Origin of the sequence: Vibrio maerlii (genome assembly GCF_003415655.1) — a bacterium.
Lineage (GTDB): Bacteria > Pseudomonadota > Gammaproteobacteria > Enterobacterales > Vibrionaceae > Vibrio > Vibrio maerlii.
This window is the reverse complement of record NZ_QRHC01000015.1, coordinates 1-57,671: the sequence shown is the minus strand read 5'-3', so window position 1 is coordinate 57,671 and position 57,671 is coordinate 1. Positions and strand designations below refer to the sequence as shown.

General features: G+C 43.5%; 53 protein-coding genes and 1 pseudogene (1 of these 54 running past the window's edge). 38 read left to right on the top strand and 16 right to left on the bottom strand.

Annotated elements, in window-relative coordinates:
- The 3 genes in view from DPF91_RS19850 to DPF91_RS19840 are tightly spaced (at most 29 nt apart) and all read left to right on the top strand, a layout consistent with a single transcriptional unit that may run on beyond the window.
- A protein-coding gene (locus DPF91_RS19850) for a biotin/lipoyl-binding protein (RefSeq protein ID WP_117236180.1) crosses the window boundary here: on the top strand, positions 1-1,538 show its 3' portion. It extends 604 nt beyond the left edge of the window; the window shows 1,538 of its 2,142 coding nt (coding positions 605-2,142); its start codon lies beyond the left edge, outside the window; the stop codon is at positions 1,536-1,538.
- The gene (locus DPF91_RS19845) at positions 1,531-3,528 is read left to right on the top strand and encodes a preprotein translocase subunit SecA (protein ID WP_117236179.1); all 1,998 of its coding nucleotides are present in this window, start codon (positions 1,531-1,533) and stop codon (positions 3,526-3,528) included. Before DPF91_RS19850 ends, DPF91_RS19845 begins: the two co-directional genes overlap by 8 nt.
- Before the next feature lie 29 nt (positions 3,529-3,557).
- Positions 3,558-4,328 (top strand): efflux RND transporter periplasmic adaptor subunit, encoded by a 771-nt coding sequence (locus tag DPF91_RS19840; RefSeq protein WP_117236178.1) that lies wholly within the window; start codon positions 3,558-3,560, stop codon positions 4,326-4,328.
- 22 nt (positions 4,329-4,350) lie between these two features.
- Here the strand turns inward: DPF91_RS19840 and DPF91_RS19835 are convergent, their stop codons facing one another.
- On the bottom strand, positions 4,351-5,361 hold the full coding sequence (locus DPF91_RS19835) for a DUF3080 family protein (protein ID WP_117236177.1): 1,011 nt from the start codon (positions 5,359-5,361) through the stop codon (positions 4,351-4,353).
- 257 nt (positions 5,362-5,618) lie between these two features.
- On the opposite strand from DPF91_RS19835, the gene DPF91_RS19830 reads away from it, so the two are divergent.
- Positions 5,619-6,554, top strand: a complete 936-nt coding sequence (locus DPF91_RS19830; protein ID WP_117236176.1) for an exopolyphosphatase — start codon at positions 5,619-5,621, stop codon at positions 6,552-6,554.
- Between the two features lie 62 nt (positions 6,555-6,616).
- Here the strand turns inward: DPF91_RS19830 and DPF91_RS19825 are convergent, their stop codons facing one another.
- The gene (locus DPF91_RS19825; RefSeq protein WP_117236175.1) at positions 6,617-7,246 is read right to left on the bottom strand and encodes a response regulator transcription factor; all 630 of its coding nucleotides are present in this window, start codon (positions 7,244-7,246) and stop codon (positions 6,617-6,619) included.
- Between the two features lie 532 nt (positions 7,247-7,778).
- Here DPF91_RS19825 and DPF91_RS19820 point away from each other — a divergent pair.
- Genes DPF91_RS19820 through DPF91_RS19805 form a run of 4 tightly spaced genes read left to right on the top strand, consistent with a single transcriptional unit; the run spans position 7,779 to position 10,373 of the window.
- On the top strand, positions 7,779-8,738 hold the full coding sequence (locus DPF91_RS19820; protein ID WP_117236174.1) for a hypothetical protein: 960 nt from the start codon (positions 7,779-7,781) through the stop codon (positions 8,736-8,738).
- Positions 8,739-8,754: 16 nt separating this feature from the next.
- Positions 8,755-9,081 carry a carbon storage regulator gene (locus DPF91_RS19815; protein ID WP_117236173.1) on the top strand — a complete coding sequence of 109 codons (327 nt, stop codon included), beginning with the start codon at positions 8,755-8,757 and terminating at the stop codon, positions 9,079-9,081.
- Positions 9,082-9,083: 2 nt separating this feature from the next.
- A complete protein-coding gene (locus DPF91_RS19810) occupies positions 9,084-9,761 on the top strand; it encodes a C39 family peptidase (RefSeq protein ID WP_117236172.1) in 678 nt (225 codons plus the stop codon).
- Positions 9,762-9,764: 3 nt separating this feature from the next.
- Positions 9,765-10,373: a hypothetical protein gene (locus DPF91_RS19805; protein ID WP_117236171.1), complete on the top strand. Its 609-nt coding sequence runs from the start codon at positions 9,765-9,767 to the stop codon at positions 10,371-10,373.
- A gap of 12 nt (positions 10,374-10,385) precedes the next feature.
- Here DPF91_RS19805 and DPF91_RS19800 read toward each other — a convergent pair whose 3' ends face one another.
- Positions 10,386-11,378, bottom strand: coding sequence for a transporter (locus DPF91_RS19800; protein WP_117236170.1), 993 nt, complete (start codon positions 11,376-11,378; stop codon positions 10,386-10,388).
- A gap of 216 nt (positions 11,379-11,594) precedes the next feature.
- Between DPF91_RS19800 and DPF91_RS19795 the strand changes: the two genes are divergently transcribed.
- From DPF91_RS19795 to DPF91_RS19780, 4 genes are all read left to right on the top strand, one after another.
- Positions 11,595-12,311: an amino acid ABC transporter ATP-binding protein gene (locus DPF91_RS19795; protein WP_117236169.1), complete on the top strand. Its 717-nt coding sequence runs from the start codon at positions 11,595-11,597 to the stop codon at positions 12,309-12,311.
- Position 12,312: 1 nt separating this feature from the next.
- Positions 12,313-13,107 (top strand): amino acid ABC transporter permease, encoded by a 795-nt coding sequence (locus tag DPF91_RS19790; protein WP_117236168.1) that lies wholly within the window; start codon positions 12,313-12,315, stop codon positions 13,105-13,107.
- A gap of 23 nt (positions 13,108-13,130) precedes the next feature.
- Positions 13,131-13,991 carry a transporter substrate-binding domain-containing protein gene (locus DPF91_RS19785; RefSeq protein ID WP_117236167.1) on the top strand — a complete coding sequence of 287 codons (861 nt, stop codon included), beginning with the start codon at positions 13,131-13,133 and terminating at the stop codon, positions 13,989-13,991.
- A 98-nt stretch (positions 13,992-14,089) separates the two neighbouring features.
- A complete protein-coding gene (locus tag DPF91_RS19780) occupies positions 14,090-15,001 on the top strand; it encodes an amino acid ABC transporter permease (protein ID WP_117236166.1) in 912 nt (303 codons plus the stop codon).
- A gap of 60 nt (positions 15,002-15,061) precedes the next feature.
- Here the strand turns inward: DPF91_RS19780 and DPF91_RS19775 are convergent, their stop codons facing one another.
- A complete protein-coding gene (locus DPF91_RS19775) occupies positions 15,062-16,141 on the bottom strand; it encodes a permease (RefSeq protein WP_117236165.1) in 1,080 nt (359 codons plus the stop codon).
- Between the two features lie 428 nt (positions 16,142-16,569).
- Between DPF91_RS19775 and mepK the strand changes: the two genes are divergently transcribed.
- Together mepK and DPF91_RS19765 are read left to right on the top strand one after the other, a co-directional pair.
- Positions 16,570-17,121 (top strand): peptidoglycan L,D-endopeptidase MepK, encoded by a 552-nt coding sequence (mepK, locus tag DPF91_RS19770; RefSeq protein ID WP_117236191.1) that lies wholly within the window; start codon positions 16,570-16,572, stop codon positions 17,119-17,121.
- 69 nt (positions 17,122-17,190) lie between these two features.
- Positions 17,191-17,844, top strand: a complete 654-nt coding sequence (locus tag DPF91_RS19765; protein ID WP_117236164.1) for an MBL fold metallo-hydrolase — start codon at positions 17,191-17,193, stop codon at positions 17,842-17,844.
- Between the two features lie 6 nt (positions 17,845-17,850).
- Here DPF91_RS19765 and DPF91_RS19760 read toward each other — a convergent pair whose 3' ends face one another.
- Positions 17,851-18,543: a DUF2982 domain-containing protein gene (locus DPF91_RS19760; protein WP_164684248.1), complete on the bottom strand. Its 693-nt coding sequence runs from the start codon at positions 18,541-18,543 to the stop codon at positions 17,851-17,853.
- A 225-nt stretch (positions 18,544-18,768) separates the two neighbouring features.
- Here DPF91_RS19760 and DPF91_RS19755 point away from each other — a divergent pair, with 225 nt between their 5' ends.
- Entirely contained in the window at positions 18,769-19,137 is a 369-nt protein-coding gene (locus DPF91_RS19755) for a MarR family transcriptional regulator (RefSeq protein WP_117236162.1), read from the top strand.
- Positions 19,138-19,248: 111 nt separating this feature from the next.
- Here the strand turns inward: DPF91_RS19755 and DPF91_RS19750 are convergent, their stop codons facing one another.
- The gene (locus tag DPF91_RS19750; RefSeq protein WP_117236161.1) at positions 19,249-21,150 is read right to left on the bottom strand and encodes a PhoX family protein; all 1,902 of its coding nucleotides are present in this window, start codon (positions 21,148-21,150) and stop codon (positions 19,249-19,251) included.
- 177 nt (positions 21,151-21,327) lie between these two features.
- Entirely contained in the window at positions 21,328-22,290 is a 963-nt protein-coding gene (locus DPF91_RS19745) for a DUF3187 family protein (protein WP_117236160.1), read from the bottom strand.
- 260 nt (positions 22,291-22,550) lie between these two features.
- On the opposite strand from DPF91_RS19745, the gene DPF91_RS22130 reads away from it, so the two are divergent.
- The 8 genes and pseudogenes from DPF91_RS22130 (at position 22,551) to DPF91_RS19715 (ending at position 30,055) form a co-directional block, all read left to right on the top strand.
- Entirely contained in the window at positions 22,551-22,712 is a 162-nt protein-coding gene (locus tag DPF91_RS22130; protein ID WP_164684246.1) for a hypothetical protein, read from the top strand.
- Between the two features lie 191 nt (positions 22,713-22,903).
- Positions 22,904-23,497 carry a GTP cyclohydrolase II gene (locus DPF91_RS19740; protein ID WP_117236159.1) on the top strand — a complete coding sequence of 198 codons (594 nt, stop codon included), beginning with the start codon at positions 22,904-22,906 and terminating at the stop codon, positions 23,495-23,497.
- A 272-nt stretch (positions 23,498-23,769) separates the two neighbouring features.
- Positions 23,770-25,032, top strand: a complete 1,263-nt coding sequence (locus DPF91_RS19735) for an imelysin family protein (RefSeq protein ID WP_117236158.1) — start codon at positions 23,770-23,772, stop codon at positions 25,030-25,032.
- Positions 25,033-25,105: 73 nt separating this feature from the next.
- Positions 25,106-26,518, top strand: coding sequence for a di-heme oxidoreductase family protein (locus DPF91_RS19730; RefSeq protein WP_117236157.1), 1,413 nt, complete (start codon positions 25,106-25,108; stop codon positions 26,516-26,518).
- A 15-nt stretch (positions 26,519-26,533) separates the two neighbouring features.
- The gene (locus DPF91_RS19725; RefSeq protein ID WP_117236156.1) at positions 26,534-27,586 is read left to right on the top strand and encodes an imelysin family protein; all 1,053 of its coding nucleotides are present in this window, start codon (positions 26,534-26,536) and stop codon (positions 27,584-27,586) included.
- Positions 27,576-28,652: a DUF1513 domain-containing protein gene (locus DPF91_RS19720; RefSeq protein ID WP_117236155.1), complete on the top strand. Its 1,077-nt coding sequence runs from the start codon at positions 27,576-27,578 to the stop codon at positions 28,650-28,652. Before DPF91_RS19725 ends, DPF91_RS19720 begins: the two co-directional genes overlap by 11 nt.
- Positions 28,653-28,708: 56 nt before the next feature.
- Positions 28,709-29,288: pseudogene (locus DPF91_RS22290) on the top strand (transposase family protein); the annotation flags it as partial.
- A 128-nt stretch (positions 29,289-29,416) separates the two neighbouring features.
- Positions 29,417-30,055 (top strand): acyltransferase, encoded by a 639-nt coding sequence (locus DPF91_RS19715; protein ID WP_117236154.1) that lies wholly within the window; start codon positions 29,417-29,419, stop codon positions 30,053-30,055.
- 364 nt (positions 30,056-30,419) lie between these two features.
- On the opposite strand, the gene hmpA is transcribed toward DPF91_RS19715, so the two are convergent.
- Positions 30,420-31,604: an NO-inducible flavohemoprotein gene (gene hmpA, locus DPF91_RS19710; protein ID WP_117236153.1), complete on the bottom strand. Its 1,185-nt coding sequence runs from the start codon at positions 31,602-31,604 to the stop codon at positions 30,420-30,422.
- Between the two features lie 119 nt (positions 31,605-31,723).
- On the opposite strand from hmpA, the gene nsrR reads away from it, so the two are divergent.
- The 11 genes from nsrR to speB all read left to right on the top strand — a co-directional run bounded on the left by nsrR (position 31,724) and on the right by speB (position 45,039).
- A complete protein-coding gene (gene nsrR, locus DPF91_RS19705) occupies positions 31,724-32,152 on the top strand; it encodes a nitric oxide-sensing transcriptional repressor NsrR (RefSeq protein ID WP_117236152.1) in 429 nt (142 codons plus the stop codon).
- Positions 32,153-32,197: 45 nt separating this feature from the next.
- Positions 32,198-32,479: a hypothetical protein gene (locus tag DPF91_RS19700; protein WP_117236151.1), complete on the top strand. Its 282-nt coding sequence runs from the start codon at positions 32,198-32,200 to the stop codon at positions 32,477-32,479.
- Position 32,480: 1 nt separating this feature from the next.
- Positions 32,481-32,981 carry a GNAT family N-acetyltransferase gene (locus DPF91_RS19695; protein ID WP_117236150.1) on the top strand — a complete coding sequence of 167 codons (501 nt, stop codon included), beginning with the start codon at positions 32,481-32,483 and terminating at the stop codon, positions 32,979-32,981.
- Between the two features lie 172 nt (positions 32,982-33,153).
- Entirely contained in the window at positions 33,154-33,867 is a 714-nt protein-coding gene (locus tag DPF91_RS19690; RefSeq protein ID WP_117236149.1) for a GntR family transcriptional regulator, read from the top strand.
- Positions 33,868-33,879: 12 nt separating this feature from the next.
- Positions 33,880-34,776: a methylisocitrate lyase gene (prpB, locus tag DPF91_RS19685; RefSeq protein WP_117236148.1), complete on the top strand. Its 897-nt coding sequence runs from the start codon at positions 33,880-33,882 to the stop codon at positions 34,774-34,776.
- A 147-nt stretch (positions 34,777-34,923) separates the two neighbouring features.
- A complete protein-coding gene (prpC, locus tag DPF91_RS19680) occupies positions 34,924-36,066 on the top strand; it encodes a bifunctional 2-methylcitrate synthase/citrate synthase (protein WP_117236147.1) in 1,143 nt (380 codons plus the stop codon).
- 27 nt (positions 36,067-36,093) lie between these two features.
- Complete coding sequence (gene acnD / locus DPF91_RS19675) at positions 36,094-38,703, top strand: Fe/S-dependent 2-methylisocitrate dehydratase AcnD (protein WP_164684244.1); 2,610 nt, start codon at positions 36,094-36,096, stop codon at positions 38,701-38,703.
- 38 nt (positions 38,704-38,741) lie between these two features.
- Positions 38,742-39,929: a 2-methylaconitate cis-trans isomerase PrpF gene (prpF, locus tag DPF91_RS19670; protein WP_117236146.1), complete on the top strand. Its 1,188-nt coding sequence runs from the start codon at positions 38,742-38,744 to the stop codon at positions 39,927-39,929.
- 50 nt (positions 39,930-39,979) lie between these two features.
- Positions 39,980-41,857 (top strand): propionyl-CoA synthetase, encoded by a 1,878-nt coding sequence (locus tag DPF91_RS19665; RefSeq protein WP_164684242.1) that lies wholly within the window; start codon positions 39,980-39,982, stop codon positions 41,855-41,857.
- Between the two features lie 348 nt (positions 41,858-42,205).
- Positions 42,206-44,113, top strand: coding sequence for an arginine decarboxylase (gene speA / locus DPF91_RS19660; protein WP_117236144.1), 1,908 nt, complete (start codon positions 42,206-42,208; stop codon positions 44,111-44,113).
- On the top strand, positions 44,113-45,039 hold the full coding sequence (gene speB, locus DPF91_RS19655; RefSeq protein WP_117236143.1) for an agmatinase: 927 nt from the start codon (positions 44,113-44,115) through the stop codon (positions 45,037-45,039). The genes speA and speB overlap by 1 nt, the downstream gene beginning before the upstream one ends.
- Before the next feature lie 69 nt (positions 45,040-45,108).
- On the opposite strand, the gene DPF91_RS19650 is transcribed toward speB, so the two are convergent.
- The 3 genes from DPF91_RS19650 to DPF91_RS19640 all read right to left on the bottom strand — a co-directional run bounded on the left by DPF91_RS19650 (position 45,109) and on the right by DPF91_RS19640 (position 48,430).
- Positions 45,109-46,266, bottom strand: coding sequence for a D-alanyl-D-alanine carboxypeptidase family protein (locus DPF91_RS19650; RefSeq protein ID WP_117236142.1), 1,158 nt, complete (start codon positions 46,264-46,266; stop codon positions 45,109-45,111).
- Positions 46,267-46,398: 132 nt separating this feature from the next.
- On the bottom strand, positions 46,399-46,722 hold the full coding sequence (locus DPF91_RS19645; protein ID WP_117236141.1) for a hypothetical protein: 324 nt from the start codon (positions 46,720-46,722) through the stop codon (positions 46,399-46,401).
- A 13-nt stretch (positions 46,723-46,735) separates the two neighbouring features.
- Positions 46,736-48,430, bottom strand: a complete 1,695-nt coding sequence (locus tag DPF91_RS19640) for a response regulator (RefSeq protein WP_117236140.1) — start codon at positions 48,428-48,430, stop codon at positions 46,736-46,738.
- A 304-nt stretch (positions 48,431-48,734) separates the two neighbouring features.
- Between DPF91_RS19640 and DPF91_RS19635 the strand changes: the two genes are divergently transcribed.
- Both DPF91_RS19635 and DPF91_RS19630 read left to right on the top strand, forming a co-directional pair.
- Positions 48,735-49,292: a hypothetical protein gene (locus tag DPF91_RS19635; RefSeq protein ID WP_117236139.1), complete on the top strand. Its 558-nt coding sequence runs from the start codon at positions 48,735-48,737 to the stop codon at positions 49,290-49,292.
- A gap of 136 nt (positions 49,293-49,428) precedes the next feature.
- The gene (locus DPF91_RS19630; RefSeq protein WP_117236138.1) at positions 49,429-51,408 is read left to right on the top strand and encodes a sensor domain-containing phosphodiesterase; all 1,980 of its coding nucleotides are present in this window, start codon (positions 49,429-49,431) and stop codon (positions 51,406-51,408) included.
- Between the two features lie 4 nt (positions 51,409-51,412).
- On the opposite strand, the gene DPF91_RS19625 is transcribed toward DPF91_RS19630, so the two are convergent.
- Positions 51,413-51,772, bottom strand: a complete 360-nt coding sequence (locus DPF91_RS19625; RefSeq protein WP_117236137.1) for a hypothetical protein — start codon at positions 51,770-51,772, stop codon at positions 51,413-51,415.
- A gap of 310 nt (positions 51,773-52,082) precedes the next feature.
- Between DPF91_RS19625 and DPF91_RS19620 the strand changes: the two genes are divergently transcribed.
- The gene (locus tag DPF91_RS19620; RefSeq protein WP_117236136.1) at positions 52,083-52,901 is read left to right on the top strand and encodes a GGDEF domain-containing protein; all 819 of its coding nucleotides are present in this window, start codon (positions 52,083-52,085) and stop codon (positions 52,899-52,901) included.
- On the opposite strand, the gene DPF91_RS19615 is transcribed toward DPF91_RS19620, so the two are convergent.
- The 3 genes from DPF91_RS19615 to DPF91_RS19605 all read right to left on the bottom strand — a co-directional run bounded on the left by DPF91_RS19615 (position 52,898) and on the right by DPF91_RS19605 (position 56,484).
- Positions 52,898-53,779 carry a response regulator gene (locus DPF91_RS19615; RefSeq protein ID WP_164684241.1) on the bottom strand — a complete coding sequence of 294 codons (882 nt, stop codon included), beginning with the start codon at positions 53,777-53,779 and terminating at the stop codon, positions 52,898-52,900. The two genes, DPF91_RS19620 and DPF91_RS19615, sit on opposite strands and share 4 nt — an antisense overlap.
- A 14-nt stretch (positions 53,780-53,793) precedes the next feature.
- Positions 53,794-55,269: a sensor histidine kinase gene (locus DPF91_RS19610; protein ID WP_277392960.1), complete on the bottom strand. Its 1,476-nt coding sequence runs from the start codon at positions 55,267-55,269 to the stop codon at positions 53,794-53,796.
- A 336-nt stretch (positions 55,270-55,605) separates the two neighbouring features.
- Complete coding sequence (locus DPF91_RS19605) at positions 55,606-56,484, bottom strand: sigma-70 family RNA polymerase sigma factor (RefSeq protein WP_117236133.1); 879 nt, start codon at positions 56,482-56,484, stop codon at positions 55,606-55,608.
- A 488-nt stretch (positions 56,485-56,972) separates the two neighbouring features.
- Here DPF91_RS19605 and DPF91_RS19600 point away from each other — a divergent pair, with 488 nt between their 5' ends.
- Complete coding sequence (locus DPF91_RS19600) at positions 56,973-57,359, top strand: hypothetical protein (protein ID WP_117236132.1); 387 nt, start codon at positions 56,973-56,975, stop codon at positions 57,357-57,359.
- Positions 57,360-57,433: 74 nt separating this feature from the next.
- Here the strand turns inward: DPF91_RS19600 and DPF91_RS19595 are convergent.
- Positions 57,434-57,671, bottom strand: a 238-nt coding sequence (locus DPF91_RS19595; RefSeq protein ID WP_164684205.1) for a transposase, incomplete at its 5' end; no start/stop codon positions are given.

The following is a 57,671-nucleotide window of genomic DNA, read 5'->3' as shown; positions in this document are numbered from 1 at the left end:
CTTATCCTGTAGTAAAGCTCATTCATGAGTTGGGGCATGGTTATGCCGTAAAACGATGGGGTGGAGAGGTTCACGAAATGGGGGTGATGCTGTTGATATTCATCCCTGTCCCTTATGTAGATGCTACTTCAGCTTCCTCATTCAGAAACAAATATCAGCGAATGATTGTGGGTGCCGTTGGTGTATTTGGAGAGCTATTGATGGCTTCCATCGCCATGATTATCTGGACGTTGGTCGAACCTGGGCTTATGCGCTCTTTGGCGTATAACGTCATGTTGATTGGTGGTATTTCGACACTTCTATTCAACGGTAATCCACTACTTAGATTCGATGCTTACTATGTCTTATCGGATTACTTGGAGATACCAAACTTAGCTTCACGAGGAAACGTACAGGTGGGTTACCTCGTGAAACGTTATGTCTATCGAATTAGCGAAGTGAGAAGCAATGCGTACAGTCGCAAAGAGTCGGTGTGGTTAGCCAGTTATGCTATCGCAGCCTATATCTACCGACTCTTTGTGATGGTCATAATTTCACTATTTGTTGCAAGTAAGTACTTCTTTATTGGTGTTATTCTAGCGGCTTGGTCTATTTGGAGTAGCTTGATTGCACCTATTTTGAAAGTCAGTGTCAGCCCTTTGAAGGATTCATATATGCAAAGGAAAAAAACACGGGTTTATGCTATTTCACTGTCTGTGGTGACGGCTATTTTGGCGGTATTGTTTTATCTACCTGTACCACTTCAAACATACGCTCAAGGTGTGCTCTATGTCCCTCAAGAGTCTTATGTTCGAGCTCAAGCGAGTGGGTTTGTGGAGTCGATACTTGTTGAGGATGGAGCAAGGGTACAATCAGGCGAGGTACTTCTTCAGATGGCCGACCCAGATACACTCACTCGTGTGGAAGTCATAGAAGGCCAATTAAGGGAAGCTCGTGTACGCTATGAAGCGAGTGTTAATAACCGTAGTGAGTCGGAGATTCTCAAGCAAGAGCTGGACTTCATCGAACAAGAATATCAAGACATGAAGTCACGGTTAGATGCACTTTTGGTTACCAGCACTACGCAAGGAGATTTTGTGATTCCTCAGGGCTCAGGTACTGAAGGTCGATTCTTCCAGCGTGGTGATATTTTGGGTTATGTTGTTGACTATCAAAACCTTCCGTTGTCTGTGATGATTACCGAAGATGATATCGATTTAGTTCGTAACCAAACTCAAGGTGTAAAACTTAAGCTTGCATCCGACCCATACCACGAATATCAAGCGAGTATTCAACGAGTTCTTCCTGCGTCTACCCAAATCTTACCTAGTGCCACGCTCTCAACAGAAGGTGGTGGTTTGATCGCGCTCGATCCAAACCGATCACAAGAACTTCAGGCGTATCAAAATTATTTCCGTCTAGAGATGCAAAGTGATCAGACACCTAAGTTTCGCTTTGATGAAAGAGTACATGTCTTGTTTGAACATCAACCGGAACCCATCATTTATCGTTGGGGGCGTGAAATTCGACGAGTGTTCTTGAGGCAGTTTGATGTATAGCAGACCGAGTCGACTTCCAAACTCTGAGCTTGAAAGGCCACAAAAGAGTATTGCCAAAAGCGAACGCATGGTTCGCTGGTGGAATACGTTAACTTCCTATACAAGCCGACCAATTCGTTCTTCTGTGTGGTTCTATCGCCCCCTTTTATGGCGTACTAAGCGCTTAGAGTCTGAATTGGAAGCCTTGTCAGAGCAGGAGCTAGACACTCGTATTGAGGTTAACAAACGTCAATTACATCGCGACGGACTCACAACTAAGTTGCTCATAGAGTGTTTCGCGTTGATTCGCGAAGTTTCTGGTCGAGAGTTAGGGATGTGGCATTTCGATAGCCAAATTTTAGGTGGGTTGGCAATATTGCACGGCAATATAGGTCAGATGCAAACAGGTGAGGGTAAAACGCTCACCGCAACTTTACCCGTCGCAGCGGCGGCAATGGCTGGAGTTCCAACTCACGTTGTGACGGTTAATGATTATCTGACTGAACGTGATGCAGAGCTAATGAATCCGGTATATACGCGCTTGGGATTGACCGTTGGCGTGGTTATACAAGGCCAAGAATTGGCAGAGCGTCAGGACAATTATCGTTGCGACATTGTTTATTGCACCAATAATGAGCTGGCTTTCGATTACCTAAAAGATCGTATTGAGCTGGCGTCGACTGACAGTGCGATTCAACTCCACGCTCAACGCGCGTTTGGTAGCCATACCGATAGTGGTATCAATAAGCTCATGTTGAGAGGGCTTCATTTTGCAGTCGTCGATGAAGCCGACGGTGTGTTTATGGATGAGGCTTCCACTCCGTTAATCATCTCTGGTGAAGAAACCCCCCAAGAAGGACAGGAGCTGATGTATCAACAAGCCTATTCGTTGGTTGAACAGTTGGTTGAAAATGAAGATTTTAGAGTAATAAAGCAACCAAGGTTTATTGAGCTGACCGTGGTAGGCAAGCAAAATATCGAGAAGATGACGGAAGGACTTGGTGCTCTGTGGAAAGGCCAGGTGAGACGCCTTGAATTGGCAAGGCAAGCTCTGACGGCACAATACTTATTTGAAAGAGATAAGCACTATTTAGTCGACGATGGCAAAGTCATCATTATTGATGAACACACGGGTCGCAGAATGCCTGACCGGACTTGGGAGCGAGGTCTGCATCAACTGATCGAAATTAAAGAACATTGCGAGCTGAGTAACCCAAGGTCAACATTAGCAAGTATCAGTTTCCAAAATTTCTTCCGCTATTACCATCACCTCTCAGGAATGACAGGAACAGCAGATGAGGTAAAGTCGGAGTTTTGGCGTATTTATGGGTTACCCGTTGTAGACATACCCACACACAAGCCATCTAAGAGAAAACAGTTAGGGACAACGGTCCATCGAACCGATCAAGACAAGTGGCAATCCGTTGTCGATAGAGTGGTTGATTTTCAATCTCAATCTGAACGTGCGATCTTAATCGGAACACAGTCACTGAGATCCTCTGAGCAATTAAGCTCACTACTTGAGTTTCGTGGGATTCCTCACCAAGTACTCAATGCAAAACAAGACCAAGAAGAGGCTGAGATAGTTAAAGCCGCAGGTCATGCTAACAGGGTGACGATAGCAACCAGTATGGCTGGCCGCGGTACAGATATTAAGTTAGATGATGAAGTTGAAGCAGAGGGAGGCTTGCATGTCATCATTACCGGCTTACACGATTCATCACGAGTCGATCGGCAACTTGAAGGGCGTTGTGCCCGACAAGGAGACAGGGGCAGTGTTGAATTTCAACTATCACTTGAAGATGAGGTTATAAATCATAAATGGGCCAAGATATTATTGACCATTTATCAATTCCCCCTTTCCAAGAGGTTGAAAAACAAGCTATTGTTAAGAGGGATTCGCCGTTGCCAGACACGAATTGAGCAACAGCAAGAACGTATGCGAAAAGAGTTATTAGTTCGCGACGAGCAGCAGCAGGAAGTGCTGTCTTTTTCAGAGCGCAAGGTGTAGCCCTGTTTGGGCATAAGGTATAACAAGCTATGAAGAAAACGAGAAAATGGAATTTTGCCTTCTTACCAGTAGTGATAGTCTCAACTATCGCATCAATATCTGTGAGCAATACCTATGCGGAGACATTCCCTAATGAGTTTCCGTCACAACCGTTAAGCTGCTTACTAGAGCCGAGTTTTGACGTTGAGCTCAGTAGTGAAGTGCAGGGCGTAATAAAAGAGATGAACGTACAGCGCGGCGATACCGTTAAGAAAGGTCAGGTGGTCATGGAGTTAAAGTCGACCGTCGAAACAGCAGCTGTGAACACCGTTCAAGCACGATTAGAGTTTGCAACACGTAAAGTGAAACGAAACGCTGAGCTTTTTAAAAAAAATCTCATTTCAGACAACGAGCAGGATGAGATGCTAACGGAGCAGCGCCTTGCTGCTTATCAACTAAAGGAAGCGCGAGTGAGACTAGCACAACGAAAAACGCGCAGTCCTATCTCTGGTGTCGTCATCGAAAGAATTAAGGACCCTGGTGAGTTTGTGGATGAAACGCCATTTCTGCGCGTGGCAACGTTGAATCCAATGCATGCCGAAATTGTTCTTCCGGCTGAGTTATATGGCTCAGTGTCGAAAGGTGAAAAAGTGTCCCTAACCCCAATTGGTACCCAACAACCTTACGAGGGAACGGTTAAGATTATCGACCCTATCATTGATGCCGCGAGTAATACCTTTGCAGTGACGGTTTCACTAAGTAACGATAAAGGGGATCTATCTGCCGGTGTAAGGTGTCAAGCTGACTTTACCTCTAAGTAGCTCTAGTTGCTGCCAAGTGAGTTTAAGACTTCAATGCCGCAGGTGAAACATCACAGCGTTTGAATAGCGTTTGCCACGCCTTAACGTGCCGTTTGGATGCTTGTTTAAACTGTTGGTGAATAGTATCGTTCGGGTAAGACTCATTGAGCTCAATGAACAGAGTATTGATGAGGGTACTAGCGTCCTTCAATTCATGATGTGTTTTGTTGAGGTATGCAAGATAGGGCTGCACCTGTTCGACATAGTAGAGTTGGAACACGTTATTCAGATATTTAAGTTTCGTCGTATCGCGATTCTTGCCACAAGGTACTAATTTTGAGTTGTTTCGAATTGTCTCCGTGGTGAGATCTAGCCATTGAACTGCACGTTGTTTTGAGTAATACAAGTCCCCGATAACTTTAGATTTTTCCAAGACCTCTTGATATTGCTTAACGTTTAATGTGGATTTCTCTTGCCAACTCAAAGACGAACTCGTGAGCAAAGCAATGCTGTCTATCGCGTGCATCACAGAAGATGTTGCTGAAGAGTTTGAAAGCCAGGCGGATCCGGATAACTGTGCTGACATCGCTTTACTTGACACCAGTAGGTTTCGAACATGTAGCGGGTAGTGGCTTTGCTTGGTCTTCTGCACTGACTCAAGCTCTTGGCGTTCCTTAAGGCTGAAGGTCTCGTCGACCAAGCAACGCTCCAGCGTATTCAGTAATCTTGTCTCATAATCTAAGTGATGGAACTGATCTTGAACCTTACCAAGCTGAGAGTTTTTCTCGGCAATGAGTTGAAATAGGCCGCAGCGTCTTAGCTGATAACTTTCTAATAAACCTAAAGTGACAGGCGGGATCTCGTGGTGCACCTTTCTTTTACTCGGAATTGTGATGAGCTGAATGTCTGGAGCAGTGCTGTTCTCAACGCCTAAGACATTGCTAATCCGATCTTGGTAATCATTAAACATAGCTTCGTGTTCGTCTTGCCATAGACATCCGCTAGTCATTAAGCCTATTGCTAACGATATACCTCTTGCTACCCACTTTTTCACACACTCTCCCAAAGTCTAACGGTAACAACTGTTACGTTTGAATAACCTTCTTTGTTCATTAAGCCTTTATTATCTGAGTTTTATATTATATTACCTAGGCTTTAAATAAATGTTAGCAGACTGTATGCTGAAGTCTTGTTTTGAGGATTGAGTACGGTTATCTTAAACCAACAAGTTCAGCTTTACGGGTTAGCTGAAGTTCGGCTAGAAAGTTCTATCGACCGATGTCGAAGACACAATTAAAGGAAGAATAAACGATGTCAGAACAAACCAAATACCGATTAGTAACTCGCAGTGATTTTGATGGCTTAGTATGTGCGGTTTTACTAAAGCAAAAAGAACTCATTGATGATATTAAGTTTGTCCACCCGAAGGACATGCAAGATGGCAAGATTGAAATAACCTCAAACGACATTGTGACTAACTTGCCTTATGTTGAGGCTTCACATCTCACTTTTGATCACCACTTATCTGAAACGATCCGTAATACAGGTGAGCGACCAAATCACGTTATTGATCCCGATGCTCCTTCTGCTGCTCGTGTAGTATGGGATTACTATGGCGGCTTAGAGACATTCCCTGAAGCGTGGTTAGACATGATGGCTGCGGTAGATAAAGGGGATTCTGCTCAGTTCAATATGGATGAGGTGTTGGACTCTCAAGGCTGGAATCTATTGAACTTCTTAATGGATGCTCGTACAGGTTTAGGTCGTTTCCGCGAGTTCCGTATCTCAAACTACGCGTTAATGATGGACCTGATTGACTACTGCAAAGATCACTCCATTGAAGAAATCCTAGAGCTACCAGATGTGAAAGAACGTATTGAGCTTTACCGAGAACACGAAGTGAAGTTCAAAGAGCAGATCAAACGCTGTGCGACTGTCCACAATAACTTGGTTCTTCTGGATTTGACTAGCGAAGAAGTGATCTACGCGGGTAACCGATTTGTCATTTATGCACTCTTCCCTGAGTGTAATATCTCTATTCACAAGATGTGGGGTTTCCAGAAACAAAATATTGTATTTGCGACTGGCAAATCGATCTTTGATCGCGGATCAAAAACCAATGTTGGTGAGTTAATGCTTAAGTATGGCGGTGGTGGTCATATTGCCGCAGGTACATGCCAGATTGATGTTGATAAAGCAGAGCAAGTGCAGCAAGAGCTGATCACCTCAATTACGGCTGATGGCTAAACATTGTTGAATAGAATGAAAAACGCGACAATTAGGTCGCGTTTTTTAATGGTTCAAGAAGATTACTTTCTCATAAGCTTTAATGCTTTAACCGCATCCTCGCGTTTGTGTACATGGAGCTTTTTATAAAGCTTGAAAATATGTGTTTTCACGGTACTTTCAGCAAGAAAGAGCTGATCGGCGATTTTCTGATTCGAATAGTCCCTTCCTAGTAGCTCAAGAATCTGCCTTTCTCTCTTAGTTAATGCATCAACCTCTCCAGTTCTCAATACACTTGGAGTCCGGTAGTAGTTAATCATGCTTTCAAGGCACTGCCTTGGTAGCCAAAGCCCGCCATTGAGAATGTACATCACACTCTCGGTAAGGTGGTCAATCGAAGCTGTTTCAAACAACATTCCTTTCAAAGACTCCCACCTCATAAAGCTATAGTCTTCACCTGTTTTAGGGACGTTATGAATCAGTATATTAAGGTCCAATAAGTCGAAGTCCGGCAACGTCGATCCTTCTTGTAACTGAACAAGGTAGTGATAATCGAGCACGACTAAGTCCGGTTTTCTACTGTTAGTATTTACAATCAGCTGATGTGTGGAACAGGACGTAATACTCGTATTGTTGATAATTGAAAGCTGCTTTTCAATCAAGCAGCGCTGTAAGCCCTCTGGCGCAAGAAGTGTTATCTGACGTGGTTGCATTTTTCCGTATCCCTAAAAGTAACAGGACGTGATCTCGGATATTTTATTTCCTTAACCCTAACTGGATAAGGGTGAGTATAGTTTGCTCAGAGAGTAAATGTACGGATGAGAATTAGTGCACCCCTACTGTAAAATAATTAATATAAAAGTGCTAGATGTTACAGGAGGTGATTAAATCCGATAGGGAACACATAGAAAAATCCTTTATATTTATGCTCTTATAGAAAATACCAGATAAGAAGTATTTATTTTCTTGGTTCTATTAGTTAGGTTAAATACACTATTTGTCTGTTAATACTTTGTCGTACAAAATAGTCAAGACTATCCAACCTTATTAAATGTTTGCTAATTAATTATTGATATTTAAGAGATTATCACTGGATTAATTTCAATGTTACTCTAATTTTATTCTGATCACTTTTAATTGTCTTAATAGTGAGATCGTATACCAATTACTCATACCTATAATCACCTTGCTTTCGGGCACCAATCATCAGAAATGAATGTGACATTTAGTAACGGAGTAAATGTTATGAACTTACAAAAATCAGGAATTGCAATTGCGTTGTCGGCACTTTTTTTAACCGGTAATGCACTAGCAAATAACTCAAATGATAATAATGGTAGTAATGACTTAGCGAGCCACAATGACTTTTTAAGTGACAATACGGCCATTGACAACAGTGTGGATGACAGCGGCAATACACTAGTCGCGACAGATAACAGTGTTGATGATAGTGGTAATACTCTCACCGCGACGGACAATAGTGTTGACGACAGTGGTAATACCGCTAACTTCTTGAGTGGTAATACTGCGACTGACAATAGTGTTGATGATAGTGGTAACACCGACAATAGTATTGATGATAGTGGCAATACAGCTAACTTGTTGAGTGGTAACACTGCGACTGACAGTAGCAATGATAATGACAACACCTGGAATGGAAGTGCTAATACAGATACTGATAATAGTATTGATACGGATAATAGCATTGACGACAGTGGCAATACGGCTAATTTGCTAAGTGGTAACACCGCGACTGATAGTAGTAGCGATGATGACAACACTTGGAACAACAGCGCAAATACTGATGTTGACAATAGCGTTGATGACAGTGGCAACACTGACAATAGTATTGATGATAGCGGTAACACAGCAAATCTATTGAGTGGTAATACTGCAACTGATGCAAGTAACGATAACGACAATACTTGGAACAACAGTGCTAATACCACGACTACTTCCAACACTTTCATGATCGATATTGAGGCCAATAGTGTTGCGGCTAGCGCTGATCTCGCGGGTAGTGTTGGAGGGGTATCCGTATCTTATGGTACACCTCTGAGTGGCAACATTCGTGTGGACAATACTAACTCGATGGATGGCTTTACTGGTGCGGCGGGGATCACAACGATTTCGCAAAACGCCGGAGCTAACTCTTTGACTCAACAAGCTGTTAGCACTAATGCATCTGTGTTTACAGGTGAGTAAAAAATAGGAGAAAGCGATGCGTACGGTATTACTTACTTGTTGTGTGCTAGTTACGCTATCTGCTTATGCCGATGACATCGAGATCTCTCATGACGAGCTTTCTAATGTTCTGTTAGAAAGCTCTCGCGGTGGAGAATATCATCTCGATATCGACAATGTGGTTGCAAGCTCAGACATCAAAGGGATAAGTGCTGGTAACTCGGTTAATAATTCCGTGACCGGTAATAATATCATTGCCTCAGGGGCTTTAATGGAGAGCTCGGGGATCACGAGCGTTATTCAAAATAGTGGAAATAACGTTCTAATTCAGAATGCAACCGTCGTTAATATGTCGATGAAGTGATTATGAAACAGATAACGGCACTATTAATAATAGGTGGGCTATTTAGCCCACTTTGTTCAGCTCTCAATTATTTGCCAGAACGTGGACTATATAAGGTTCCAGTAAAGAGTTTTCAAGAGATGAAGTTTGGTGATGTTCATCGCCAACAATATGACTTTAGCTGTGGATCAGCAGCGTTAGCAACATTATTAACCTATCACTATGATACACCTTCTTACGAGGGAGATATCTTTGCAGCAATGTTTGAAAAAGGGAATAAGGAGATAATTAAGCAAAAGGGGTTTTCTCTATTGGATATGAAAGCGTATTTAGCTGATCTTGGTTTTAATTCCGATGGTTTTAAGGTCAATATTGATACGATCAGAAAAGTAGGTGTCCCAGGCATTACGTTAGTGAACTTTGACGGCTACATGCACTTCGTTGTAATTAAAGGAATGAATAGCTCATCCATTATTCTCGGTGATCCGTCTAGAGGCACGATGATGATGAGTTTTGAAGAGTTCGAGCAATATTATCAGGGAATAGTCCTACTTATACGAAATCATGCCAATATTGGGAAACAAACATTTATTACGGATGACAAGTATGCGATTCACCAGAAAGCACCTGTAGAGCGAGGTGTTTCTAGAGAGTCTTTAGGTGTAATCAGCATCACTTTGCCACAAGCTGGAGATTACTAACCAATGAAATCCAAAGCGTGGCTTGTTGGTTGTAGCCTATTGTTTGCGAGTAGTGTTGCAAACGCAGATGAGCTTCAACTATCACAAGATCTACTTCCAATGTCAGAGGCGCAGCTCTCTCAATATCGAGGAGGCTTTCGATTCAGTAATGACTACGTTGTTAATATAGGTTTACGCGTGCAAACCTCCATTAATGGCAAGTTAGTCTTTCACAATCAAATTGCAGAGTTAGTCATTGAAAATGGAGCGTTGAAGAGACAGCCTGTTATTCCGACAAACGATGAAATTGTACAAGCAGTCGATGATCGTTTAGTGAATGTTGTACAGGTAGGTGAGGGTAACACTATTGAAAGTACTAATGGTGAATCCATTATCCCAGACTCATTGGTCGACATAACTTCTGAAGTAGAGAGCACGATCGGCAGCAACGTTAATGCAGTATCGTCTACCGCTATAGCATCAAACATCACAAACGTAATTCAAAATACGCTAGATAATAGTGTCTTAGGATTAAGTACCATTGTAGATATTGATGCTAATGTGGGAGAAATGCTCAAGCAAAGGGTCAATCATAGACGTTTGCAAGATGCACTTCTCATAGGACAATACTAGCTGGAGTACCAACTAAAAAGCAAAAGGCATCCTCAGTGTTAATTGAAAATCGGGGGTGTCTTCTGTTAACCCTGCCTGAGCACTGATGTTAAAGGAGGAAGTTTCTGAATACGCATAGTTAATACCAAAGTTAATCGTATCCAATTGCAAAACTTTGGCTTCATCGGACGTTTGTCCATCAGTTTTACTTTTCAAAATCGTTCTATGACTAATTCCGAAGGAAAATGAAAGGTCTGGGTTAAGAGCAAAACCCATCCCAGCTCCAAGAGAGATGGTGTCTCCTAAATCAATTTCTGCCGATGTATCGCCGATACTTTTAGTGTCTTTGATATTGTAGGTATAACCAAGGTTTGCAAAGAGAACGGCAGGGTCGGTTGGGTAGATCATTGAAAGCCCTGGCTCGATGCTCCAAAAGCCGGAACCTGTCGGCACTTCATCAAACTCACGAGTACTCGGGTCGATATCAATGTCATAAGGTGAGCGGCCAGTATCTGACTTAAACTTCAAGCTACCTACCCAATATGGCGTGGTATCAAAGTTGAACTGGTGTCTTATGGCAAACTCGATGTCACCTAATCCACCGCCTTTCTCTGAAGTATTAACCACATCATCGTCTCCTGCACCTTGTCCGATAGGGCGAGTCGATATCTGATCGTTACGATACACATAAGGCAAGCGAACCTCCAACTCAGTATCATCAAATAAACCGTAGCGAGCTGTTAGCCCTGCGGTAATCGTCGTTCTGTCTGCATCACTGACTTCAATTAACCCGACAATCAGAGTTGGAAGAATGGTATAGCCTACGACGGATACATTGTTGGATGAGTTTTGCGTGTAACTAATTGAAGCATCGAAAGTCACTTTACCTTTTGGAGTAAGTACACCAGAGCGCTGGTTTACATCGGTGACGGTTTGAGGACGCTTTGGTTGATCATCTTCTGCATACAGTGGTGCAATAAACAAAGAACACAATGTTAATGGAACAATGGAATGGGATATAGCCATGACGCTGTACCTAATTATTCTTGGGTCTTATTTAATTAGGTAATATCTATAGATTCGACAATAGGAATAAAGGTGTGTTTTGGTCACAGTCTTATTGTTGAGATGGTGTAAATTTGAACGTTTACCCGTACAGAATGCGTTAGTAATAGCAGTTTTATATCACTGTGATATGGTGGTTTCTAGTCACTCAGCATAAGAACAACAACTTACATCGGCATGAACGCAATTGAATTTAGCGGCGTCAATAAGTGGTATGGAAACTACCATGCATTAAAGAATATTCATTTAACCGTCGGAACAGGTGAAATACTCGTCATATGTGGACCTTCGGGCTCAGGCAAGTCAACGTTAATTAGAACGGTTAACGGACTTGAAGGTATTTCTGATGGAACAATTAAGGTACTGAATAACCATAATACCTCTACTAATGCGGGTAAAGTCGGTATGGTATTCCAGCACTTCAACTTATTCCCACACCTCACCGTTATGGAGAACCTTACACTCTCTCCAGTTCGTTCACTCAAGCTTTCTAAACAGGAAGCGGAAAATCGTGCTCGTCACTACCTTGAGCGGGTTAAGATCTCAGAGCAAGCGGATAAGTATCCGGTGCAGCTTTCTGGCGGACAACAGCAGCGAGTCGCGATTGCCCGCTCTTTATGTATGCAGCCAGAAGTCTTGCTGTTTGATGAACCGACTTCTGCGCTCGACCCAGAAACGATTCAAGAAGTGCTGGACGTGATGATAGATCTTGCCAAAGACGGCATCACCATGATGTGTGTGACTCATGAGATGGGTTTTGCGAAGAAAGTCGCAGATCGTGTCATCTTTATGGACGAAGGCGAGATTCTAGAAGTGGGGACGCCAAATCAACTGTTCAGTTCACCAACGCACCCTCGAACTCAAAAGTTCTTAGACCAGATTTTGAGTCACTGATATGTATACGTTAATCAAGCCAGTACTATCTGCTCTACTGCAAATCATTTTGCTCATCGCAGGCCTTACTTGGTTGCTCGATTCAGGTGCTCAGGCGATGGGTTACAGCTGGCAGTGGGAAAGGGTACCAGACTACATCGCTTTTTATGAGGATGGTGAGTGGTGGCCTGCAGAGTTAATGGAAGGACTGGTTGTCACGCTTAAGATTTCTTCTATCAGCTTGTTCTTTACTCTGGTGATAGGTCTGGTAACGGCAATGTTAAAGCTGTCGAACTCTGTCGTGGGTAGGGGGGTTGCCAATATTTACATAGAGGTGATTCGAAACACGCCACTGTTGGTACAAATTTACCTTCTCTATTTTATCTTTGGCCCTGTGATTGGTTTAGATCGATTCTCAACCGCTGTACTTGCTCTGGCTCTGTTCCAGGGCGCTTATACGGCGGAGATATTCAGGGGAGGATTGAACAGCATTGATAGGGGGCAGTTTGAGGCATCAAAATCTTTAGGACTCTCAACGTTTTACACCTACTACGATGTCATTTTGCCGCAACTTTTGCAGCGCACGCTACCTCCGCTGACGAACGAAGTGGTATCTCTGATTAAAAACTCATCTATCGTCAGTGTGATGGCAATATTTGACCTTACAACAGAAGGTCGAAATATCGTTTCTGAGACAGCGATGCCGTTTGAGATATGGTTCACCGTCGCCGCCATTTATTTGGTGTTAACTTTAAGTCTGTCAGCTTTTTCCGCTTTACTCGAACGTAGGTTAGGTGCGCAGTGGCGCGCTCAATAATTTATCAATTAAGGAAATTAATAATGAAAGGAAAATCAAATTACTTTAGTTCGCTGTGTAAGCGCAGCTTTAAGAGTAGTATTACAGCGTTACTAGGCTTAGCAATCACTCTTCCATTGATGACAAGTAACGCAATAGCTTCTGAAACCCCAAATCTTGATAAGATAAATGAACGTGGAACGATCAGAGTGGGTATGTCAACGTTTGTACCTTGGGCAATGCGTAACAAGCAAGGTGAACTCGTAGGCTTTGAGATAGACGTAGCGAAGCGATTAGCTGAAGACTCAGGTTGGAAAGTCGAGTTTGTTCCTACAGCATGGGACGGGATCATTCCTGCACTACTTGCTCAAAAGTTTGATGTAATCATCGGCGGTCTATCTATCACAGAAGAACGCTCTAAGAGTGTATTGTTTTCAGAACCATACTCACACTCAGGCGTACAGGTTGCAGCGAACACTGACCTAGCTGCCGGCTTCTCTGAGTTCAGTGATTTCAATTCTCGTCGTATCAAGATCGCAGCTCGTCGCGGTGCACATACTGTTCAAGTGGCGCGAGATACCTTCCCTAAAGCAAAGATCCTGCAGTTTGATGACGACGCACAAGCATTCCAAGAAGTGTTAAATGGAAATGCTCATGCTGTTATTGCCTCAAGCCCAAAACCAGAGCATGAGGCGGTTAAAAATAGCGATAAGTTGTTTATCCCGTTTGATGAGCGTTTAGCTAAGGGCAATGAAGCTTTTGCTGTTCGACTTGGAGAAGAGGACAAGAAGGCATTCTTTGATGCTTGGATTCAAGCACGTACAGAAGACGGCTGGTTGAGCGAGCGCTATGAATATTGGTTCTCAACGCTAGATTGGCAAGACCAAATCGCATCAGGCCAGTGATTACAGGGATACTACTCTGGTGATTGGCTATTCTGCTGGTGGTAAGGCGTTTATCACCAGCGTTAACTATCCTTAAATCGGGTTAATTATTCGCTCTTATGTCGAATTTGCTATCTCAAACTAAGCCTAATACGGCTAAGTTCTCACTCCGTCTAAACACACTTGATCTTGTCTTACTTGCCGTGATCATTGTAGGTGTCGCTTGGTTATACCATCGCTCTTCTATTGGTGTAAATTACAATTGGCGTTGGAGTGATGCTTTTGAATTGATTCTTACTCCCAGAGCTGACGGTGGTTTACCTTATTTTTTCCAAGGCCTGATTTCAACCGTGCGTTTGAGTTTGTGGGGTATGTTGCTTGCCATCGTACTCGGCACCGCTCTGGGTTTAGCAAAGCAATCAAGTATATCGGTGTTTAGAGTCCCCGCGAACGCATTTATTCAATTGGTGAGAAATATTCCGCCACTCGTTTTTGTGTTCATTTTCTACTTTTTTATCTCTAATCAGATTATTCCGTTATTAGGACTAGATGCGGTACTTCGAGATTACAACCAAGAGCCGAACGCCTTACAAGCCTTCCTATTTGGTCCTGTCTCTTTATGGGAGAACTTAGTATCCGGGGTACTGTGTGTGGGTTTGCTATCTTCGGCTTACGTGGCTGAAGTTATTCGTGCGGGTTTAGCTTCAATTCCAAAAGGCCAGTGGGAAGCGGCAGATTCTTTAGGTCTATCGCGTTGGGTAAAGTACCGGTTTGTGATTGCACCACAAGTGTTAACCGCAATTACCCCCGCATTGGCAGGTCAGGCGATCTCATTAGTTAAAGATACCTCCATAGTGTCTTTGATTTCTATTCAAGAGCTTACTTTTGTCGGGACGGAGATCGCGAATTCTTCGGGCTTGATCTTTGAGATTTGGTTAATCGTAGGCTTGGTCTACTTGTTGATCTGCTTATCGCTATCTCTTATGTTCAGAAAATTAGAGCAGATAAGTCTACGACATTTAACTCGATAATAGCTTATTAACACTAAACGAAGGCGCCGTATTCGAGAATACGGCGCTTTTTAATGTGTTTTATACAAACAAGTAGTTGTATAACAGGCCAGCACTGATTGCCATGCCCAGGATTACCGTTAGGAAAGCTGCAATCATTTGGTTCTTAAATAGTGATTTGAGTAGAATCACTTCCGTCAAACTTGCACCAGCGCTACCAATGATAAGCGCCATTACTGAACCTAACGCCATTCCTTTTTGAACCAGTGCCGCGCTCAGTGGGATTACCGCCTCAGCTCGAATGTATAGCGGAATACCGATCACAGCAGCGACTGGAATTGCATACCACTTACCTTCACCTGCATATTGAGCGATGAGTTCGGTTGGGATAAAGCCATAAATAAAAGAACCAATTGCAATACCCATCATCAAGTAAGGTAGAACTTGCTTGAAGTCTTTCCATGTCGAGTGCCAGATTTTCACCCAACGGCTTGGTTCCACCTTTTCAATTTTCATTGTTGCTTCACCTGTACCACAACAACTTACAGTAACTTTTGGTTCACCACAGCTGGATTCCGCTGTCGCACAAGTGTTTTCCGCTGTCGCACAACTGTTTTTCGCAGGAGTTGGTGTTCCGCAAGTTGATGTGGTCGATTTGGTTTCACCACAACTTGCGCTTGTTCCACAAGAGCTTACAGGAGAATCTTGGTAAGCTTCTTCCTTCACGTAACGCTCAAAACCTAGTTTCTCTAGTATGTAACCTGATACTACAGAGACAAACATCGCAATGGCAAAGTAGAACACAGCAACCTGCCAGCCGAATGTCACGACAAACAAGCCAATAATGACTGGGTTAAGCAGTGGGCTGGCAAATAGGAACACCATCATAGGACCAAAACCTGCTCGCGCTCTTAAAAGACCTTTTAAGAAAGGAATGGTTGAACAAGAGCAAAATGGTGTAATTGACCCCAATAACGCCGCAACAAAATAACCTTTACCGTTACGTGAGCTTAAGATCGATTGGATCTTTTCTGGTGTGAGAAATTCCTGAAGTACGCCTACGATGTAACTAATAGCTAAGAAAAGTATCGTTAATTCAACAGCTAAAAAAGCAAACATATCTAAAGCTTCGCTTAGCATGGTCCAAATTTGTTCATTCATGATTGATTCCTATACTGCCTGAGCAGTGGTTGTGTAACTCTTTATTTCGGTAATTATAGAAATATAAGGCCATCGATCAAGAATTATTTCTAAAAAAATCGAAATAAAATATTTAGGTAAGAAAAATCAGTGACTTGGGTTTAGTAGTAAAGAGACGGATATCGGTACTATCAAAGGTTTTTGTGATGAGAAGTCTATTTTTAGCGATTTTTATACAAGCAAACGCTGACTAAAATCTGACAATTTTATTTTACCTTTTAATACAGCTTGTTAGATAAGGTGAGTAAGGTTTGCTTACGTGTTTGAGTTGATCGATATTTGACCATTTAAAAGGAATTGATTAAAGTTCGAGACCTATGTTTTGAGTGTTTTTTGAGCGCTCTGTGTTTTTTCGCCCATACTACACTTGGAAGTTCGTAGCTAAATTTATGAGTTTTAATCAATTTTCTCGCCGTGATTTCTTAAAATTATCAGCGGCTGGGGCAGCATCGGTTGCCTTTTTCCCTTCAGTATCATTTGCAGCATATCCAGATAAACCTCGAGTTATTGCAATGAACAACCTCCATACTGGTGAAGCGTTAGAATCTTGCTATTTCGATGGTAAAGAGTACGTAAATAAAGAACTTGCTCGTTTGAATCATCTATGTCGTGATTTCCGTCGCAATGAAGTTCACCCAATAGACAAAGAGTTGTTCGATCACCTAACACAGATTCAAAGACTTCTTGGGACCACCAACGAAGTACAGATAATCTCGGGTTACCGATCACCAGCAACGAATGAAGCATTACGTGCTCAATCAAGCGGTGGTGTTGCTAAGAAGAGCTACCACATGTTTGGTAAAGCGATCGATTTTCGTATTGAGGGTGTCAAGCTAGCGCATGTGCGTGAAGCAGCACTAAGTCTTAAAGCTGGTGGAGTAGGGTATTATCCAACAAGTCAGTTTGTGCACATAGATACAGGCCCTGTGAGATCATGGTAGTAGCCTTGTAATCCGTGGGGTCTAGTGTCATAGTTTGCCCAGTTTTATTGTATTTCCATAGGTTAGGTCATGGCACTTAAGTATCAAATTGTACCCGTTACTTCTTTCTCTCAGAACTGTTCCATCGTTTGGTGTGATAAAACGATGGAAGGTGTTGTCGTTGATCCGGGCGGTGATGTTGAGCAATTGGCTGTAATCATTCAAGAACTGGGTGTCGAGGTAAAGCAATTAGTGCTGACTCACGGTCACTTAGATCATGTTGGTGGCACGCAACCATTGGCAAAAAAATTGAATGCGAGAGTGATCGGGCCACATAGAGACGATAATTTCTGGCTGCAAGGTCTAGAAGGTCAAAGTAAAATGTTCGGTTTCCCTTTAACGGAAGCATTTGAACCAGACCAATGGCTTGATGAGGGTGATGTTGTCACTTTTGGCGAGGAATCGTTATCTGTTCTTCATACACCAGGACATACTCCTGGTCATGTGGTGTTGTTCAATCAAGAAGCGCAGCGAGCGTTTGTTGGTGATGTACTGTTTAATGGTGCAATTGGTCGTACAGATTTCCCGAAAGGTGATTTCAATACGTTGATAAACTCAATTAAAGAAAAGCTATGGCCACTTGGTAATGAGATGACGTTCATTCCCGGTCACGGTCCTGAGTCAACGTTTGGTCGAGAAAGAGCGTCAAACCCTTTCGTTGCCGATGAAATGCCTCTTTACTAAAAGCAACTACTTGAACTCTATCGGTTGCGCTGCTGCAAGGTAGCGGCGCAACAATCCTACAAACTCTTCTCCGCTTCTGTCGAGATCTGACGTTGATAGAAACAAATCAAATCCGTGAAACTGTCGTTGGTAACGCATTCTATTTGCCATCATGGCCTTGAGCCCGGTATATCGAACCCCTGAGCGGTCTGTATATTCGGAGCTGTCTAGGATGACATCTTCAAACTCTTTTGATTCCCACTCCTGATTTTCTTCCTTCATTTGCTTAAACCCCAAATAAAGCAGGGCACGCTGACTCATTAAAATGTCAGTAGTGATGCGCGGACATATTGCGTTGAGGAAATGTGAGTGATCTTTTAAGCGAATACCAATCCAGGGAAGTGGTGTGCGCCATCCTTGCTGACTGTATGTGCATAGCTCAATAGCAGCAATGTCTTGCCAACGTAATAGCCAACCCCCTTTGTCAAACTGTTGGTGGAAGTGGGTAGACGTTAGAGTGTAAGAGATGATGGCTTTTCGTAAGATAAAAACAGCAGTAATCCAGCTCAGCACCAATAACCCACTCCAAACTAGAGCCTTTGACCATTCGAGCGAATTAAGGAGCAACAAAGACACGATCGCAATTGCAAATGCCCCCCAGCGCGTAATCAAGGGTAGGTAGCGATAGAGCTTATTATTAACGATATGTAGTGATGGCATACTCATCTCCTAGCTTTGCCTGCCGAAGATTTATACGTTAATTGTAGGTTATCGGTCGGTAATGAACGTTCGTAAAAGCAGCGAATCTGTTAAACTTTGCGCGATTTAACATGAGAAAGTAGCAATTTCACCGTCTAAGCCTACAAATGAGTCTCCATATCTGATATAAAACGCGCTTAAAATTTTTACCACTGCGTTGAAGCAGTGAAGCGGAGAAAAGACACAATGAGACTTGCTCATAAGCGTAAAGTGCAGTCAAAACTGCAAAAACGTATTAAAGCAACTGTAGCTACAGTTGCAGCGACGAAAACAGCAAAACCTGTAGCAGCAGAAAAACCAGCTGCAGTCGTGACGAAAGCAGTTGAAGCACCTAAAGCGGCGTCTGTTGCTCTAACTCCAAAGCAACAACAAGTTTTTGATATCGTTGTTAAGAACGTAGACGGTATCAACCCTAAAGGTATTGGCCTTGAAGCTGGTCAAGAAGATACAAAAGCAGCTTCTTGGGCAACAGGCGCTCTGAAAAAACTACTCGAGGAAAACTTAGTAGTGAAAGAGCAACTAGCAGGCAACAAAGTTATCTACAAAGCAGTTTAATTCGCCTGGTAACCCTCGTTAATCAATCGAAATAACGAGCGAATAGAAATAAATAACAATAGCCCCGCAAGAGCGGGGCTATTTTGTTCCTGCAAGTGAGGCGAGTTAAGATCAGCTTCCGATGATCCCACCATCATCTTTGGTTATCATTACCACGGAAGAGCGCGGTATTGACGAACCGCCTTCTGGGAAGTGAGATGGAGCTAAGCCTTCACCAGGGTGTTGAACGCCCACAAACATCGTTTTGTGATCTGGTGTGAACGTTAGGCCAGTGATTTCACATGCGATTGGGCCTGTTAAGAAGCGACGAATCTCTCCAGTCTGAGGGTCACTACACAGCATCTGGTTGTTGCCCATTCCAGAGAAATCGCCCTCATTGCTGTATTTCCCATCTGTCTGAATCCACAAGCGTCCATAGATATCAAAACCAATACCATCAGGGCTGTTGAACATGTTGTCTTTGTTGATGTTATCACTCCCAGCCATGAGGCCCTCTTGGTGTACATCCGGATTTCCCGCCATCACGTAGATGTCCCATTCAAACTCATGAGCGGTGTGATTACCATCTTTTGGTTGCCAGCGAATGATATGGCCATAAGGATTCTGCTCACGTGGATTAGCAGCGTTTAGCGGCTGAGTATCTCTTACACCACGGTATTTGTTGTTAGTAAGCGTACAATACACGGAGCGGTTGTCAGGGTGCACAGCAACCCACTCAGGTCTGTCCATCGTCGTTGCACCGACTTGTGTCGCAGCTTTGCGAGCAAAAGTCAGAACGGATGCTTGGTCTGCAAATCCATTTTCCTTTGTAAGCCCATTTTTTCCCCAAGTGAGTTCGAGCCATTCACCGTGGCCTTTAGATTCACCGAGCGTACCGTCAAACTTGGCGACAAAGAGTGTTCCATCTTCAAGTAGATCCACATTTGAGCTCGCACTTTCTTGGTAGCGGTTCTTAGAAACGAACTTGTATAAATGCTCGCCGCGCTCATCATCGCCAAGGTAAACAACGACGTGACCACTTTCATCTAGTGTCACAGCAGCGTTCTCGTGTTTAAAGCGCCCTAGTGCAGTACGCTTTTTCGGTGTTGAGCTCGGGTTCATAGGGTCGATTTCCACTACCCAGCCATGACGATGGGGTTCCTTTGGATCTTTTGATAGGTCAAATCGTTCATCATGTTTGAACCAATCATAACCGCGATCATTCTCGCTAATTCCATAGCGCTTGTAGTTATCGTCGAGAGTGACTGTTTCTGATGAGCCAAAGTACCCGTTGAAGTTCTCTTCACAGGTTAAGTAGGTGCCCCACGGTGTTTGACCATTTGCACAGTTATTAAATGTACCCAATACCTTTTTACCTGAAGGATCTGCATTGGTTTTTAGTAGGTCATGACCAGCAGCGGGTCCAGTAATTTGCATCTCAGTGTAAGCAGTGATGCGTCGATTTAAACGCCCTTTTGGGTTAATCACCCACTGCTTATCGTCTTTTTGAAGTTCAACAATGGAAACGCCGTGCGCAGCTTGTGCCTTCATCACATCATCACTAGTGATACTTTTACCTTGATGAGGGTAGAGATACTCATTGTTGGTGTACTCATTGTTCACCGCCAAGACTGCGCGAGTATCTGAGATAGGGAAAAGTGTCATACCATCATTATTATCCCCAAACTGAGTCGCTTGCTGTTTAGCGTTGTTGGTCTGAGCAAAAGCAGCACCATCAGAAAAGATAGCATCACCCCATGAAACCAGTACTTTTGCGTTGTACCCTTCAGGCACATGGATATCGTCTGATGTTGAAATTGGGATTCCAGTAAAACCTAGTAGATTAGATGGGCTTACTTGACTCGCAATAGCACTGCTTAATGGTGATGATGCGAAAAAGCCTACTGTTGCGGCTGCACTTGAGCGTTTCAAAAACTGTCTTCGAGAGAGCGACGCTTCTACAAACTGGTTAAATTCTGGTTCTTGAGAGAGTTCTCTTTGGTCGTGATTGATGGTTTGCGCTGGCTGCTTCACAGTAACTTCCTTTTCATTAGAGTGTAATTTATAGAACACGCGAATAATGAATGAGTAGTATGACTGTTTCTTTGCATTGTTGTTGCAAAATTGCGATTGCTTTGTTTTTGGGTATAAGTGACAGCAAAAAAGCCAATCAAGTGATTGGCTTTAAGAATGCTTTTCGCGTAGTGGTAGTTACAAGAAGTAGCGAATGCCGAGACCAAAAGCTATATCTGTCGAATTATCCATATTGATGAGGTTCTCAATCATTGTAGCTTCTAACATGGCATTGCCCAGATTCAAACGATACCCCAATACAAACTCGTTTGATGCTTCAGAAAAAGCCCCTTCCTCTTCAAGAAATCCCTCATACCAGTGATATTCCATAAGTACTTCATGAAAATGGCCAAACTTATAGCCATAGCCCAGTGCAAATGCACTAGTTAAGTCTCGTGATTCGGCTTCAACCAATAAACTGTCTTCGTCACGATGAGTTACACCATAAGTGCTGAACAGAGAGTGTGGGCCATTCGCAAAGGTATAGTTTAATTGTAAACCTTGTTCAAAAGTGCTTGTTTTGAAAGGACCATCATCGACGTTTTTGTAATAAATGCTACCACCGACTGCTAAAGCGTGTGGACCCGCCAAGATCAATTGGTATTGCATGTAACCATGAAGTGCCCTGGCTAGGGTTTCCCCTTCAAAATCATCAATTGAGGTACCGTATTTTTCACTAGAAATATGGAACTGATGCTTACCAGTTTCATCACGTCCGTTTTGACCAATGTTGAAGAAGTCATGAAAACTAATAGTAAGTGAATCTAAATGGTTATTGGCTGCATAGGTATATTGATATTTCACTTCAGCCTGCAACCTAGAATCAATTTGCCAGTTAGCACCAACGAAAGCGTGGTTCTGATAATAATCCAAACTCGTCACATCAGTATGTCCCCACACGCTTGCGATAGTGCCAGATGCAAATAGTTCTACTCCGTTATGCCCGACAGGAAATGCTGAGCGTAGCTCAGTTGTAAGGCTTATTGATTGCTCAGGAGATTGAGCGTAGGTCCGCAGTGGAGTTGGGGCTGGTGCAGCATTGCAGAGTAACGGCGAAAAAGCGGCGATGAGCAACAAAGCATTTTTAAAGGTGTTGGACATATTATATAAAACGATTAATGGTTATTCATTCTGTAAATAGGTCGCGATTGTAATGTAATCAATGAAAACTCACTAGAGTATTTTTACGATAAATAGCAATCGTAAAAATGATGGGTATCTGCACGTTTATAAAGATCATATTGTGATCTTTCTGCAAACTTAAGATCTATCATTGCTTTACATTTCATTAATAAATTCCTGTAGTTATATTAGGTAAGATGTTATTATTGGCTTTATGTAAGTAATATCGAGCTAAAGACATGGAACAGTTAGTATCACAATTGAAAAAGGAATTTTATTCAAAGCTTCGTGCCTTTACTCAAGGTCAATCAACTCTTAATCACTTGACTGAAGAAGAGTTAGCGGAGCTAGAGTCAGCGTGGATAGATCTGGCTTTGTGGAAAAAAGCGCAAACTTTATAAGGTTTTATAAGAACTTACTTACAACAGATTTCTAGAAAGGCTTCCTCAAAGGAAGCCTTTTTTGTTTAAATATTAAGTTTAATTGTTATATTATAACAATTTGAAGTTTTGGGTTGAAATGCTGGGATGTTTTCCCCATATTTACGTACAAGAGACGACACGTGTCTAAGAGAATTAAAATAGGAAACCGTATGGCAGAGGTTAGAGCCAGAGTTGATTTAAAAGTCGGAAGTAAAAGCCACATTGATGCTGAGATCCTTTCCTTTCATGGACTGAAGACAGACAAAGAACATATAGCTTTGATCTTCAAGCAAGCTGATACACAAGATATTCCTCTAGTACGTATGCACTCAGAGTGCCTCACTGGTGATGTTTTCCACTCTTCGCGATGTGATTGTGGGGAGCAGTTGGATGAAACGATTGAGCTAATGGGCAAGAAAGGAGGCATTATCTTATACCTACGCCAAGAAGGAAGGGGAATAGGTTTATACAATAAGATCGACGCTTACAAGCTTCAGAGTGCTGGCATGAACACCTATGAGGCGAACAACCATCTAGGTTTTGGTGACGATCTTCGTGATTTCACCGAAGCGGCTGAAATGTTGAAAGCGCTTGGTATTGAAAAAGTTCGTTTAATTACGAACAACCCGAAAAAGATCCGTGAGCTACAACAACATGGTATTGAACTTGTGGAGTCGCTCAATACCTCTGCACACATCAAAGATGGTAACGAGAGCTACCTAAAGGCCAAAGTCTCGCACGGTAAACACGATTTAGACTTGTAGCTTCCTACGGTACTAAAGTGTAGTAAAGCACACCTCAAACCCGCTTATCGCATAGGATGAGCGGGTTTTTTTGTATAGGTTCCGACACCAAAATCTCTACTTTTACTTCCTCTGTTGAAATATTTAGAAAACCTTTTGAAATAATTTGCAATAAATTTGTAAATAAGTATGATTCTCAATCTAAAGCGCTAATGATAGTAGTTATCAATATCATTGACTGGCGCAATAATTATTACAATGTATAGAATTAATGCTCAACAAGGACGCTATTTATGCCTCAGCTCAATAAGGTTACTAAGACTCTTCTTGCTACCTCACTTTTGTTTGCTTCTCAATCAGCTTTCTCTGCTGTGAGTGAGAAACAAGTGGTTACTCACTATGCAGATCTTGCTCATGCTGTATTTTCAGACGCACATCTGACAGCAGTACAGCTAGAAAGCAAGATTGATCAATTTCTAGCTTCGCCAACTGAAAAGAGCTTTGCTGATGTTAAGCAAGCTTGGATTGACGCTCGCGTACCTTATCAACAAACCGAAGTTTTTCGTTTTGGTAATGCGATTGTGGATGACTGGGAAGGGCAATTAAATGCATGGCCATTAGATGAAGGTCTGATCGATTACGTTTCATCAGACTATCAGCATGAGCTAGGTAACGAAGGTGCACTTGCGAATATCGTTGCTAACACGCAGCTAAAAGTGGGTTCTCAAGCGGTAGATGTTTCAGAAATAACGCCTGAGCTCATCGCAGATCTGAACGAAATTGGTGGCTCTGAGGCTAACGTTGCTTCTGGCTACCACGCGATTGAGTTTTTGCTTTGGGGCCAAGATCTAAACGGTACCAATGCTGGGGCAGGACAACGTGCTTTCACAGATTTTGTTGTGGGTTCAGAATGTACGAATAACAACTGTGACCGCCGTGGTGCATACTTGAAAGCGTCTGCTGAGCTTCTTATCCAAGACTTGCAGTGGATGGAGAAACAGTGGTCTGCACAGGAGTCGGGCAACTACCGCGCCGAACTGCTAGCAGAAGATACAACAAATGGCCTGCGTAAAATGCTATTTGGTATGGGTTCACTCTCTCTAGGTGAGCTTGCGGGTGAGCGTATGAAGGTTGCACTAGAAGCGAATTCAACTGAAGACGAGCACGACTGTTTCTCTGATAACACGCACAACTCTCACTACTACAACGAACAAGGTATCTATAACGTCTATACAGGTTTATACAAGCGTGAGGATGGTACTTTGTTGTCAGGCCCAAGCCTTCATGACCTTGTTGAGCAACAGGACAAAGACGCGGCTCAACGTATTCAAAAGCAGTTCGACGAAACTCGAGCTCAAGTTGGTCAGTTAGTGAACTCTGCGGAGAAACAAGGTCAACACTTCGATCAATTGATCGCTTCAGGTAATACCGCAGGGAACGCGCTGGTTAACGAGACGATTCTAGCTCTGGTTCAGCAAACTGCTGCGATTGAAGAGGCCGCTGGAGTTATTGGTATCACAAGCCTAAATCCAGATACTGCTGACCACGAATTCTAAGAACAAAATCAATAATAAAAGGGTTTCTTTATGAACCCCTTTTGTCGTTTCCATAATATGTGTGCAATTCAAGATGTTTAATAAGCTCAATTCTCGTTTTTTGACTCCAGCGATAGCAGCCCTGATCGTCTCTTCTTTTTTCAGCTTTTCCGCTCAGGCATATTCCACTCACTCTGGTGGCAAAACAACAACGAATAAAGAAGGGGCAAATGCCTTTTCGATGCCGGCAACCAATTTACCTATGACTAAGCGTTTAGATTTCAGTGTGGGTAACAGTTTTTTTCGTAATCCTTGGGTACCAGCTCCAGCATCAACGGATGCGAGAGACGGTTTAGGCCCGTTATTCAACACCAACGGTTGCCAAAACTGCCATATAAAGGATGGCCGAGGACATACTCCAAAGCCAGGAGATGATCACATCGTATCAATGCTTGTGCGCATTAGTATTCCAGCCGAAACACCCGAGCAAAAACAAGCTTTTATTCGAGATGGTGTGGTCCCAGAGCCTACATATGGTGGCCAAATTCAAGATTTTGCTCTGCCAAACAAGCAGCCAGAAGCACGTATTCAAATTGAATATAGTGATTACCCTGTGACATTTAATGACGGTACTGAGCTTGTATTGAGAAAACCAAAGTTGGTCATTGATCAACTGGGTTATGGTGAAATGCACCCAGACACGATGTTTTCTGCGCGAGTAGCTCCACCAATGATTGGCCTCGGGTTGCTTGAATCGATTCCAGAAGAAACCATTCTGGGTTTCGTAGATGCTACCGATTCCAACAACGATGGTGTAACGGGGAAAGCGAACACAGTATGGAGCGTTGAGTACCGTCAGCATATGTTGGGACGCTTTGGTTGGAAAGCTGGTCAGCCAACTCTTAATCAACAAAATGCAGCAGCGTTCAATGGTGATGTTGGGCTAACCACCTCCCTCTTTCCGAATGAGAACTGCACGGCGAATCAATCGATCTGTAAGGATATGCCAAACGGTGGATCGCCAGAGGTTAGCGACAATATTCTCAGCTTTGTCGAGTTCTACTCACAGCATCTAGCAGTTCCCAAGCGTCGAAACATCAAAGAGTCAGAGGTGGTAAAAGGGAAAGGCCTGTTTGTACAAGCCGGTTGCGAAAGTTGTCATCGTGTGAACATCAAAACGGCAAAGCGTCCAGGGTTACCGGCCTTGTCTGAGCAAGTGATCCACCCGTATACAGACATGTTACTACATGATATGGGTGAGGGATTGGCCGACCATCGACCAGAATATCTTGCCAATGGTCGTGAGTGGCGTACTGCTCCGCTTTGGGGGTTGGGCTACACCAAAGAAGTGAATGGACACACAGAGCTTCTTCATGACGGTCGAGCAAGAAATGCTTTAGAAGCAGTGTTATGGCATGGCGGAGAAGCTGAGAATGCTAAGCAAAAGGTGTTGGCGTTTAATGAATCTGAGCGTAGCGCATTAATCGCGTTTCTTAACTCACTTTAAGTCAGGGGTGCACTGATGAATAAGATTCACCTAATAGCGTTGTCATGCAGTGCTGCTTTAGTCGGATGCCAGTCTAATGATGGCAAGAATACAGCTGTCGCTGATGGTTTTGAGCAAACCAACCACCAAAGCCAAGCAGTTTATGAGTTGCAGTATCACGCTGCTGCTCAATTAGAGGCCAATGCCGAGCAATTGAACAGCGCAATAAATGGCTATTGTGAACAGAAAGCTAGTCTTACCGATGTGCAAGCACGTTGGCAGCAAGCTATGCACAGCTGGATGGCGTTGCAAGGCCAAGAGCGAGGGCCAACGGAAGCTCTAGACAAGAGTTGGGCAATCCAGTTTTGGCCGGACAAGAAGAATACTACGGGACGGAAAGTATCTCAGCTACTGGCCACAGAAGCTGATTGGGCTCAGCAAGGGCTGTCTTCACAGAGTGTTGCCGTTCAAGGGCTAGGCGCCGTTGAATGGATGCTTTATGACGACGACTCACCGCTAATTCAAGGCGATTTAAAAGATGGTTGTGGCTTGGCTTTGGCGATGACTCAAGAAGTGATGATTAACACTCAAGCGATTGAAACAGCGTGGCAAATTAATCCTTGGAAGGATATCGACGATAAGCAGTGGAATGCTGAGCTAGTGAGTCTTTTATCTAATCAACTCGAGTATGCGTTGAAGAAGATGGAACGTCCCTTAGCTAAAGTTGGACAACCGAGACCTTACTTTGCGGAATCGTGGCGTTCGAAAACCTCGCTTGCCAACATTAAATACAACATTGCTGCTGCTCAACGCCTGTACTTAACGAGTGGCAGTGCGACCAGTCTTGATGCCACCTTAAGAGCGAGTGGGCACGACCAGCTTGCAGACAGTATTACCGACCAGTTCGAGCTTGCTCTGCTCACATGGCCACAAGAGCAGGGTTTATTTGATTTGTTGCAAACCAAAGAAGGCTATCAACTGACCATGGCTCAGTATAACAAGCTTGAGCAACTTAAGTATCTCATTCATGAAGAAGCGGCTTTGGCGCTTGGTGTGGTTGTTGGATTTAATGCGACAGATGGGGATTAAGGTGCAAATCAATCGCCGTAGTCTACTAAAGGCGGGCTTGGGTGTTGCAAGCTCGTCTTGGCTGCTCGGTTGTAGCTCGAAATTGACATCGTCATCGGCAGAACTAGCAGGCTGTTCAATTCGTGGTGTTGATGATTATGCATTTACACTCGCCGATGGCAGTGGACAGGAAATTGAGAGCTTCCCTTTACCAGCAAGAGGTCACGGGGTAGCGTCTTCAACCCATAACCATATTGCTGTTTTTGCGCGTCGCCCCGGCAGTTTCATGCAAGTTATTGATGTTTCATCAGGCAAGATCGTTTGTTTGAAGCTCGCTGCGAACAATCGTCATTATTACGGTCATGGTTGTTATTCTGCTGATGGTCGTTGGCTTTACGCGACGGAGGGAGAATCTCAAACGAGTCAAGGGGTCATTGGCGTTTACGATGCTCACAATGGCTATACTAAAGTTCGAGAGTTAACGAATTTTGGTATTGGACCTCATGAAGTGGTGATGTTGCCTAATGGTGATTTAGCCATTGGGGTCGGTGGCGTTCAAACTCGTGGTCGTAAACCAGTAAACTTGGAGACGATGAAACCCGCGTTGGTGTATTTAACAACGGATGGCAAGATTAAAGGGCAGTTTGAACTAGTAGACCATAAGCTCAGCATTCGCCACCTTTCGATAGACTCCGAAGGTACGGTTTATTGCGGCCAGCAGTATCGTGGAAATCCCGATGACTATCCTGCACTAATAGCGGCTGAGCGAAGCGGTGGCTTATCAAATCTTGGGGGAGAAGAGGAGGATTGGGCTCGTTTTAATCATTACATTGCAAGTATCGCGAGCAATGACGAGTTTATTGTTGCCACTTCGCCAAGAGGAAATTGCTACGGTGTCTGGTATAAAAACTCATTGGCTCTGAAGAAAATCGTTTCATTGCCTGATGCATCGGGTGTTGTTGTGAAAGGAAAACGTTTCTTTATTAGCTCTGGTGTTGGTCGCGTGGTAATTGAATCGGGCGAGCAATCAGCTGTGAGCGAGCAATACAACGTAATGTGGGACAATCACTGGTCTAGAGTTTTTTAGCATTCAAGTGCTTAGGTGTGTGATTCATAGACATCTTTTCACTATACTGGATGTCTATGGACAGAGAAATTCAAAAGAGATTAAAGTGAGTAAAACTCTATCAAGAATGTGGTGATGCAGGCGTGGTTTGCCGCCATTGTGATATTTCAAGACCAATACTTCGCTAGTGGGTGACTGACTCTATATGAAACGATGGTTTATCGGGGTTAAAAAAGCATTAGCCGAAGGCCTCATTCTACTCCTAACAGTAAAATCACTTTTGATATTGAAAAGTTTATTTTGGATATGAGGAAAAATAGAAACCTTGGAGCAAGAAGGCTGCAATCTGAATTAACATTCCTTCATAGTCTTCAATTCAGCACCGCAACAATCCATAAAGTGCTAACCTCCAATGCTGTTACCCCCATTGTCACATACCGTAAGAAGCAAGATTTTCAGCGCTATGAACGCCCAATTCCTGGCGACAGATTGCAAATAAATACTTGTAAGGTAGCTCCTTGAGTTTATCAATACACGGCAATAGATTATTGTACTCGCTGCCGTGTTCTGCGGTGCTATTCACGCCGTACAGTCGCTAACATGCTAGATTTTATTGAATGTGTTATCGAGGAAATGCCTTTTCCAATTCAAAGAATTTAAACCGACAGAGACCGAGAGTTTGATTGCTCACCGTCCAGAGACTATAGCATCGGCTGATCGAGTATTACTCATGGAAGGTGGTCTAGTTCAGGAAATCCCAAATAATTTTAAGCAGGAAGCTCAGGATGTATAACCACGAAAGAATACTCTGTCCAGATAATCATTCAGCGTTATCTGAAGTTGAATTGATGGAACAGTATGGCAAGCACTTTGGCTCGGATAATTGGGTAACATTTTCTGGTTGCCCTTCGATAACTTTGACCAAAGTCGGCTCAACTGGGTTTGAGTATTTGGAGAATGGAAGAGAAGCTATCTCAATTGACTCAGGATGTTACATAGAATCATCTCATTTTCCGGCCTTTCCTTCCGGTCTCACCAAACTTACAAGTGTTTCTGTTAACAACAAGCCCTTTGGTCAAATAACCATTGGAAAAGGGAGTGTACTTCAAGGAACTTCCATCTGCGCTTACGAAAGATTTTCAATAGGAAACAATGTTATTTTTGGGCCGAACACAGTAATTATGGACTGTAGCGGCCATACACTTACAAATCGAGGCCAACCGAATGAGCTTGATAGACTTAAGGTTCAGCCTGTCACAATTGGAGACGATGTCTGGATCGGTTACGGATGTATTGTTCTTCCTGGGGTGTGTATCGGAGACGGTGCGGTTATTGGCGCAGGCAGCGTCGTTACAAAAGATATTCCTGCTTATAGCATGGCTGCTGGCAACCCTTGCACCTTAAAAACAAAATTAACTAATTGAACATTGGTAACTCCCTTCGCTAATAGGAAGGGTGACACTAAAAAGAAAGACACTTGATTAAAATAATGTGCATTAGATCCTTCTGAAGTAGACCGGATATAATGTTGTTGGTTATCTGAAAGATAAGTGCGTGAAGGCGATGACTCTATGCTTGCAGCTTAACATTTCACAAGTCTAGGGAAAGGCCCCAAACATTACGATGTATTACTACGGTAACTAACCTTTCTATGTTTACCCTGCCACCTAGAAGCTATCCTCGTTGGGTGTAGTTGAAACCTAAGGAATACTCAACAAATAGTAAAAATACCAGTCAGCTTTACTGACTGGTATTACTTCAATTCAGTAGTATTTTGGAAGTTATTGGTTAGATAACCTTATGAGGACCAAAGCACTCGTAGTGCAACTGCTCTTGGTTCACCCCAAGTTCTAGTAGTTGTGTGGCTACGTGTTGCATGAAGCCGACTGGACCACAGAAGTAGTATTTTGCTTGTGGGTCCAAGATGTGGTCTTTAATGCTTTCAAAATTCATCAAACCAGTAAAGTCATAGTCTTGGTTTAGAATGTCGGTTTCGTTGACATTGTTGTACCAAACAAAGCTGTTGATGTGATTGTGGCTCTCTTTCAACGATTGAACTTCAGACTTAAACGCATGTTGATTAGAATCCTCTGTCGCGTGAAGCCAGTTTACTTGTGCGCCATGTTCAGTCAGAGTTTCGAGCATAGATAAGGTTGGTGTTAGACCAACACCGGCCGAGATTAGGTTGATAGGTGTTTTGTTGTCTGTTTCTAAGTAGAAGTCGCCCGCGGGTGGCGCAAGCATTACAAGATCACCGGTATTGAGTTTGTCGTGAAGGTAGTTCGATACCTTGCCACCTTGTTCTCGTTTCACTGAGACACGGTACGTTTCAGAGTTAGGAGCACCAGAAAGGCTGTATTGGCGGATCTCTTGGTTTTCAAACTCGCTAGGTGTGAGGTAGATACCAATGTATTGTCCCGGTTTGAAGGTTGCTACTTTACCACCGTCGGTTGGCTTAAATACAAAGCTGGTGATCGTCGTGCTTTGGTGAACCTTTTCTACTAGCTCAAACTCACGCAATCCGCGCCATCCACCTTCAAGCTTTTGGTTTTCAGTATAGATTTGCTCTTCACGATTGATAAACACATTCGCAAGCACGCCATAGGCTTCTCCCCATGCATCTAACACTTCTTGCCCAGGTGAAAATAGCTCATCAATCGTCGCCAATAAGTGTGAACCAACGATTTGGTATTGCTCAGCCGTAATCATAAAGCTGGTGTGTTTGTGAGCAATTTTTTCAACAACTGGCAGGAGAACTTCAAGGTTATCGATGTTCGCAGCATAACCACATACTGCGTTGAAGAGAGCCTCACGTTGATCACCGTTACGTTGGTTACTCATATTAAACACATCCTTGAGTTCTGGGTTGTGTTTAAACATGCGCTCGTAAAAGTGGGCGGTAAGTTTTGGGCCGGTTTCTGCCAAAAGTGGAGCCGTAGATTTGACGATTTCGATAGTCATTGCGTTGAGCATATTGGTCATCCTTTAAAGATGTATTTGTAATGTATGTTTTAAGTTGTATCTCAAATATATCTTTTAAGCAAGAAAAGACTTACACTATTTTATAGCCTTACCATTCTGAATAATGACATATGCAATTAACCAGCTTTACAGACTACTCACTTCGAACACTGATTTTCCTCGCCTCATTGCCCGATGAAGAGCTCAGTAATATTTCTGAGATATCTCAATTATTTAGTGTTTCTAGGAACCACATGGTAAAAGTGGTTAATCGACTTGGGCAGCTCGGCTATTTACATACTGTTCGTGGCAAAAACGGGGGAGTCAGATTGAGTAAGCCGGCAGAAAAAATATCTGTCGGTGAGATAGTAAGAGCGCTAGAACCGCTCGATCTTGTGAATTGTTCTGTTGAGTTTTGTCATATCACTCCTGCTTGCCGATTGAAAAATAAACTTGCGCAAGCAAAGTTAGCTTTCTTGGCCGAGTTAGATGGCTGTACTATTCAAGATCTACTAGCAGACAACTCAGAGTTGCTTATCCTACTAGCTCGCCCTGAATAGACCTTAGTGCGTATAACGATTGAAGATGATGAAGAGAGATAAACTATGAGCAAGGCGAATCTTACTGGAGTGATATTTGCGGTTTTGAGCTTGATAGGGTTTACCTATTTCATGGTAGGTGGTACTCACTTTTCTATTCAGCAGTGGCCGGTTGAAGCGTATCAAGGACTCGTATTTTCAATTGTTTGGGGAATGGGAGTTTCACCAACTATAGGGCATGTTTACTCTGCGCTGATTGTTTTAACGCTTGTTATTGTTAGCTTCGCAATCGGCCATAAAATGGCAAGGCTCTTGTCTAACAATAATTCGATTAAGAAGAATAGCTGAGATGGTGACGATTAGGCAATTTCGTGAAAGTGATGCCGAAGCACTGTGGCATCTTTTCTTCAATACCATTCATCAAGTAAATGTTCGAGATTATACACAGCAACAGCTCGATGCTTGGGCCCCTAGTACAAGAGATCTTGATGGGTGGAAACTAAAAATGATGCAGATTAATCCATTTGTTGCGGAGAAAGATGGCAACGTTCTAGGATATGCTGACCTGCAGCCAGACGGGCTTATCGATCACTTCTTTTGTCATCACGAATACCAAGGAAAGGGTGTTGGTCGTTTGCTTATGGAGAAGATCTTCCAACAAGCGAAGCATCAAGGCATTGGCGTTCTTTATTCCAATGTCAGCATCACGGCTCGACCGTTTTTTGAAAGATTTGGCTTTCGTGTCAAAGCTGAACAACGAGTTAAGAGGCATGGACAAATCCTTATAAACTATCGTATGGAGAAGAGCCTCGCTTCTCATCTCTGGTTGTCTACAATTTCATTTCTTTAATTCACCAATCCTTCGATATTGAGCTTTTTTTAACCCTTGTGTTAGTGTGGGAACTCATACCTTAGTCTAAATTGTCGACAATTTACTTGATTGTCGACAATTTGATCGTCTATTTTATGTTCAACAAAAAGAGATTGTAGACACATCTCTACTTTAAGTGAGTTAGTTGAAGATGAATATAGAGTTAGGTTCTCGAAGCAAACCATCAGAATCGGTCAAAGAAAATACCAAGTCAGAATCGTTAACTGAACTATTGGTGGAAGCGATCGTTGGTGGTGAAATCGAACCAGGCAGTAAGATTTCAGAGCCTGAATTAGCTAAGAAATATCAAGTGAGTAGAGGTCCTTTGCGTGAAGCCATGATGCGCCTTGAAGGGCTTGGCTTGATTGAGCGCATTCCGCATGTTGGCGCTCGTGTTATCACTTTCTCTCCAGAAAAACTCATCGAATTGTATTCAGTCCGCGAAGCGTTAGAGGGCATGGCTGCAAGGCTTGCTGCTCGTTATATCACTCAAGAAGAGTTGCTGAGTTTGGAAATGCTATTGTCGACACATTCCAAACATATCGACGAAGTCGAAGGTTCGTCTTACTTCCACCAGCATGGTGACTTCGACTTCCATTATCGAATCATTCAAGCGAGTCGAAACAGTAAGCTTATCTCTCTGCTTTGCGACGAGCTGTATCACTTGTTGCGCATGTATCGTTACCAATCACCGCGTGCGCAATCTCGCCCTAATGAAGCACTTAACGAACACAAATTCATTCTGCAAGCGATTCGCAAGCGTGATGAAGAACTGGCAGAAATGCTGATGAGAAGACACATCTCTGGTAGCCGCAAACTCATTGAACTACAGATTTCAGATTCCGAAACGAAAGAACAAGACTAGAAGGACATTGTCATGCGCTTATCTCCGGGGGCGAAGTTCAGACTCGCCATTGAGCAAAATAACCCACTGCAGATCGTCGGTACCATTAACCCATACTGCGCCATGATGGCGAAAAATTTGGGTCACCAAGCTATCTATTTGTCGGGTGGCGGCATCGCTAACGCATCCTACGGTTTGCCAGATCTTGGCATCACAACGCTGAACGATGTTTTGGTAGATGTAGACCGCATCACCAATGCGTGTGACTTGCCGTTATTGGTTGATATTGATACCGGCTTTGGTGGTGCTTTTAACATCGCTCGCACCATTAAAGCGATGGAAAAAGCGGGAGCGGCGGCAGTGCACATGGAAGACCAGGTAGCGCAGAAGCGTTGTGGTCACCGTCCAAATAAAGCGATTGTGAGCCAACAAGAAATGGTCGACCGAGTGAAAGCGGCGGTAGACGCGCGTAATGACGAGAGCTTTGTCATTATGGCTCGTACCGATGCGCTAGCGGTGGAAGGCATGGACAGCGCGATTGAACGTGCGATTGCGTGTGTGGAAGCAGGCGCAGACATGATCTTCCCAGAAGCGATGAATCAGCTAGACCAGTATAAACAGTTTTCGACAGCGCTAGAACAAGTCACAGGGAAGTACGTGCCGATCCTTGCCAATATCACCGAATTCGGTCAAACACCGCTTTACGGCTGTGAACAGCTAGCGCAATCTAAAGTGGACATGGTTCTGTACCCATTGAGCGCATTCCGGGCAATGAATAAAGCCGCCGAAATGGTTTACAAACACTTGCTAGAAGTAGGTAACCAAGAAGCGTTGCTTGATTCGATGCAGACACGAAAAGAGCTGTATGAGTACCTTAATTACCACGACTACGAGAATAAGCTAGACAAGCTGTTCTCAGAGGGTAAATAAGGTCAAAAAGAAACAAACGGAAGCCCAAGATAAAGATAGATAAACGGAATCTCTAATCCAATAACGTGAAAATTGTCTGATTTAAAAAGAGCCTGATTCAAAAGAGATCAGTAATAGAGCCAAATCAGACAGAAAAGGAGTTCAACAATGCCTCATTCTGTAGAAAAGAAAGCTGAGATAGGTGGCGCAGGTCTACGTGGTCAAAGCGCTGGAAGCACCGCTTTATGTACGGTCGGTAAAACGGGGACGGGTCTAACATATCGTGGTTATGATATTACTGATCTGGCCAATCATGCTCAATTTGAAGAGGTCGCGCACTTATTGTTACGCGGTCACCTGCCTAACACGCAAGAGCTTGATGCTTATAAGACCCATCTGCTCAGCCTACGTGGCTTACCAGCAGAACTTAAACAAGCGTTAGAGCTTATTCCTGCTGATGCCCATCCAATGGATGTTATGCGTACAGGTTGCTCCATGCTGGGTAACTTAGAGCAAGAAATGGACTTCGAACAACAGCTTCATGCTACTGAGCGAATGCTGGCGCTTTTCCCAGCCATCATTTGTTACTGGTATCGCTTCAGCCACGATGGCGTGCGAATCAAAACTCATGATAACAGCGAAGACTGCATTGGTGGCTACTTCCTAAAGCTGCTTACCGATAAAGCACCAAGCGAAACGCACAAAAAGGTGATGCACTGTTCTTTAATTCTTTATGCAGAGCATGAGTTTAATGCCTCAACATTCGCTGCGCGCGTATGTGCTTCGACACTTTCGGATCTTCATTCTTGTATCACGGCAGCGATTGGCACGTTGCGTGGTCCTCTTCATGGTGGAGCTAACGAAGCGGCGATGGAGATGATTCAAGATTGGCAAACGCCAGATGAAGCAGAAGCCAACATTCTGCAGATGCTAGAGAACAAAGATAAAATCATGGGCTTTGGTCACGCGATCTACCGCGAAAGTGACCCACGAAATGCAGTGATTAAATGCTGGTCAGAAACGCTATCGAAAGAGGTGGGTGATACGCATCTTTACGCCGTCTCTGAGCGCGTGGAATCCGTCATGAAGCGCGAGAAAGGTTTGTTCTGTAATGCTGACTTCTTCCATGCTTCGGCGTACCACTTCATGGATATTCCAACCAAATTGTTTACGCCAATCTTTGTAATGAGCCGACTGACAGGTTGGGCGGCGCACGTGTATGAACAACGTGCTAACAACCGAATCATTCGTCCAAGTGCGGATTATACCGGACCGGATCATCAAGACTGGGTGCCTATCGAGCAACGATAGTAATGCAGATGGAATGGAATCAAGTTTATGAGCATAACCTCAAATATAAATACGTTATATCGCAAGCCTCTTCCAGGCACTCAACTCGATTACTTTGATACTCGAGAAGCGGTTAATGATATATCACCGGGAGCCTATGAAAAGCTCCCATACACCTCACGCGTTTTAGCTGAGCAGTTGGTTCGTCGCTGCGATCCAAGTACGCTCACTGATAGCTTAAAGCAGTTGATTGAACGCAAGCGTGACCTTGATTTTCCTTGGTATCCGGCGCGCGTGGTTTGTCATGACATTCTTGGACAAACTGCCTTAGTCGACCTTGCGGGTTTGCGTGATGCGATTGCCGAGCAAGGCGGTGACCCAGCGAAAGTAAACCCAGTGGTTGAAACGCAATTGATTGTCGACCATTCACTGGCAGTTGAACACGCAGGCTTTGATCCAGAGGCGTTTGAGAAAAACCGCGCGATAGAAGAGCGTAGAAACGAAGACCGATTCCATTTTATTGAATGGTGTAAAACGGCGTTTGAAAACGTCAGTGTTATTCCTGCGGGTAACGGCATCATGCACCAAATCAACTTGGAGAAGATGTCTCCAGTTGTGCAAGCCAAGCAAGGCATTGCTTACCCAGATACCTGTGTCGGCACAGACAGTCACACACCTCACGTTGATTCTCTTGGCGTTATTGCGATTGGTGTCGGCGGTTTAGAGGCGGAGACGGTTATGCTTGGTCGTCCGTCGATGATGCGTCTGCCAGACATTGTTGGCGTGAAGCTGACTGGAAAGCGTCAACCGGGTATTACCGCCACCGATATCGTGCTGGCGATTACCGAGTTCCTACGATATCAACGCGTGGTTTCATCCTATCTCGAGTTCTTTGGTGAAGGGGCGAAAGACCTAACCATTGGCGACCGTGCGACCATCTCAAACATGACACCAGAATACGGCGCAACCGCTGGGATGTTCTACATTGATGAGCAGACCATTAATTACCTCAAACTGACGGGGCGTGACGAACAACAGGTCGACTTGGTCGAGAAGTACGCCAAGCAAACTGGTCTATGGGCTGATGATTTAGACACGGCCGTTTACGAACGTGTGCTTGAGTTTGATTTGTCCCAAGTCGGCCGCAATCTGGCTGGTCCATCTAATCCTCACCGTCGTTTGCCTACTTCAGAGCTTGCTGAGCGCGGCGTTTCTGGCGAGTGGCAAGAAAAAGAAGGCGAGCTTCCAGATGGGGCGGTGATCATCGCGGCGATTACTTCTTGTACCAACACCAGTAACCCAAGAAACGTTGTGGCAGCGGGTTTGGTTGCTAAGAAAGCGAATGAGCTTGGCTTGGTACGCAAACCTTGGGTGAAGTCTTCATTTGCTCCGGGTTCTAAAGTGGCACGACTCTACCTTGAAGAGTCTGGCTTACTCCCTGAACTAGAAAAGCTTGGTTTTGGTATCGTCGCTTATGCGTGTACAACCTGTAACGGTATGAGTGGTGCACTTGACCCAAAAATCCAACAAGCAATCATCGACCGAGATCTGTATTCAACGGCGGTACTTTCTGGTAACCGCAACTTTGATGGTCGAATTCATCCTTACGCAAAACAAGCATTTTTAGCATCGCCACCTTTGGTCGTTGCTTACGCGTTAGCCGGTACGATTCGTTTTGATATCGAACGTGACTCTTTAGGCACAGACAAAGATAGCAAGCCGGTTTATCTCAACGACTTATGGCCAACGGATGAAGAAATTGATGCTGTGGTGGGTGAATACGTTAAGCCAGAGCAGTTTAATCAAGTCTACATTCAAATGTTCAAACTGAATGATGAGGCTCGTAACCCGAATCCGCTCTACGATTGGCGCCCGATGAGCACGTATATCCGTCGACCTCCTTACTGGCAAAAAGAGGGGGAAGGTGCTTTAGCGGGTGAGCGAACTCTAGCTTCAATGCGTCCTCTCGCCGTTCTAGGTGACAACATTACAACCGACCATTTGTCGCCGTCGAACGCAATTTTGGCAAGCAGCGCCGCAGGTGAATACCTCGCGAAGATGGGTGTACCAGAAGAAGATTTTAACTCATACGCGACTCACCGAGGCGATCACTTAACCGCGCAGCGCGCCACTTTCGCTAATCCAAAACTGTTCAACGAAATGGTCAAGGAAAATGGCGAAGTCGTGCAAGGATCGTTAGCGAGAGTCGAACCTGAAGGCAAAGTGACACGCATGTGGGAAGCGATTGAGACTTACATGAATCGCAAGCAACCGCTTATCGTGGTCGCAGGTGCGGATTATGGTCAAGGATCGTCGCGAGATTGGGCGGCGAAAGGCGTTCGCTTGGCGGGTGTAGAAGCCATTGTCGCTGAAGGGTTTGAGCGTATTCACCGTACCAACTTAGTCGGAATGGGCGTACTTCCTCTGCAATTTAAAGATGGCGTGAACCGAAAGACGCTCGAATTAGATGGCACTGAACTTTATGACGTTATCGGCGATATCACTCCCGGCGTTGACTTGGCGTTGGTCATCACACGTGCAAATGGTGAAAAGATCGATGTGCCGGTGACTTGTCGACTCGATACCGAAGATGAAGTTCATGTGTATAAAGCGGGCGGTGTGTTACAGCGCTTTGCTCAAGACTTCCTTTCGCAATAGTTAGCTCAATAAAAAATAGCGCAATAACGGAGCAAGATATGGATAGCAAGATGCAAAGCCAAATCAAAGTCCCGGCGACTTACATGCGCGGCGGTACGAGCAAAGGTGTGTTCTTCAACCTTGAAGACTTGCCACAACCAGCGCAAGTCGCAGGCGAGGCAAGAGACAAACTGCTACTTCGTGTGGTTGGCAGTCCAGATCCGTACGCTAAACAAATTGATGGCATGGGCGGCGCAACTTCCAGCACCAGTAAAACTGTGATTGCGTCGCGTAGTCAGCGAGCCGATCACGACGTTGATTACCTGTTCGGGCAAGTATCGATAGATAAGCCGTTTGTCGATTGGAGTGGTAACTGTGGCAATCTTTCTGCTGCAGTCGGACCTTTCGCCATTCATGCAGGGTTGATCGACGAAGATCGTATTCTCGAAAACGGCATCGTTACTGTTCGCGTATGGCAGGTAAATATTGGAAAAACCATTTTGATTCATGTGCCGATCGCAAATGGTTTCGTTCAAGAAACTGGGGAATTTGAGCTTGATGGTGTGACGTTCCCCGCGGCAGAAATCCAAGTTGATTTTGTCGACCCTACTGATGGCGAAGGCAGCATGTTTCCGACGGGCAATCTAGTAGACGATTTGGTCGTACCGGATGTTGGGACTTTCAATGCCACCTTCATCAACGCTGGTATACCGACGATCTTCATAGATGCAGAAGCACTTGGCTACCAAGGTACCGAGCTTCAAGATGACATCAATAACGACGAATCTGCACTTGCGAGGTTTGAATCTATTCGTGCTCATGGTGCGTTAAAAATGGGTCTTATTGATTCGCTCGAAGAGGCTCAAACACGTCAACACACGCCTAAGATTGCGTTTGTTTCTCAACCTAAATCCTATTTATCGTCGAGTGGTAAAACTGTAGAAGCAGGTGAGGTCGATATTCTCGTCCGAGCGTTATCTATGGGCAAACTTCACCATGCCATGATGGGAACTGCAGCGGTCGCCATTGCCTCCGCGGCATGCGTCCCAGGGACTTTAGTCAACTTAGCGGCTGGTGGCGGAGAGAAAGAATCAGTGACGTTTGGGCATCCATCAGGGACGCTTAAGGTGGGGGCAAAAGCCAAACAAACAGAACAAGGTTGGGTGGTTGAGAAAGCCATCATGAGCCGCAGCGCGAGAATACTGATGGAGGGCTTTGTGCGTGTTCCCTCCAATGTCTTTGAATAACACAATTGCATGGTAGTGATGCAATGTCAGGACATACTGGAGGAAGCAATATGTCTGCATATCAAAAAGAATACCTTTGGGCACAAAATGAACCGGAAAACTTTTGGCGTGCTCAAGCTGAAAACATCGAGTGGTTTGAAGTGCCAAACACCATCTTACAAGCTGATGAACATGGCATTGAGCGCTGGTTCCCTGATGGCGTGTTGAACACGTCATGGCTCGCGTTGGACTATCATTGTGAGCAAGGCAGAGGCGATAAAACTGCTTTGATTTATGACTCACCAGTGACGGGTCAAAAACAAACGTACAGCTATCAAGCACTGCGTGACCAAGTGGCAAAGATCGCGGGCATGCTTTCCAATCAAGGCGTAACCAAAGGCGATCGTGTCGTCATCTACATGCCGATGATCCCAGAAGCAGCAATGGCGATGCTGGCGTGTGCTCGATTGGGTGCGATTCATTCGGTCGTATTTGGCGGTTTTGCCCCGAATGAGTTAGCAGTTCGAATCGAAGATGCGGAACCCAAAGTCATCATGTCGGCATCTTGTGGCATCGAAATCAATAAGGTGATTCCATACAAACCAATGGTCGACAAAGCCATTATGGACAGTCGTTGGAAACCAGAGAAAGTCTTTGTTCTTCAGCGCCCACAGTGTGAAGCCGAACTTAGTCTTGAGCGTGATTTAGATTGGCAGCAAGAATACGCGCAGGCTTTGCCTCATGCGTGTGTCCCAATACTTGCGACAGATCCTCTTTATATCCTGTATACCTCTGGCACAACAGGTAAACCGAAAGGCGTGGTGCGTGACAATGGTGGTCATGCCGTAGCGATGAAGTATTCCATGACCTCAATATACAACGTGCCTCAAGATGGTGTGTTTTGGGCCGCGTCAGATGTAGGTTGGGTTGTTGGCCATTCCTATATTGTGTATGCACCGTTAATCCATGGTTGTGCGACCATCCTTTATGAAGGCAAGCCTGTTAGAACCCCTAATCCAGGTGCGTTCTGGCGTGTTTGTGAGGAGTACAAAGTCGACGTACTGTTCTCTGCGCCAACGGCTTTCCGTGCTGTTAAAAAAGAAGACCCAGAGGGCGAGTTCATCAAGCAATATGATCTATCAAAACTGCACTCTATCTTTATGGCAGGAGAAAGACTTGATCCACCGACTTTGGAGTGGGTAGAGAGCAAAGTCGATAAACCGGTGATTGACCACTGGTGGCAAACCGAAACGGGGTGGGCAATTGCGGGCAACCCAACGGGCATTGAGATGATACCGGTGAAAGCAGGCTCTGCCACTAAACCGATACCGGGTTATCAGGTGGAGATCTTGAATGAGTTAGGAGAGACCGCGTCAGCTAATCAACAAGGGTTCGTTGCATTGAAGCGTCCGCTTCCGCCAAGTTGTTTACCGACGATATGGCGTAATCATGATCGCTTTGAAACCGGATATCTAAGCCAGTTTCCGGGCTACTACGTTTCGGGTGATGGTGGTTATCTGGATGAAGATGGCTACTTGTTCATCATGGGGCGTATCGATGATGTGATTAATGTGGCTGGTCACCGTCTGTCTACTGGTGAGATGGAAGAAATCGTAGGTGGTCACCCTGCGATTGCGGAATGCGCGGTAGTAGGCGTGCACGATGATATTAAAGGGCAGTTGCCACTTGGCTTTGTGGTACTCAAAGATGGGGTCAATGTCGACGACCTTGAACTTGAAGGCGAACTGGTCAATAAAGTTCGCTCTGAGATTGGCGCGGTTGCGTGTTTTAAACACGCGAAAGTGGTCGATAGATTACCTAAAACCCGTTCAGGGAAAATCTTACGTCGAACTATCAGACAGATTGCCGATGGTGAGCAGTATGTAGTGCCTTCTACCATTGATGACCCAACCAGTCTTGCCGAAATAGAAAGAGTCCTGAGTAAGTAACCGAGTCTATTTAGTTGATTCATTGAGCAGCCTCGTGCTGCTCTTTTCTTTTTGACCTAAAACGTTGTCTGCTTGCGGTCGTGTTTCTGAGCCACTGGTTTATTTCGATCCAACTTTTTTTATGTTTCGTATACTTACTTTGCGTTGTTGTGTTCCCTGTCGTTAAGAGGACCAGTTTTATTTGTCGTGACGAATAAAAGTTTCAATTGGACTCCTTGATAACATTATTAGTTAATGCGGCCAACATATCGCGCAGCAGCGTTGAATGTTAGGTGTTGCCCCTTTGATTTTTAGGGGTTTTCTTATGCTGGCCTGTGATTTATTTACAAAGAGCAAGAGGCTATCGATTTGAAACAGTCAGGCAATTTAGAGCGCGTTCGCGCTGAGTACAATGTAAAGCACTGGAGCCAAGGCTTCTACGGCATCAACGATGATGGCGAAGTGTATGTTTCCCCTAGTGAGCACCAACATCAAGTGCCGCTGAGTCACATCGTCGGTCAATTACAACAACGAAACATTGGCCTGCCAGCGTTGGTTCGTTTCCCTCAAATCGTTCATCAACGCGTGCACAACATTTGTAATGCGTTTAACCAAGCGATTGAAGAGTACGAGTACGACAATCGCTATCTTCTCGTCTACCCAATTAAAGTTAACCAACAAAAAGAAGTAGTAGATGAGATCTTAGAGAGCCAAGCAAAACTCGAACAAAAACAACTGGGTCTTGAAGCGGGCAGTAAACCAGAACTGCTTGCCGTACTCGCATTGGCTCAAAAGGCGAGTTCGGTCATCGTGTGTAACGGTTACAAAGACCGGGAATACATTCGTTTGGCATTAATCGGTGAGAAGCTTGGGCATAAAGTATTTATCGTATTAGAGAAGCTGTCCGAGCTCGATTTGGTGCTTGAAGAGGCGAAAGCCTTGGGCGTGAAGCCTCGTCTAGGCGTTCGTATTCGTCTTGCATCTCAAGGAGCAGGCAAGTGGCAAGCAAGTGGTGGTGAAAAGTCCAAGTTCGGTTTGGCGGCTTCTCAGGTATTAACCGTCATTAATCGTCTCAAAGCTGAAGGCCAGCTCGATGCGTTGGAGCTGGTGCACTTCCACCTAGGTTCTCAAATGGCAAACATTCGTGACGTACGCAACGGGGTAAGTGAAGCTGCACGCTTTTATTGTGAGCTAAGAGATATTGGCGCTGAGCTTAAGTACGTCGATGTTGGTGGCGGCTTAGCCGTCGATTACGATGGCACGCGTAGTCAATCATCTAACTCGATGAATTACGGTTTGCTGGAATATGCACGTAACATCGTGACGACCATTGGAGATGTTTGTCTGCAATACGAGCAGCCGATGCCAGTGATTATTTCTGAATCGGGTCGCTCTTTGACTGCGCACCATGCGGTATTGATCACCAATGTTATTGGTACCGAAAGCTATGCGCCGAGTGAAGTTACCGCTCCTGATGAAGACTCACCGCTTGTGCTGCAGAACATGTGGGACAACTTCCTAGCACTGCGTGATGGCAATGACGATAGAGCGCTGATTGAAATTTACAATGGCACACAAAACGACTTGGCAGAGGTACATAATCAGTTCGCAGCAGGCATGGTGAACCTTCATCACAGAGCGTGGGCGGAAGAGATGTCTTTGCGTATTAACTACGAATTGAGTTTGCGCATGAGTACCAAAAACCGCTATCACCGGCCGATTCTTGATGAACTGAGTGAGCGTTTAGCAGACAAGTTCTTTGTGAACTTCTCTTTGTTCCAATCACTACCTGATGCATGGGGTATCGACCAAGTGTTCCCTGTACTGCCGTTGAGTGGTTTAGATAATGCTGATGAGCGTCGAGCAGTTGTATTGGATATTACCTGTGATTCTGATGGCACCATTGACCAATACGTCGATGGTCAAGGGATTGAAACGACGTTACCAGTCCCAGCATGGAATCCAGATGAGCCGTATTTGATGGGGTTCTTCTTGGTGGGAGCCTATCAAGAAATTTTGGGAGATATGCATAACCTGTTTGGGGATACCCACAGTGTGGTAGTCAATGTTGATGAGAACGGTGAGTCTCAAATCAACTTCATCAATGAAGGCGACACAGTAGAAGACATGATGCGCTACGTGCATATCGACGTGGACTCAATTCGTCAACACTATCGCGATATGGTGACAGACAAAGTCCCAGATGAAGAACAAGAGAACGTGTTGCAAGAACTCGAACAAGGCTTGCAAGGTTATACCTATTTAGAGGATTTTTGATGAACGACCTTTTCACTAAAACGGATTATTCATTGTATTCCAATGCGATGACGTTTATGAGGCGCCCGCTGGTGCAAAACCCCGTTGATGCTGAAGCCGATATCGTCGTTCTCGGTGCGCCGTTCGATATGGCAACGTCTGGACGTGCGGGTGCGAGAATGGGTCCTGATGCGATTCGTCGTGCCTCAGTAAACCTATCGTGGGAGAGCAAGAAGTTTCCTTGGGACTTCAATGTTTTCGAACATACTAAGGTGATTGATGCGGGTGACTTGGTCTTTGACACGGGGGATGCTGAAGACCTAACACAGCGCCTTGAAGCGGCTTGTGATGCGATTCTAGCAAGCGGCAAAACAATGCTTGGGTTAGGTGGAGATCACTTTGTGACCTTGCCAATCTTGCGCTCGTACCATAAGAAGTATGGTGAAATGGCATTGATTCACTTTGATGCTCATACCGATACCTATGCGCAAGGCAGTCGCTTTGACCACGGAACCATGTTCTACCACGCACCAAATGAAGGGCTGATTTCAGCTGAGCATTCGGTTCAAATTGGTATTCGTACTGAGTACACGAGAGAAGGGCATGGTTTCAACGTCATTGACGCGATGCAAGCCAACGATATGAGCGTTGATGAGATTATCGCTAGTATCAAAAAAACGATAGGGAACAAACCTGTGTACCTAACGTTTGATATTGATTGTCTCGATCCTGCTTTCGCTCCAGGGACGGGTACACCCGTTTGTGGTGGCTTGAACACCGACAAGATTCTGAAGGTCATCCGTGGCCTACAAGGCGTGAATATTGTGGGCATGGACGTTGTGGAAGTGTCTCCAGCGTATGACCAAAGTGATATCACTGCTTTAGCTGGAGCGACTATCGCGCTGGAGCTGCTTTATGTTTGGACCGCGAATCGTTTCAATAAGTAACTTTTAGAAGCCTAGAAGTAAAAAATGGTCAGCATTGCTGACCATTTTTGCAAGACATAAATTTTCGTACTAGACGAACAGCAACTTAATCCAGTCTAACAACTGCTTGAAAATGCCGCCTTTTTCCACGTCGGCTAACGCAATTAAGTCTGCACTTTTAATGACTTCGCCACTGCGATCTAGGTAGTCAACGGTACCCAGAACTTGCCCTTTTGAAATCGGGGCTTTGAGTGTTGAATTCACATTCGCTTCAGCTTGAATATGTGCTCGTTCACCGCGTGTCGTAGTAATGTAGATAGGTTCGCTCAGGCCAAGTGCGACTTGATTTTCACTGCCCATATACAAGCGTTGTTCAATGACTGTTTCATTCATCTGATGTGGTTTAACAGTATCGAAGAATCTGAAGCCGTAGTTCAACAATGCTTTAGACTCAGCGGCTCGAGAGTTAGTACTGTTTGAGCCCATAACTACCGAGATTAAGCGCATATCACCTTGAGTGGCAGAGGTAACGAGACTATAGCCTGCACCAGAGGTGTAGCCTGTTTTCAGTCCGTCTACATTGATCGATCTATCGTGAAGGAGTCGGTTACGGTTGTTTTGTGTGATGCCGTTATAAGAGAATGACGTTTCGCTATAGATAGGGTAAAGATCTGGTAAATCGCGAATCAATGCTTGGCTTAGCTTTGCGATATCGTAAGGGGTAGAGGCTTGGTTTGGCGTATCTAATCCGTGTGAGTTTTCAAAGTAAGTATTGTTTAACTCAAGCTTTTTCGCCCATGCATTCATCAAGTCAACGAAAGACTGCTCTGATGAAGCAACGTGTTCCGCAATCGCTACCGATGCGTCATTTCCCGATTGAACAATCAGACCACGAAATAGGTCAGACATTTCAACCGTTTTTCCCACTTCAATAAACATCTTGGAGGAGTCGGGAAAGTTTCTTGACCATGCATTTCTGCTGATCACAACTTTATCGTCCATCGCGATATTGCCTGATTTCATTTCACGACCGGTTACGTAACTGGTCATAAGCTTGGTTAGGCTGGCTGGCTTTAGAGGCGTGTGGGCACTCTTATCAGCAATGATTTGCCCAGAGTTGTAATCGAGTAGAACATAGCCTTTAGCGGAAACGGCAGGTGCTTGCGGGACAATAGTTGGAGCAGCAGCAACACTCGCTGCAAAAGAAGCGCATAGCGCAGCAATACTAATTCTTAATTTTGAAGACATGAGAGCTCTATGAGGTGCAATGTATAAGGAGACATAAAGCTATCATGTAATCTAGGTTTAAATTTATAAAAAAGTAATGAATGACCTTAAGAAAGTGTTCGAATGTGTAACTGGTCAGTATCTCTTTTGGAACTACAGATAAGAACTGATCTCTTCCTTGATTTTATGCAGCCCAGTTACTGATAAGTTGATGTCTTCTATATTAGGCTCACAGTTCATTCTGATGTCGTTTTCAATATTTTTGAGGTGGGACGAAACGTTCTCCTCAGATAGACCAGCAAGGGTTCCATAGAGAGAGTGAGTCAGCATGTAAAGGTCATCCCATTTCTGCTTCGAGTACAGCTCTTCAATGTTCTTGTGAGCGCTATGATACTCCTCGATATACATTGATAGTATCAGATTGATCGACTCATCATCTTGCTCAAAAATTTCTCTGATTTGGTTCATATCGATCATAGTGCGGTCCTCTTTATATGGTCGAAATTGCGTTGTTGTGGTGGAGCAAAATATCTCTCGACATGGTGTCTTTGAGAATAAACTGGCTTTGGTCGCACGGCTTAGCCAGTTCTGGCTTGTCTCTTACCAGTTTGCTCAATGTAATGTCTCTTTCTCTCGACAAGCTGTCCGTTAAACTAATATTTTTGACAATTCTAGAGCCTTGGTAAAACAGAAGGTCGCAGTATTGATTGGTGTTGTTTATGCAGTACTTTAAAAGCAGTAAATTCGTCTCTGAAGATATTGGGTAGGCGTTGATGGTGCTGTAAACAACATCGAAGGGAAGCTTGGCTTTGTTATCAGTTTTATGATTCATTTTTCTGACTAAGTAGGCGTACGTCATATAGTGACTTTTGATGCTGTTGATGTACTTAATGGAGTTGGTGATATATCGATTATCGAGTGAAATGGTTCCCATGCTATTGATGGTTTTCTGTGCCAGCCAGAATTCACCAATGGTCATTGCAAAAACCAGCAAGTCGAGCTTAACGATGTTCGAAAGAGAAGTTAGCTTATCAATATGCGGATAGACTTCATCCAGTAACGTTTTTTTAGCGCGAACCCATTGGCCGTTGAACATAGTAATTTTGGCTAGGGATAGAGATCTTAAAATCTTAAAGTTAGTGCTGTCCATTCCGTTCAGTTGTTGGGAAAACAGGGAAAGAGTTCGGTCGAGGTGTTTTAGGAACTGCTCTTGATTGGATCGCTGTCCCAACCTGGAAAACACAATTTCCGAAAGTCTGAGGTGAACTGCCAGCATTGCCATCCAGTCGTTATCATTTGTCGTTAAACTATTGAGAAACAGCTTTGATAACCGCATGAATTTTTCATAGTCTCCACACCGTTTAGTCACCATCAGTTCTAGATAATCTAGTGGTCTTTGAGGGACGTGTGGGTTGAGCTCAATAGCAATATCATAAGCCTTTAACGCCAAATCGTACTCGCCCTGTTGTAGATAAAGCTCAAACATGAAATCGTAGGCTTCAATATGTATGGGGTGCTCCTGTATGTATAACTTAGTGCGTTCTAGCGCCTCCTTTAGCGCTGTTTCGTTAAGTCGAAAACTCGCTTCGATCTCGAACAAAACAAGGTTAGGAATCCCTTCGCATCGATAGCAAAACGTCCGTAATCCAGCCCAATCCTTGTTCGAGCGGAAATATTGCACGATATAGTCGATAGGGCGGCTGTTTTCTCTTACCTTGTGCGTCGTTTTCCATGCTTCTCTAAGAGCACTGTTAAAATCGAAGTTGCATGAGTGCTTGTAGATCTCTTTGAAGGATCTTTGAACGACTAACAGCTCTTGTACTTTCGTTTGCAGAACTTGCTTGGAGTAAGGGGTAAGCAAGAAAGAAGCTCTATGGCCGGATATGGCGCTTAGAATGGTCGACATTTGACTGTCAGATGAGGTGAAAAGCACACTGGAATCTTTAGCGAGTAGCTTCGCCTGTTCTAGTGATTGCAGTAACTTTGTGCCACTCAACGTTTTGTCTAAGTGATAGTCAATAATCAGCAAGGCGTAATGGTACTTCTTACAAAGTCTAGAGACGTCTTGAGTGTTGAACGCTAAATCGAGATCAAAGTAACCTACCTCTTTCAACGAATGTGAAAGTAGTTCTGCTGCACTCCGACAAGGCTCTGCAATCAAAATTTTCCCTTCTTTTGAACTCATGATCACTCAATCCCTTCGATCTCTTTTCTTGTTCATTAAATTAGGAAAGGAAAATTCGAATTCAAGAAATTATTGATTCATGCATCGAGTTTACTAAGCTGCTGTAAATGACCAACACGACAGGTTGCTCAATCTAGGAGTATCAACCGTTTAATTGCAGAACATTCGAATCAATGGACCAATTGGGAGAGTGTGAAGATTAAGATACCGGTTTTATCGATTGTCGAGATTGGTTCTCACCAATAAATAATAAATACCTAGGGCAGGGTGTTGTCGCTCTAATGACGTCAGAAGGCATGCCACCATGAAAACAGTCAAAGCAGCGTTATTGGCGACAACAATCGCTTTTTCACCAATTGTAGTGAGTTGGGACCAATACCTTGACGATCCTGAGTCAGAGCTGTTCCAGGATTGGTACCCGTACACTCAAATAAGCGGCCAGTCTTTCTCAGACTCTGAAGAAAGCGGTTTGGCTAACTCGTCTGTTCAATTTTTTCCAGACCCGAGTAGTCGCTTGAACACACACCACATCTTTGATGCTCGCGTAGGTTATAACACTGATGGTCAGCAGCAGTTGTACATAGTGACAACGTATCCATGTGAAGCTACACATCGAAGCGGTGAGACTGCAGTATTGAAGGTGAATGGTCAGAACGTCAGATTCAACGCAGCTTGTAACCTGATTAACTATGCCTACTACACGATAGCAACAGCAACGGGCACCAGTTATGTGGTAAATGAGTTTAAACGCGCATCGACTGTCTCCATACATATACCGTACAAAGACACCAATAGAGGCGTACCATTTTCTGCAGCTGGCTTCACCAAGCTTTGGAACAGCTATGGCGGCGGTGCTCTTTAATATTTACAAAAAGGTTAGGAGCTATTTTGGAAAGACTAAGAGTCACCTTGCTTGCAACCGAAGTTCCTACATCACCCTCAGCACTTAGTTTTGAGGATATCGTTTTCACCACTGATGAATACAAGGATTGTGCGTTATGGTAAAAGTAGAGTGGAGTTCCTCAATGGTTCATTGGTCTTATAACCTACGAACTAGAATTGTGGATTGTGAAACCGGGCAATTTAGCATCTCTGATGCGTTCTCATTTCAAAGTTTTGTTGGAACCTTATCTACAGGGTCAAAACAGAAACTCCTCAAGTTTTTTAGAAGACATCGCCAATACTCGCAGAGTAATGAGTTTGTAACTTGCCTTATAGCCCGCTCGCAAGACATACCAACCTATTTCCGCTTTGTCGCTTGGATATCGAGTCAAGAAACTTTAGCTGGTTTTATTGAGCCGATTGCTCAATCTCACTATGTAGCAGATTCGGCGACGATCGTTGAAAGCCTCGTGAGTGACTCAAGAAAAGGGATGTTTGTTTGTGATTCTAACTGCACTGTATTAGAGGCAAACAATGCATTTCTTGAGAGTCTTAATCTCAAACCTATTGAGTGTATTGGCAAAGATATTCGTTCACTCAACTTATTAAAAAACGCCAAAAAGTTACTTGGTTCTATGCGCTCTAGCTTCCAACAAGAACAGCATTGGCTAGGGTATATCGAATATCAAAGGCGTTTAGGTGAACATGCTGTTCATGAACTTGAGATCGACAAGGTGAATTTGAGTGCCCATGAGTTTATCTATGTTGGTCGCCTCTCAATTAGCAGTCATGCGAACATCACCGAAGATAATATCTATTCTTTGGAAGACGTTCATATTTTGAGTGAACAAGAGTTTTATGCAGTAGCGCGTGACCGTGCTTCCACACAGTGCCTATCTGTACTTATGTCGCTTCAGCCTGATTTTTGCCGCTCTTCCTATATGCTGAAGCTAAGAATTCTCGCTATAGCAATGATGCATACTGATTTGAACTGGGTCGTTGGGACTAGGAACGATACTAGTTTACTGGTGTTACTTGATTCAGACTCGACCTTGTATGAAAAAGGTGGCTTTGCGAAATCCATTCGCTCATTTAAACGCACATTAAAACGTTATGTGGACGAGAGTATCTATCGGGATGTCCAAAATGGGTTTGTTGGGGCTGATGTATACGGGTTGGGTGAAAGCTCAATAGATGAAGTGATAGATCATAGTATCAAAGCGATGATGACTCATGATCGAAGAGAAGCGAATATTAATTTCTACGAACAGAGTCAGTTTGAGAACTCTGTCAGAACCAGGAAAATCGAGAAGGAAGTTATTGAAGCGGTCAGAACCAGTGATATTGATGTTCACTTCCAACCGATTGTTTCCCTCAAAACAGGGCGGATTGAGAAATTTGAAGCATTATGTCGTTTTAACACGGCTGGTGGCGATTACAGTGTTCAAGAGTTGATAAGCACAGCTGAATCACTTGGAGTGGTTCATGCGATTGATAAAATGGTATGTAGCCATGCCATTGAATTATTCAGTGAACTGGTTCCTCTCAGTACCGATAAGCTGTCGCTTTCTATTAACTGCTCATTAGCTGACCACGAGCAGGGCTCCCAGTATTTAAGTGATATGTATCGTTTGATAAATGCAGCCAAGTACCATGATTTTGATATCACCATAGAGATTACCGAGAGTAATTATTTCGGCAGTGCGGTCGAAAATTCCGCTTTGATCAATGCGATGCGACAAGCCGGCATAGGTATAGCGGTTGATGACTTTGGTACGGGCAGCTCGTCATTTAGTTACTTTAATGATTTTACCTTTGACGTGCTCAAGATTGATCGAGAGTTTATTCAAGATATCCATCTGATTAAACACAAATTCTTTGCAGTGAAGATGTTAACTGAGTTGTCTCATGCGCTTGGGATTAAAGTCGTTGCTGAGGGTGTTGAGTTAGAGGAAGAGTTAAATGTTGTGAAGGGGATAGGAGTAGATTATGTCCAAGGCTTTATTTTCTCCCGCCCACTGCCTATCAGCGAATATCAAAAAAGGGAGAACATAAATCAAGTTCTACAATACAAGGAGCTTGATATGACGGTATGAGTGCTTAATTGAGAGTGGATGCTTTTTTCTCTTCAGACAATATGAGTAGTTCTCTTATGTAATCTGACTCCTCACAGGGCTCCCAGGAATCAAGGATGCTTTTCAGCGCGTTACGGTACACCTCAGATTGCAGCAGTAAGAAAACAATCTTGTCTGTTCGCTCAAGCACTTTAGTCTGAATATCAATGTACTTCTCTTTATCTTCTATAGAGGAGGCCTTTAATTTAATCAGGGGTTCAAATCCATCTTTGAACCACACTTTTAACACCTCGATCAACTCTGATTCATGCTCGGACTTAGCGGGGTAGTGGCAAAGCTTTCTGAACGACGTTAGCTCTTCGCGATTATTTGTGTCTACACTCATTTTATATTTTTATAATTTATAAATTTGATGTCTTCATAGTATTTTTATATCCCATGCTTACAACTGTATTTCATGTTTTTGCGACAAGTATCACGAACAAACATTGTGCACATATGCAACTGGTATGCTTTGTGGTGTAAGCGTTTTCATTTTTGCTTGTTCGTTGTTACTCAAGTTTTACAAAAACCGAATAGTTAACGATTTAAACTTGAAATATCCCCTGATGTACTAACTTACTTATTGCAAGTACAAGGATTGATACTGAACCAGTATTCACTGAGATGACGCTTCTATTGGAAAGGGGTTTTGGATGAGCATGATGATAGATTCCCAAGAACATTTTGAACAAAGATTTCCTGGATATGTGATTGCCGTTGACAGCGTAGGGGCGTGTATCTACATCAATAAAACATTTTGTGACTGGATTGATAGTAATAACGTGGTTGATGGGGCGAAGGAGAACAATACTAACCAACTTGATTACACAGAGAAGCTTCAATTATTGTCAAAAAAGATGGTTAATACTTCAGCGACCAATCAATCTGGGCCCAATTCCATCGAGTTCTTTAGCAAAGAAGGTTATCTGGTGGTGAACTTCGTCAAACTAGGCAAAGATGACGATAATTATGACTATTTTGTTAGTTCGAACGAGTTCATTTCAGAAAAAAGAAACAGAACCTGTGAAGTAACTGGATTGAACAATAAATTTTCGTTTGTCGAGCATATGCAAGCATCAGTCAATTCTAATGAACACTTGATATACATTAACCTAGATGAGTTTAAATACGTCAATGATCTGTATGGGCATGTTGAAGGCAACCTAGTGCTCAAGAAGTTTGGTGATCTTATTGATAACTCTTTTAGATACGAAGACTTCATTGCAAGGCTAGGCAAAGATGAGTTCGTCATATTATGTGACAGCAAGCTATCAATGGAGTCGATATTGATGCGAATGAAAGACATCAATAAGAAGTTTCATAATGCTTATAAAGATTCCTACCCTCGACTTGGATGGAGTTGGGGAATAGCGAAGAACGATGCGAGTAATTACCAAGTGACGGTGGCGAAGGCGATGTCACAGATGCAGGAACAAAAAAATAGGAAGCGGAGCCTACTGAAAATATATTAATGTAGGCTGTTTAAATTGTATTGTAGTTGAAATGCGGATTTCATGATTTCAATACTATCAAAGCCATCATAGGGGAACTGGCTTAGTCCTGCATTGACTGTTAGTTCGCACTCTATTCCTCGCACCTGCAACTGGTAATTAATCGAGGTTATTAACCGTCCAATCAATCCCTGAGCGTCTTCGCGTGTTTGAACTGAGTTAATGATTGCCGAAAACTCTGTTTGTCCCGTCTGATAGAAAGAATCAGTAACATCTACCTGTTTTAACGTCTCTCCAGTCATTTTAATGATGTTGTGTAAGTGATTGTTAGGCATAGTGCCACTTAGCGTGAGCTTATTGTGTAGTGTGAAAGTAGCGAAGATGAACTGACTATTCGTTCTTTTTGCCCGCTCTACGGTTAACCGCAAGTCGTTATTCATTAATAACTGAGTCCCTAAGCCACTGGCGGGGTTAATGAGCTCTGTTTTTTCTATTTCTTCTTGAAGTTGACGTTTTTTTAGGTCTTGTTCTGCAGCGGTAATGCCATTTTTGATGGCTATTAGCAGTTCAGAGGGTTCATAGTGACCTTTGACGAGGTAGTCAGAGGCACCTGATTTTATGGCTTTAACAGCAATCTCTTCATTACCCTGACCGGTTAAGAAAATAATAGGTGTGATGGATGAACTTCCGAACTGTTTGATTAACGCCATTAACTTTAAACCATCGTAGTCACTCAATTGATAGTCTAACAAGATGCAGTCAAAAGATTCATTAGCGACCAAGAGCAAAGCGCTGGTTCCACTGGTCGCATAGCTTAATGATAGATGGTTTAAAGAGGACAAATCTCTACGGGTTTTTTCTTGGTCAACGCAATCATCTTCTATGATTAAAATTTTCATTAATACCTTCACCCTTACTGGAATACTGGCCATGTGAAGCTGATGAGTGTGCCCTTGGTTATCGAAGGGTTAGACGCTAGTTCAATACTTCCTTGGTACTGTTCAATTGTCCTCTTAACAATCGATAGCCCAATACCACTGCTTTCTACCTCATCGTTGGGTGTCAAGGATTGGAATAGTTCGAACACTCTATCGTGATCACGAGGATCAATGCCGGGGCCATTGTCTTCGATACTGACTCTTATATAGTTGGAATCAACTTTTTCGACGTGTATTTTTATATTATCTAAGTCTCTGCCACCATGTTTAATGGAATTACCGAGAAGGTTGGTCAGGATAAGGTGTAATGGGGTTTGTGCTGTGTTGACACATGCTATATCAATCTTGGCTTGTAGGCCTACGTTGATTTCACTAGAGGTGATAAGTACATTCCATATCTCAGCAATAAACTCAGACATGTTGATGCACGTGATATCGGCTTCTACCTGGCCCACCCGGGAATATTGAAGTAACCCATCAAGCAGTCCCTCCATTCTTTGTACTCGATTTTCTAGCAGAGCAAGGTGGCGCTTAGAGTTGAAGTCAGCAACATCTTGTAAATCCTCTGATACCCAAGAGGCGAGGTTCTTAATGGCTCTTAACGGAGCCTTGAGATCATGAGAAGCGACATACGCGAATCTTTCTAGGTCTTCATTTGAGCGTGACAGTTCATTATTTAGTGTTTCAATAGACTGCATATGTGTATAAGAGTCTGTAATATCATGAACGATACCAAAAAAGTGCTGAGGCTGTCCGTTTTCGTCGAACTCCGCTTCTAGACTGACTTGAATCCATTTCTCTTGACCATTTGGCGTGGAGATTGGATAGATAATGTCATCTATTTTGCTACCAGGACGCATCTCTAACATCTTGGCAAATATCTTAGGGTACTGCTCAACGTAATCTGGTCTAATCCAGGACATCAACTTTTCGTTAGTGATAACAGTGTCTTGTGGGTCTCGTTCAAAAATAGACCAAAGTTGGTCTGACCAAGTAATAAAGTGATCTGAGAGCCTGTAACTCCAGTGGCCGACCTTAGCAATCCCTTCGGCTTTGCGTAGTTTAATCAGAGCATGCTTTAAGCTTTTATTGGAAGCAACTTCTTGAGTTCGGTCGTCTATGAATATAAGTATCTGATTTTCTGTTGTTTCATGCGTACTATTAAGCGTCGCAGAAATTGTGGCATAAACCTTAACACCATGACGATTTATGAGTTTTAGGTTCCCTCGATAAGCTCTAAATTTTCGTTTTATAAGTTTGTCGAAGTTGCTTAATTGTGCACAACGATCTTCTAAGTGAATAAACTCATTTAACGAACGATTGATTAACTCTCTAGCTTCATACCCTAGTAACTGAGCGAGTTCCTTATTGGCTTCTTTTATTTGTAAAGACTTTGAAAGGAGTGCCATACCGACAAGACCTAAGTCGAAATATTGGCGATAGGAATGAATAGTTTTTCCTTCTTTTTCGGATGTTGAGTCAACTTTTTGCTGTTCGTCCCGAACGGCTTTGCGATTGCCACTTTCTACATGGCTACGCGTTCTTCCATGATAAACCTATCCTTTCATATTAGATACTGCTTAAGTATTGATGACATACTTGCATAATTCAATTAGACAATGTTTATATTATCCAATAGGTTGTGGTTCTATATTTTAGAGGAATTAATCTTTATAAAATAATACGACCGTTCTCTATAAAAACATGATTACTGATAAGGTTAAATATTTAAATGAAAACACCCTGTTTTAAAACAGGGTGTTTAGTACAGTTTAGAAAAATATGTACTACCAACCATCATGTGTAAGTTTGAATTTCAACTTTTTGAGCCCTTCTGTTTGTAATTGACGAACGCGCTCTTTTGATAAATTGAGTTCCTCTCCAAGATCGTTAAGCGTTTTGATATCGTGACCAAACAAACCAAATCGGCAGATAATGATTTCTTTGTACCTGTCAGGCAACTTGTGTATGACACTTTCAAGTTTTGTGATTAACTTTTTCTTTTCGCAAATCGCATTAGGATTATTGGTGTTCTCTGCTGGGATCTGCTCAAGTGGGAGTGGGGCACTCTCCACATGTTCTACCGTTGATTTTGTAGAAATGTTGCCACTGTAATCTACGAGCTCATTGACTTCTTTAACACTACGGTTGGAGTATTCTGCTAATTCAGATATAGACGGATCGCGTTCTAGGTCTTGTCTCACTTCTCGGGACTCACGAGATAGTTTGTAGATTTCCTTTTGAACATGGACAGGTAGTCTGATTGTTCGCGAGTTGTTCATGAGTGATGTTTCGATACATTCACGAATCCACCACACTGCATAAGTTGAAAACCGATATCCTAGCTCCGGGTCAAACTTTTCAATGGCCTTGATTAAGCCGATATTACCTTCCTCAATTAGGTCTAAAATGCTGTGGTTTTGTTGACCACGTTTAGCGTATTTTTTGGCGATCTTTACTACTAATCTGAGGTTTGATTCGATAAGCACATCTCGAGCAGCGATGTCGCCATCACGTGAGCGCCTTGCGTAGTATACTTCTTGTTCTGGGGTGAGTAGATCGACGCCTGTGACATCCTTGATATAGATTGCATAGGGGTCGTGTTTGAAGGAATCTGCTTGTATGTATTGTTTTGAGATCCCAACGTCGTGTGATGCTTTTTGCATAGCGGTCTCTCCGTAACCTACTGACGTATTGTATGACTCTAAGAGATAAACGATGTTATAAAACCTATCCCTTAGTTACTAACTTTAGTCTTAGGTTAGCTGAATATCAAAGTTGCGGTTTGCAAAAAATAATATCCTCTTCATTTTCTTTATGTTAAAGCGTGTTCAATTTATTAATTAATATGATTAATGGTTAGTGTTTCAGTATAAAGTGACTGTTATACAAAGATTTAGTTTTTAGAATAGCATGCACTAATATGTGGCAATTGAGTTATCGCTCACTGTTTATATAGAAATTTAGCCATAAAGTAGTAAGGTCTACTTGTCTCAACTGTGAGAAATTGTAGTTGGTCTTAGAAGTTATAATAATGTTTCCTATACTTCTATTGTAAGTAATCTATCAGTACGAATTACTAGCACGTAAATACAGTGGAATAAGGACGATAGTTTGATATAGCTGTATACAGGCCACGGTAGTGGAGAGCTCAATGTATAAATTTGTTAAACACCCTTTAGATGCGACATATACACCGTCAGTACCACCGGAAAGAGTGCTAACCTCAGAAGAAGTTCCGCCGGAGGAGCTAGAAATGCGAGAAGTGATTTCTTGTTGGTATGAAGAAGCGTTCGATTTATATGAAAAGCTGACGCAAATTGAGATTGAAAATAAAGAAGAGCTGTTGGAAGTACAAACGAATGTGTTAGAGCATCACAACAAGATTATTCTTTTATTATTGAAACGCTACGAGTACCGCGCTGCATTACAGAGAATGTTGTCAGTTTGGACCTTATCAGACAGCGCAAAAGTCGCGTTGGAGGAGCTGATTGAGCTTAGCAACGAAACGCGAAAAGGTAACATAGTCTATTCTTCATAACGAAACAGCACGCAAACAAGCGTGTTGTTTATGCATCCCCCTCGAGGCTGTAACAGATTCTGTGTATCTGCCATCTAGTTAATGTATTTTTCTAATCGTTCCTCGAACTCGATAATAAATCGACTCATAGCTTGACGCCAGTTTTGAATGGGCATTGTCCATTTCTTGCTTGCGTCTTTGATCGCTAGATACACCATCTTGGTTGCGGCCTCGTCGTTTGGGAAGATCTTACGTTTCTTGAGTGCTTTCCGTATTACGCTGTTCAGAGACTCAATCGCATTGGTGGTGTAAATGGCCCGACGGATATCTTCA

Bases quoted from the DNA above. Each gene is read 5' to 3' on its own strand.
- DPF91_RS19665 (WP_164684242.1), top strand. From the start codon at position 39,980: ATGTCTGCATATCAAAAAGAATACCTTTGGGCACAAAATGAACCGGAA.
- DPF91_RS22130 (WP_164684246.1), top strand. From the start codon at position 22,551: ATGGAACAGTTAGTATCACAATTGAAAAAGGAATTTTATTCAAAGCTT.
- DPF91_RS19700 (WP_117236151.1), top strand. From the start codon at position 32,198: ATGAGCAAGGCGAATCTTACTGGAGTGATATTTGCGGTTTTGAGCTTG.
- DPF91_RS19600 (WP_117236132.1), top strand. From the start codon at position 56,973: ATGTATAAATTTGTTAAACACCCTTTAGATGCGACATATACACCGTCA.
- DPF91_RS19830 (WP_117236176.1), top strand. From the start codon at position 5,619: ATGTCAGAACAAACCAAATACCGATTAGTAACTCGCAGTGATTTTGAT.
- DPF91_RS19635 (WP_117236139.1), top strand. From the start codon at position 48,735: ATGAAAACAGTCAAAGCAGCGTTATTGGCGACAACAATCGCTTTTTCA.
- DPF91_RS19805 (WP_117236171.1), top strand. From the start codon at position 9,765: ATGAAATCCAAAGCGTGGCTTGTTGGTTGTAGCCTATTGTTTGCGAGT.
- DPF91_RS19810 (WP_117236172.1), top strand. From the start codon at position 9,084: ATGAAACAGATAACGGCACTATTAATAATAGGTGGGCTATTTAGCCCA.
- DPF91_RS19720 (WP_117236155.1), top strand. From the start codon at position 27,576: ATGGGGATTAAGGTGCAAATCAATCGCCGTAGTCTACTAAAGGCGGGC.
- DPF91_RS19725 (WP_117236156.1), top strand. From the start codon at position 26,534: ATGAATAAGATTCACCTAATAGCGTTGTCATGCAGTGCTGCTTTAGTC.
- DPF91_RS19650 (WP_117236142.1), bottom strand. From the start codon at position 46,266: ATGTCTTCAAAATTAAGAATTAGTATTGCTGCGCTATGCGCTTCTTTT.
- DPF91_RS19780 (WP_117236166.1), top strand. From the start codon at position 14,090: ATGTCGAATTTGCTATCTCAAACTAAGCCTAATACGGCTAAGTTCTCA.
- DPF91_RS19775 (WP_117236165.1), bottom strand. From the start codon at position 16,141: ATGAATGAACAAATTTGGACCATGCTAAGCGAAGCTTTAGATATGTTT.
- DPF91_RS19800 (WP_117236170.1), bottom strand. From the start codon at position 11,378: ATGGCTATATCCCATTCCATTGTTCCATTAACATTGTGTTCTTTGTTT.
- DPF91_RS19625 (WP_117236137.1), bottom strand. From the start codon at position 51,772: ATGAGTGTAGACACAAATAATCGCGAAGAGCTAACGTCGTTCAGAAAG.
- DPF91_RS19825 (WP_117236175.1), bottom strand. From the start codon at position 7,246: ATGCAACCACGTCAGATAACACTTCTTGCGCCAGAGGGCTTACAGCGC.
- acnD (WP_164684244.1), top strand. From the start codon at position 36,094: ATGAGCATAACCTCAAATATAAATACGTTATATCGCAAGCCTCTTCCA.
- DPF91_RS19615 (WP_164684241.1), bottom strand. From the start codon at position 53,779: ATGAAAATTTTAATCATAGAAGATGATTGCGTTGACCAAGAAAAAACC.
- DPF91_RS19740 (WP_117236159.1), top strand. From the start codon at position 22,904: ATGGCAGAGGTTAGAGCCAGAGTTGATTTAAAAGTCGGAAGTAAAAGC.
- nsrR (WP_117236152.1), top strand. From the start codon at position 31,724: ATGCAATTAACCAGCTTTACAGACTACTCACTTCGAACACTGATTTTC.
- DPF91_RS19735 (WP_117236158.1), top strand. From the start codon at position 23,770: ATGCCTCAGCTCAATAAGGTTACTAAGACTCTTCTTGCTACCTCACTT.
- DPF91_RS19630 (WP_117236138.1), top strand. From the start codon at position 49,429: ATGGTAAAAGTAGAGTGGAGTTCCTCAATGGTTCATTGGTCTTATAAC.
- DPF91_RS19745 (WP_117236160.1), bottom strand. From the start codon at position 22,290: ATGTCCAACACCTTTAAAAATGCTTTGTTGCTCATCGCCGCTTTTTCG.
- DPF91_RS19815 (WP_117236173.1), top strand. From the start codon at position 8,755: ATGCGTACGGTATTACTTACTTGTTGTGTGCTAGTTACGCTATCTGCT.
- DPF91_RS19695 (WP_117236150.1), top strand. From the start codon at position 32,481: ATGGTGACGATTAGGCAATTTCGTGAAAGTGATGCCGAAGCACTGTGG.
- DPF91_RS19690 (WP_117236149.1), top strand. From the start codon at position 33,154: ATGAATATAGAGTTAGGTTCTCGAAGCAAACCATCAGAATCGGTCAAA.
- prpC (WP_117236147.1), top strand. From the start codon at position 34,924: ATGCCTCATTCTGTAGAAAAGAAAGCTGAGATAGGTGGCGCAGGTCTA.
- DPF91_RS19845 (WP_117236179.1), top strand. From the start codon at position 1,531: ATGTATAGCAGACCGAGTCGACTTCCAAACTCTGAGCTTGAAAGGCCA.
- DPF91_RS19795 (WP_117236169.1), top strand. From the start codon at position 11,595: ATGAACGCAATTGAATTTAGCGGCGTCAATAAGTGGTATGGAAACTAC.
- DPF91_RS19840 (WP_117236178.1), top strand. From the start codon at position 3,558: ATGAAGAAAACGAGAAAATGGAATTTTGCCTTCTTACCAGTAGTGATA.
- DPF91_RS19730 (WP_117236157.1), top strand. From the start codon at position 25,106: ATGTTTAATAAGCTCAATTCTCGTTTTTTGACTCCAGCGATAGCAGCC.
- DPF91_RS19715 (WP_117236154.1), top strand. From the start codon at position 29,417: ATGTATAACCACGAAAGAATACTCTGTCCAGATAATCATTCAGCGTTA.
- DPF91_RS19765 (WP_117236164.1), top strand. From the start codon at position 17,191: ATGGCACTTAAGTATCAAATTGTACCCGTTACTTCTTTCTCTCAGAAC.
- hmpA (WP_117236153.1), bottom strand. From the start codon at position 31,604: ATGCTCAACGCAATGACTATCGAAATCGTCAAATCTACGGCTCCACTT.
- DPF91_RS19755 (WP_117236162.1), top strand. From the start codon at position 18,769: ATGAGACTTGCTCATAAGCGTAAAGTGCAGTCAAAACTGCAAAAACGT.
- DPF91_RS19785 (WP_117236167.1), top strand. From the start codon at position 13,131: ATGAAAGGAAAATCAAATTACTTTAGTTCGCTGTGTAAGCGCAGCTTT.
- DPF91_RS19645 (WP_117236141.1), bottom strand. From the start codon at position 46,722: ATGATCGATATGAACCAAATCAGAGAAATTTTTGAGCAAGATGATGAG.
- mepK (WP_117236191.1), top strand. From the start codon at position 16,570: ATGAGTTTTAATCAATTTTCTCGCCGTGATTTCTTAAAATTATCAGCG.
- DPF91_RS19820 (WP_117236174.1), top strand. From the start codon at position 7,779: ATGAACTTACAAAAATCAGGAATTGCAATTGCGTTGTCGGCACTTTTT.
- DPF91_RS19620 (WP_117236136.1), top strand. From the start codon at position 52,083: ATGAGCATGATGATAGATTCCCAAGAACATTTTGAACAAAGATTTCCT.
- prpB (WP_117236148.1), top strand. From the start codon at position 33,880: ATGCGCTTATCTCCGGGGGCGAAGTTCAGACTCGCCATTGAGCAAAAT.
- DPF91_RS19790 (WP_117236168.1), top strand. From the start codon at position 12,313: ATGTATACGTTAATCAAGCCAGTACTATCTGCTCTACTGCAAATCATT.
- prpF (WP_117236146.1), top strand. From the start codon at position 38,742: ATGGATAGCAAGATGCAAAGCCAAATCAAAGTCCCGGCGACTTACATG.
- speB (WP_117236143.1), top strand. From the start codon at position 44,113: ATGAACGACCTTTTCACTAAAACGGATTATTCATTGTATTCCAATGCG.
- DPF91_RS19605 (WP_117236133.1), bottom strand. From the start codon at position 56,484: ATGCAAAAAGCATCACACGACGTTGGGATCTCAAAACAATACATACAA.
- DPF91_RS19640 (WP_117236140.1), bottom strand. From the start codon at position 48,430: ATGAGTTCAAAAGAAGGGAAAATTTTGATTGCAGAGCCTTGTCGGAGT.
- DPF91_RS19760 (WP_164684248.1), bottom strand. From the start codon at position 18,543: ATGCCATCACTACATATCGTTAATAATAAGCTCTATCGCTACCTACCC.